Source organism: Limisphaera ngatamarikiensis, from assembly GCF_011044775.1.
Lineage (GTDB): Bacteria > Verrucomicrobiota > Verrucomicrobiia > Limisphaerales > Limisphaeraceae > Limisphaera > Limisphaera ngatamarikiensis.
Genome location: NZ_JAAKYA010000004.1, coordinates 92,526 through 150,196 on the forward strand (window position 1 = coordinate 92,526; position 57,671 = coordinate 150,196).

At 65.8% G+C, this 57,671-nt stretch carries 46 protein-coding genes (1 of these 46 only partly in view); 33 read left to right on the top strand and 13 right to left on the bottom strand.

Annotated elements, in window-relative coordinates; genetic code table 11:
- Position 1: 1 nt before the first annotated feature.
- The 3 genes from uvrA to G4L39_RS00390 all read right to left on the bottom strand — a co-directional run bounded on the left by uvrA (position 2) and on the right by G4L39_RS00390 (position 4,211).
- Positions 2-2,962: an excinuclease ABC subunit UvrA gene (uvrA, locus tag G4L39_RS00380; RefSeq protein ID WP_165105066.1), complete on the bottom strand. Its 2,961-nt coding sequence runs from the start codon at positions 2,960-2,962 to the stop codon at positions 2-4.
- Positions 2,963-3,099: 137 nt separating this feature from the next.
- Complete coding sequence (locus G4L39_RS00385) at positions 3,100-3,744, bottom strand: sigma-70 family RNA polymerase sigma factor (protein ID WP_165105067.1); 645 nt, start codon at positions 3,742-3,744, stop codon at positions 3,100-3,102.
- A gap of 104 nt (positions 3,745-3,848) precedes the next feature.
- Positions 3,849-4,211 (bottom strand): hypothetical protein, encoded by a 363-nt coding sequence (locus G4L39_RS00390; protein WP_165105069.1) that lies wholly within the window; start codon positions 4,209-4,211, stop codon positions 3,849-3,851.
- Positions 4,212-4,304: 93 nt separating this feature from the next.
- On the opposite strand from G4L39_RS00390, the gene G4L39_RS00395 reads away from it, so the two are divergent.
- From G4L39_RS00395 to G4L39_RS15280, 8 genes are all read left to right on the top strand, one after another.
- Positions 4,305-7,250 (top strand): amidohydrolase family protein, encoded by a 2,946-nt coding sequence (locus G4L39_RS00395; protein WP_165105071.1) that lies wholly within the window; start codon positions 4,305-4,307, stop codon positions 7,248-7,250.
- Complete coding sequence (locus tag G4L39_RS00400; RefSeq protein ID WP_165105072.1) at positions 7,247-8,614, top strand: amidohydrolase family protein; 1,368 nt, start codon at positions 7,247-7,249, stop codon at positions 8,612-8,614. Before G4L39_RS00395 ends, G4L39_RS00400 begins: the two co-directional genes overlap by 4 nt.
- A gap of 303 nt (positions 8,615-8,917) precedes the next feature.
- The gene (gene fliW, locus G4L39_RS00405; RefSeq protein WP_165105074.1) at positions 8,918-9,364 is read left to right on the top strand and encodes a flagellar assembly protein FliW; all 447 of its coding nucleotides are present in this window, start codon (positions 8,918-8,920) and stop codon (positions 9,362-9,364) included.
- 23 nt (positions 9,365-9,387) lie between these two features.
- Entirely contained in the window at positions 9,388-9,720 is a 333-nt protein-coding gene (gene csrA, locus G4L39_RS00410; protein ID WP_165105076.1) for a carbon storage regulator CsrA, read from the top strand.
- Positions 9,717-10,520: a flagellin gene (locus tag G4L39_RS00415; RefSeq protein WP_165105077.1), complete on the top strand. Its 804-nt coding sequence runs from the start codon at positions 9,717-9,719 to the stop codon at positions 10,518-10,520. Before csrA ends, G4L39_RS00415 begins: the two co-directional genes overlap by 4 nt.
- Before the next feature lie 189 nt (positions 10,521-10,709).
- A complete protein-coding gene (locus G4L39_RS00420) occupies positions 10,710-11,204 on the top strand; it encodes a tetratricopeptide repeat protein (protein WP_165105079.1) in 495 nt (164 codons plus the stop codon).
- 421 nt (positions 11,205-11,625) lie between these two features.
- The gene (locus tag G4L39_RS00425) at positions 11,626-13,983 is read left to right on the top strand and encodes a methyltransferase domain-containing protein (RefSeq protein ID WP_165105080.1); all 2,358 of its coding nucleotides are present in this window, start codon (positions 11,626-11,628) and stop codon (positions 13,981-13,983) included.
- Positions 13,984-13,996: 13 nt separating this feature from the next.
- Positions 13,997-19,993, top strand: a complete 5,997-nt coding sequence (locus G4L39_RS15280) for a glycosyltransferase (RefSeq protein WP_165105081.1) — start codon at positions 13,997-13,999, stop codon at positions 19,991-19,993.
- Positions 19,994-20,032: 39 nt separating this feature from the next.
- Here G4L39_RS15280 and G4L39_RS00435 read toward each other — a convergent pair whose 3' ends face one another.
- The 8 genes from G4L39_RS00435 to G4L39_RS00475 all read right to left on the bottom strand — a co-directional run bounded on the left by G4L39_RS00435 (position 20,033) and on the right by G4L39_RS00475 (position 31,044).
- Positions 20,033-20,704 carry a response regulator gene (locus G4L39_RS00435; protein WP_165105083.1) on the bottom strand — a complete coding sequence of 224 codons (672 nt, stop codon included), beginning with the start codon at positions 20,702-20,704 and terminating at the stop codon, positions 20,033-20,035.
- Positions 20,705-20,924: 220 nt separating this feature from the next.
- Positions 20,925-24,020, bottom strand: coding sequence for a sensor histidine kinase (locus G4L39_RS00440; RefSeq protein ID WP_165105084.1), 3,096 nt, complete (start codon positions 24,018-24,020; stop codon positions 20,925-20,927).
- Positions 24,021-24,147: 127 nt separating this feature from the next.
- Positions 24,148-24,807, bottom strand: coding sequence for a prepilin-type N-terminal cleavage/methylation domain-containing protein (locus G4L39_RS00445; RefSeq protein WP_343203287.1), 660 nt, complete (start codon positions 24,805-24,807; stop codon positions 24,148-24,150).
- Between the two features lie 37 nt (positions 24,808-24,844).
- Positions 24,845-25,759: a hypothetical protein gene (locus tag G4L39_RS00455; protein ID WP_165105086.1), complete on the bottom strand. Its 915-nt coding sequence runs from the start codon at positions 25,757-25,759 to the stop codon at positions 24,845-24,847.
- Positions 25,760-26,103: 344 nt separating this feature from the next.
- On the bottom strand, positions 26,104-26,523 hold the full coding sequence (locus G4L39_RS00460) for a hypothetical protein (RefSeq protein ID WP_165105087.1): 420 nt from the start codon (positions 26,521-26,523) through the stop codon (positions 26,104-26,106).
- Between the two features lie 154 nt (positions 26,524-26,677).
- A complete protein-coding gene (locus G4L39_RS00465; protein ID WP_165105088.1) occupies positions 26,678-27,919 on the bottom strand; it encodes a phospholipase A in 1,242 nt (413 codons plus the stop codon).
- 338 nt (positions 27,920-28,257) lie between these two features.
- The gene (gene dacB, locus G4L39_RS00470; RefSeq protein WP_165105090.1) at positions 28,258-29,805 is read right to left on the bottom strand and encodes a D-alanyl-D-alanine carboxypeptidase/D-alanyl-D-alanine endopeptidase; all 1,548 of its coding nucleotides are present in this window, start codon (positions 29,803-29,805) and stop codon (positions 28,258-28,260) included.
- Between the two features lie 339 nt (positions 29,806-30,144).
- On the bottom strand, positions 30,145-31,044 hold the full coding sequence (locus G4L39_RS00475) for a type II secretion system protein (RefSeq protein ID WP_165105091.1): 900 nt from the start codon (positions 31,042-31,044) through the stop codon (positions 30,145-30,147).
- A gap of 290 nt (positions 31,045-31,334) precedes the next feature.
- Between G4L39_RS00475 and G4L39_RS00480 the strand changes: the two genes are divergently transcribed.
- Together G4L39_RS00480 and G4L39_RS00485 are read left to right on the top strand one after the other, a co-directional pair.
- Positions 31,335-33,644 carry a tetratricopeptide repeat protein gene (locus tag G4L39_RS00480; protein ID WP_165105093.1) on the top strand — a complete coding sequence of 770 codons (2,310 nt, stop codon included), beginning with the start codon at positions 31,335-31,337 and terminating at the stop codon, positions 33,642-33,644.
- 556 nt (positions 33,645-34,200) lie between these two features.
- On the top strand, positions 34,201-35,553 hold the full coding sequence (locus tag G4L39_RS00485) for a Gfo/Idh/MocA family protein (RefSeq protein WP_165105094.1): 1,353 nt from the start codon (positions 34,201-34,203) through the stop codon (positions 35,551-35,553).
- On the opposite strand, the gene rfaE2 is transcribed toward G4L39_RS00485, so the two are convergent.
- A complete protein-coding gene (rfaE2, locus tag G4L39_RS00490; protein ID WP_425485729.1) occupies positions 35,550-36,107 on the bottom strand; it encodes a D-glycero-beta-D-manno-heptose 1-phosphate adenylyltransferase in 558 nt (185 codons plus the stop codon). The genes G4L39_RS00485 and rfaE2 overlap by 4 nt on opposite strands.
- 307 nt (positions 36,108-36,414) lie before the next feature.
- Between rfaE2 and G4L39_RS00495 the strand changes: the two genes are divergently transcribed.
- The 23 genes from G4L39_RS00495 to sixA all read left to right on the top strand — a co-directional run bounded on the left by G4L39_RS00495 (position 36,415) and on the right by sixA (position 54,428).
- A complete protein-coding gene (locus G4L39_RS00495; RefSeq protein WP_165105097.1) occupies positions 36,415-36,798 on the top strand; it encodes a flagellar basal body rod protein FlgB in 384 nt (127 codons plus the stop codon).
- Positions 36,799-36,802: 4 nt separating this feature from the next.
- Positions 36,803-37,234, top strand: coding sequence for a flagellar basal body rod protein FlgC (gene flgC / locus G4L39_RS00500; protein WP_165105099.1), 432 nt, complete (start codon positions 36,803-36,805; stop codon positions 37,232-37,234).
- A gap of 34 nt (positions 37,235-37,268) precedes the next feature.
- Positions 37,269-37,649, top strand: a complete 381-nt coding sequence (fliE, locus tag G4L39_RS00505) for a flagellar hook-basal body complex protein FliE (protein ID WP_165105100.1) — start codon at positions 37,269-37,271, stop codon at positions 37,647-37,649.
- A gap of 37 nt (positions 37,650-37,686) precedes the next feature.
- Complete coding sequence (gene fliF / locus G4L39_RS00510) at positions 37,687-39,354, top strand: flagellar basal-body MS-ring/collar protein FliF (protein ID WP_165105101.1); 1,668 nt, start codon at positions 37,687-37,689, stop codon at positions 39,352-39,354.
- Positions 39,355-39,360: 6 nt separating this feature from the next.
- Complete coding sequence (gene fliG, locus G4L39_RS00515) at positions 39,361-40,416, top strand: flagellar motor switch protein FliG (protein ID WP_165105103.1); 1,056 nt, start codon at positions 39,361-39,363, stop codon at positions 40,414-40,416.
- Complete coding sequence (locus G4L39_RS00520) at positions 40,403-40,990, top strand: FliH/SctL family protein (RefSeq protein WP_165105104.1); 588 nt, start codon at positions 40,403-40,405, stop codon at positions 40,988-40,990. Before fliG ends, G4L39_RS00520 begins: the two co-directional genes overlap by 14 nt.
- A complete protein-coding gene (locus tag G4L39_RS00525; RefSeq protein WP_165105106.1) occupies positions 40,987-42,435 on the top strand; it encodes a FliI/YscN family ATPase in 1,449 nt (482 codons plus the stop codon). Before G4L39_RS00520 ends, G4L39_RS00525 begins: the two co-directional genes overlap by 4 nt.
- Positions 42,432-42,917 (top strand): flagellar export protein FliJ, encoded by a 486-nt coding sequence (gene fliJ, locus G4L39_RS00530; RefSeq protein WP_165105107.1) that lies wholly within the window; start codon positions 42,432-42,434, stop codon positions 42,915-42,917. Before G4L39_RS00525 ends, fliJ begins: the two co-directional genes overlap by 4 nt.
- Positions 42,914-43,546 carry a magnesium transporter MgtE N-terminal domain-containing protein gene (locus tag G4L39_RS00535; RefSeq protein WP_165105108.1) on the top strand — a complete coding sequence of 211 codons (633 nt, stop codon included), beginning with the start codon at positions 42,914-42,916 and terminating at the stop codon, positions 43,544-43,546. Before fliJ ends, G4L39_RS00535 begins: the two co-directional genes overlap by 4 nt.
- 932 nt (positions 43,547-44,478) lie before the next feature.
- Complete coding sequence (locus G4L39_RS00540; RefSeq protein WP_165105110.1) at positions 44,479-45,075, top strand: hypothetical protein; 597 nt, start codon at positions 44,479-44,481, stop codon at positions 45,073-45,075.
- Between the two features lie 23 nt (positions 45,076-45,098).
- Positions 45,099-45,527, top strand: coding sequence for a flagellar hook capping FlgD N-terminal domain-containing protein (locus G4L39_RS15285; protein WP_165105111.1), 429 nt, complete (start codon positions 45,099-45,101; stop codon positions 45,525-45,527).
- A 21-nt stretch (positions 45,528-45,548) separates the two neighbouring features.
- Complete coding sequence (locus tag G4L39_RS00550; protein WP_165105113.1) at positions 45,549-46,370, top strand: flagellar hook-basal body protein; 822 nt, start codon at positions 45,549-45,551, stop codon at positions 46,368-46,370.
- A 7-nt stretch (positions 46,371-46,377) separates the two neighbouring features.
- Positions 46,378-46,920, top strand: coding sequence for a flagellar basal body-associated FliL family protein (locus G4L39_RS00555; protein ID WP_165105115.1), 543 nt, complete (start codon positions 46,378-46,380; stop codon positions 46,918-46,920).
- Positions 46,921-46,941: 21 nt separating this feature from the next.
- A complete protein-coding gene (locus tag G4L39_RS00560) occupies positions 46,942-47,913 on the top strand; it encodes a flagellar motor switch protein FliM (RefSeq protein WP_165105117.1) in 972 nt (323 codons plus the stop codon).
- Between the two features lie 10 nt (positions 47,914-47,923).
- Positions 47,924-48,190 carry a flagellar motor switch protein FliN gene (fliN, locus tag G4L39_RS00565; protein ID WP_165105118.1) on the top strand — a complete coding sequence of 89 codons (267 nt, stop codon included), beginning with the start codon at positions 47,924-47,926 and terminating at the stop codon, positions 48,188-48,190.
- A gap of 20 nt (positions 48,191-48,210) precedes the next feature.
- Entirely contained in the window at positions 48,211-48,732 is a 522-nt protein-coding gene (locus tag G4L39_RS00570; protein WP_165105120.1) for a FliO/MopB family protein, read from the top strand.
- Entirely contained in the window at positions 48,729-49,553 is an 825-nt protein-coding gene (gene fliP, locus G4L39_RS00575; RefSeq protein WP_205880676.1) for a flagellar type III secretion system pore protein FliP, read from the top strand. The genes G4L39_RS00570 and fliP overlap by 4 nt, the downstream gene beginning before the upstream one ends.
- Positions 49,554-49,561: 8 nt before the next feature.
- Complete coding sequence (gene fliQ, locus G4L39_RS00580) at positions 49,562-49,831, top strand: flagellar biosynthesis protein FliQ (RefSeq protein WP_165105122.1); 270 nt, start codon at positions 49,562-49,564, stop codon at positions 49,829-49,831.
- 4 nt (positions 49,832-49,835) lie between these two features.
- Positions 49,836-50,612, top strand: a complete 777-nt coding sequence (locus G4L39_RS00585; protein WP_165105123.1) for a flagellar biosynthetic protein FliR — start codon at positions 49,836-49,838, stop codon at positions 50,610-50,612.
- Between the two features lie 30 nt (positions 50,613-50,642).
- A complete protein-coding gene (locus G4L39_RS00590; RefSeq protein WP_165105125.1) occupies positions 50,643-51,764 on the top strand; it encodes an EscU/YscU/HrcU family type III secretion system export apparatus switch protein in 1,122 nt (373 codons plus the stop codon).
- A gap of 209 nt (positions 51,765-51,973) precedes the next feature.
- Positions 51,974-52,861: a dihydropteroate synthase gene (locus tag G4L39_RS00595; protein WP_165105127.1), complete on the top strand. Its 888-nt coding sequence runs from the start codon at positions 51,974-51,976 to the stop codon at positions 52,859-52,861.
- 180 nt (positions 52,862-53,041) lie between these two features.
- Positions 53,042-53,911 carry a CHAD domain-containing protein gene (locus tag G4L39_RS00600; RefSeq protein WP_165105128.1) on the top strand — a complete coding sequence of 290 codons (870 nt, stop codon included), beginning with the start codon at positions 53,042-53,044 and terminating at the stop codon, positions 53,909-53,911.
- A 13-nt stretch (positions 53,912-53,924) separates the two neighbouring features.
- Entirely contained in the window at positions 53,925-54,428 is a 504-nt protein-coding gene (gene sixA, locus G4L39_RS00605; RefSeq protein WP_165105130.1) for a phosphohistidine phosphatase SixA, read from the top strand.
- Positions 54,429-54,467: 39 nt separating this feature from the next.
- Here the strand turns inward: sixA and G4L39_RS00610 are convergent, their stop codons facing one another.
- A protein-coding gene (locus tag G4L39_RS00610) for a lamin tail domain-containing protein (RefSeq protein WP_165105132.1) crosses the window boundary here: on the bottom strand, positions 54,468-57,671 show its final stretch. 3,726 nt of this gene lie beyond the right edge of the window; the window shows 3,204 of its 6,930 coding nt (coding positions 3,727-6,930); its start codon lies off the right edge, out of view; the stop codon is at positions 54,468-54,470.

Sequence of the window (57,671 nt, forward strand, 5' to 3'; positions counted from 1 at the left end):
GTCAGGCCGGTGGGTGGGCGGCTTCCAGGAGGGGTCGGATGAAGCGGCCGGTATGGCTTTGGGGGCAGGCGGCGATGAGCTCGGGCGGGCCTTCGGCGACGATGTAGCCGCCGGCGTTGCCGCCTTCGGGGCCGAGGTCGATGACCCAGTCGGCGGCTTTGATGACGTCGAGGTTGTGTTCGATGATGATGAGGGTATTGCCGGCGTCGCGGAGTTTGAAGAGGACCTCGAGGAGTTTGGCGACGTCGTGGAAGTGGAGGCCGGTGGTGGGTTCATCGAGGATGTAGAGGGTACGTCCGGTGGAGCGGCGGGCCAGTTCGGCTGCGAGTTTGACGCGCTGGGCTTCGCCGCCGCTGAGGGTGGTAGCGGGTTGACCGAGCTGGAGGTATCCGAGGCCGACCTGGGCGAGGGTGAGGCAGGCGTCGTGGATGGAGGGGATGGCGCGGAAGAAGGTGACGGCTTCATCGACGGTCATGGCGAGGACGTCGGCGATGTTGCGGCCCTTGTAGGTGATTTCGAGGGTTTCGCGGTTGTAGCGTTTGCCGCCGCAGGCTTCGCAGGTGACGTAGACGGGGGGGAGGAAGTGCATTTCGATGGCGAGGACGCCGTCGCCCTGGCACTTTTCGCAGCGGCCGCCGCGGAGGTTGAAGCTGAAGCGGCCGGGGCCGTAACCGCGGACGCGGGCGGCGGGGAGGCGTGCGAACAGTTCGCGGATTTCGTTGAAGATGCCGGTGTAGGTGGCGGGGTTGCTGCGCGGGGTGCGGCCCAGCGGGGTTTGGTCGATGACGATGACTTTTTCGAGGCGTTCGTAGCCGCGGATTTCGCGGTGGGGTCCGGGGTTGTCCTTGGCGCCGTAGAAGCGGCGCATGAGGGCGCGGCGGAGGACGTCATCGACGAGGGTACTTTTACCGGAGCCGCTGACGCCGGTGACGCAGGTGATGAGGCCGATGGGGAAGCGAGCGTGGATGTTTTTGAGGTTGTTGGCGGTGGCGCCGATGACTTCGATCCAGCCGCGGTCGGGGTCGGGTTGGGCGCGGTGTTTGGGGACGGGGATGCTGAGTTCGCCGCGGAGGTAGCGTGCGGTGAGGGAACGGGGGTGTTGGAGGATTTCCGGGAGGGTGCCGGCGGCGACGACCTCGCCGCCGTGGATGCCGGCGCCGGGGCCCATGTCGATGATGTAATCGGCGCGGCGGATGGTGTCGGCGTCGTGTTCGACCACGATGACGGAGTTGCCGAGGTCGCGGAGGTGTTCGAGGGTGCGGAGGAGTTTTTCGTTGTCGCGCGGGTGGAGGCCGATGCTGGGTTCGTCGAGGATGTAGAGGACGCCGACGAGGCCGGCACCGATCTGGGTGGCGAGGCGGATGCGTTGGGCTTCACCGCCGCTGAGGGTGCCGCTTTCGCGGTCGAGGGTGAGGTAGCCAAGACCGACGTTGCGGAGGAATTCGAGTCGGGCCCGGATGGCCCGGACGATTTCTGTGGCGATTTTCCACTGGAACTCGGTGAGTTGGAGGTGGGAGAGGAACTGGAGGGCTTCTTCGACGGAAAGGGCGCAGAAGTCCATGATGGAGAGGCCCGGGATTTCGGGTCCGTTGGGTGTGGGGCGTGTGTGCCGGTCGGGGCGTCCGTCGGTGAGTGTGACGGCGAGGATTTCGGGTTTGAGGCGTTTGCCCTGGCAGGCGTCGCAGAAGCGGGGGCTCATGTAGGCTTTGAGGCGGGTACGTGTGGATTCGCTTTCGGTTTCGGCGTAGAGGCGTTCGAGTTGGGGCAGGACGCCCTCGAACGGTTTACGGACGATCTGGGGTGAGCCGGCGCGCCAGAAACGGAACTCGATCTCCTCGGAGCCGGATCCGTGCATGAGGATGTGGCGGAAGGATTCGGGGAGGTCCTTGTAGGGGGTGTCCATGCTCTGGCCGTAGTGGGCGGCGACGGCGCGGAGGAGGGCTTTGTAGTAGGAGATCATGCGTTTACCGCCGCGGCGCCAGGGCTGGATGGCTCCGGCTTCGAGGGATTTGTCAGGGTCGGGGACGACGAGGCCCTCGTCGAAGACCATTTTTTGGCCGAGTCCGTGGCAGACGGGGCAGGCGCCGTCGGGTGCGTTGAAGGAGAAGTGTTTGGGGGTGAGGGTTTCGTAGCTTTTGCCGGTGGCGGGGGAGAATCGGCGGTTGGAGTGGAGGGTTTCGATCCAGCCTTCGGTGTTGGTGGTACCGGTGAGGGTGGCGGTGGGTGAGGGTGGTGGCTGGTGGAGGGTGAGCATCTGACCGTCGCCCCAGCGGAGGGCGGTTTCGACGGAATCCTGGAGTCGGACCCGGGCTTTTTCGTCCACGATGAGCCGATCCACGACGACCTCGATGGTGTGGGACTGTTTGGGGTCGAGCCGGATGCGGTGCTGGGGGTCGCCGAGGTCGACGATTTGTCCGTCCACGCGGGCGCGGACGAAACCTTCGCGTGCCAGGCGTTCGAGGACGTCGCGGAATTCGCCTTTTTGGTTTCGGACGACGGGTGCCAGGAGTTGGAGGCGTGTGCCGCGGGGGAGGTTGAGGAGGCGGTCGACGATGTCGGTGGTGGTTTGGGTGAGGATGGGGCCGCCGGTTTCGGGGCAATGGGGTGTGCCGGCGTGGGCGTAGAGGAGTCGGAGGTAATCGTAGATTTCGGTGGTGGTGGCGATGATGGAGCGGGGGTTGCCGCCGGAGCTGCGTTGTTCGATGGCGATGGCGGGGGAGAGACCTTCGATGTAGTCGACGTCGGGTTTTTGGAGCTGGCCGAGGAACTGGCGGGCGTAGGTGGAGAGGCTTTCGACGTATTTGCGCTGGCCTTCGGCGTAGAGGGTGTCGAACGCCAGCGACGATTTGCCGCTGCCGCTGAGGCCGGTGATGACCACGAGTCGGTCGCGCGGGATTTCCAGGGTCAGGTTTTTGAGGTTGTGTTCCCGCGCGCCGCCGATGCGGATGAATTTTTCACCCATGGTGCGTGGATTTTTTGTTTGCCCGAAATGTACAGGGTACGGGCCGGCGTGGGGGATGGGAAGTCCGGAGCCGGGGTGTGGTCCGGGGCTGTCTTGGCCGCGTTGGGGCGCAAGCGTCCAGGGGTGGCGGCCCGGGTTCAGGGATGGTGGTGCGGATGGGGTTCGAGGCGCCGGGCGGGGTCGCCCAGGACGCGGGTGAGGTGTTCGCGGAGTTGGAGTCGGGCGCGGAGGAGGCGGACCTTGACGTTGGTTTCGGAAAGGCCGAGCAGTTCGGCGGTCTCCCGGACGGAGAGGCCCTCGACGTCCCGGAGGAGGAAGACCAGGCGATATTTTTCGTCGAGTTGTGCGAGGGCCTGGTCGAGGAGCTGGCGGATTTCGTTCCGGTGGACCAGTTCTTCGGGGTCGGCGCGCCAGTCGGCGATGTATTCGGGGTGGGGGATTTCGCCGGTGTCAGGGTCGGGGTCGGTGGCCTGGTCGAGGGATACCGTGTCGAGACCTTTGCGTTTGCGGAGGATTTTGAGGGCGGCGTGGGTGGCGATACGGTCGAGCCAGGTGGCGAAGCTGGCTTCTTCGCGGAAGTCAGCGAGGTGTTCGAGGGCGCTGAGGAAGGTTTGTTGGGTGACGTCCTGGGCGTCGTGTTCGTTTTGGGTGATGCGGCGGGCGAGGGTGTAGATTCTGCGTTCGTGTCGGTTGGCCAGTTCCTCGAAAGCGTCCAGGTCGCCCTGTTTGGCCTGTTGGACCAATTGGGCGTCGGTGAGGGTTTGTGGGTTCGGGTTCGACATTGGGGTGGGAGGATGTCAGGGATTGGGTGGCTGGACAAGGCGCGGGGACCCTTGGCCGGCGGGCTTTGGCAGGGGTGCGGTGTGTGGCGCGGGCGGGGGGTGGGTTATCGGACGTAGGTTTTCCATTCCTTGAGCCGTCCGTCGGGGCCGAAGACGAGACGCAGCCAGGTGTCGGGGCTGGAGGTTTCCACGTAGGTGGGGAACGCCCAGCTGTGCCAGTAGGGGTACCATCCGGCGGAGGTGTAGAGGCGGTTTCGGCCCGGGCGGGTGAGCCATTCGGCCACGAGGGTGCCGTCCTGGAGTTTGGCCTGTTTGTCGGGGGGACCCATCTCCACGACGGCCTGGTCGAAGGTGTAATGGCCGACGCGTTCGGTCCAGTTGACCTTGCTGATGGCGCAGCTGCAGCACCAGAGGGACAGGCAGAGGAGTGCCAATCCGGTGCGAACGACGTTTGGTTTTGTCCTCACGATGGAAAACGTTAGGACGGGCCGGGTGAAAGGCAAGCTGGCAGTTCCGGGGTGGGGGGATGGGGTTGGATGGGGAACGAGGGTTGCGACGTCGTGAGAGTTTCGGTGCGGCTCGGGAGCTTGTCAGGGGTGGGGCTGGGCTTTTATGGTTCGGTCGTCATGGGCGGGGCGCATCGAGATTTTGAGCTTTGGGCAGGGACGTTTGTTTTGGGGTTGGTGCTGGGTGGGGCGGCGTTTGCGGCTGAGATTCAGCCGCCGGGTTTGATGCCGGAACCGCCGGAGTGGCGGGCGTTGGTGGGCGGGCGTGTGGTGGTGCGGCCGGGGGAGGTCGTGGAATCGGCGACGATTCTGGTGCGGGACGGACGGGTGGTGTCGGTGGGGAGGGAGGTGACGGTCCCCGCGGGGGCCGAGGTCTGGCGGATGGACGGGCTGACGATTTATCCGGGGTTGATCGAGCCGTACTTTGTGATTTCGGGGACGAACCGGCCGGTGGACACGCGGATGGTGGAGCCGGTGGGGTGGAGTGGGGCGGGTGCGGGCGGCTACCGGTTTTTGGGGGTTTCAGGCACCGGGGAGGGCGGCCGGCGGAAGGGGCCGGGGCATGCGGTGTCACAAGTCACGCCGGAGCGTCGGGCCTTGGAGGTGTGGGATCCTGCGGATCGTGCGTGGGCGGAGTTGCGAGAGCAGGGTTTTACGGTGGCGGTGGTGGTGCCGGGCGAGGGGATCTTTCGGGGTCGGAGTGCGGTGGTGTTGTTGGGCGAGGAGGATGTGAACCGGCTGGTGTTACCGGCGGAGGCATTTCAGCACGTGGCGCTGGCGCCGGGGACGGGTCGGGGCAGGAGTCAGTTTCCTGCGTCGCTGATGGGGGTGGTGGCGGTGGTGCGGCAGACGTTGATGGAGGCGGAGCATGATCGGCGCATGCGACTGTGTGCCGAGACGAACGCGGAGGCGGCCTTGTCGCGCGAATACAATCCGGCCTGGGAGGCGCTGGGGCGGCTGTGGGAGGGCGGGCAGAGGTTGGTGATGGAGCCGGGGAGCGTGCTGATGATGGATCGGGCGATCCGGCTGGCGGAAGAGTTTGGTTTGGAGCCGTTGTTGGTGGCTTGTGGGGAGGAATGGCGGCGGCCGGATTTGTGGGAGGGGCGCAAGGCGGGTTGGATCGTGCCGGTGAATTTTCCAGGGTTGCCGCGGCTGCCGGCGGAGGAGGATTGGGAGCAGGTGAGCCTGGACCAGTTGCGACGGTGGGACTGGGCCCCGGAGAATCCTGCGTTATTGCGGCGGCTGGGGTGTGAGCTGGCGCTGACGACGCACGGGTTGAGCGATCGCAAGCGGTTTCGGGAGAAGCTGCGCGAGGCGTTGGACCGGGGGTTGAGCGAGGCGGACGCGCTGGGGGCGTTGACGGTGGTGCCGGCGCGGTGGTGCGGATTGGACGGGTTGTTGGGGACGATCGAGCCCGGGAAGCTCGCCAATTTCACGGTGGTTTCGGGCGGGAGTTATTTTGATCCGGAGGCCCGGGTGCGGCAGGTGTGGGTGCGGGGCCGGGTATACCGGCAGGCGGCGGACCTGGTGTCGGGGGAGGGGCCGGGTTCGGAGCGCGGGTTGGCGAAGGAGGGAGAGCGGGCGAAGTTGGAGGAACGGCGGAAGGATCGGGCGCAGCGGCTGGCGCGGTCGCCCTTGGAGGATGCGGGTCCGTTGCGGGCGCCGCGGGTGTTGAAGGTGGTGAATGCGACGTTGTGGACGTGCGGGCCGGCCGGGGTGATTCGTTCGGGCCAGATGCTGGTTCGGGACGGTCGGATCGAGGCGGTGGGTGAACGGGTTCCGGAGGATCCGGCTGCCGAGGCTCTGGATTTGGGCGGGCGTCATGTGACGCCGGGGCTGATTGATGCGCACAGTCACACGGCGATTTTGGGTGCGGTGAACGAGGCGACGTTACCTTCGACGGCGATGGTGCGGGTGGAGGATGTGGTGAACAGTGAGTCGGTAACGTTGCGGGAGCAGTTGGCGGGCGGGCTGACGGCGTGTCAGTTGTTGCATGGATCGGCGAATCCGATCGGTGGTCAGAGTTGCGTGATCAAGTTGCGGTTGGGCGCGCCTCCGGAGGGTATGAAACTGGAGGGGGCGCCGGCGGGGATCAAGATGGCGCTGGGGGAGAACGTGAAGCAGTCGAACTGGGGCGATCGTTTTACGAACCGTTTTCCGCAGACGCGCATGGGGGTGCCGGCGTTGATTGCGAACCGGCTGGCGGCGGCGCGGGAGTACCGTCGGATGCAGGAGGAGGCGCGGCAACGGGGCGGGATTGGGCCGCGCCCGGATCTGGAGCTGGAGGCGCTGGCGGAGGTGTTGGAGGGGCGGCGTCTGGTGCACTGTCATGCGTATCGGCAGGACGAGATTCTCGCGTTTTTGGAAGTGATGGAGGCGTTTGGTGTGCGGGTCGCGTCGTTGGAACACGGACTGGAGGGGTACAAGGTGGCCGACGAGATCGCGGCGCACGGGGCGGGGGTGGCGACCTTTGCGGACTGGTGGGCGTACAAGTTCGAAGTGTACGACGCGATTCCGTACGCGGGGGCGCTGATGACGCGGCGCGGGGTGACGGTGGCGTACAAATCGGATTCCTCGGATCTGGCGCGGCGGTTGAACACGGAGGCGGCGAAGGCGGTGAAGTATGGTGGATTGGGTGAGGAGGAGGCATTGCGGTTGGTGACGTTGCATCCGGCGCGGTTGTTGGGGATCGAGCGGCGGGTGGGGAGTTTGGAGCCGGGCAAGGACGCCGATTTTGCGGTCTGGTCGCATGCGCCTTTGGATGCCCGGGCGGTGTGTTTGCAGACGTGGGTGGACGGGAAGCTGTATTTCGAGCGGGAAGCGGCGCGGCAACGGGCCGAGAGGATGGCGGCGGAGCGTGAGCGGTTGTTGGAGAAGGCGCGGCGTTGGTTGCGGGCCGGCGGAGAGCGCGGATCCGGGGATGAGACGGGCGAGGGCTTTTTCCGGGTGAGCCTGGAGATGTCGGATCGGGAGAAACACTGCGAGGACATTGAACCATGAACGGCGGGTGTTCGAGCCGGGCGAGGGGACGCATGGGCCTGCAGGTGCGCCGGGGTGGCGGGCTTGCGATTTGGGTGGCGTTGTGGGGCGCGGTGACATCGGCGGGGACGGTGTTTGCCGAGGCGCTGCTGTTGCGGGGTGCGGTGGTGCACACGGTCACGGGCCCCACTCTGGCACCGGGCGACGTGCTGGTGCGGGAGGGACGGGTTGCGGCGGTGGGGCAGGGGTTGGAGGCCCCGGATGCGCGGGTGGTGGATCTGCGCGGGTTGCACTTGTATCCGGCATTGATCGCGCTGAACACGGGCCTGGGACTGAAGGAGATTGACGCGGTGCGGCCGACGCTGGACCAGGTCGAGGTGGGCGTATTCACTCCGGAGGTGGGTTCGTGGGTGGCGGTGAATCCGGATTCGGAGTTGTTGCCGGTGGCGCGTGCGAACGGGATCGGTTTTTTCGAGCCGGTGCCGATGGGCGGGGTGGTGGCGGGTCGGTCCGGTTTGCTGCGGCTGGCGGGCTGGACGGTTCGGGAGATGACCGTTCGGGCGCCCCTGGCGATGCATGTGTTTTGGCCCTCGATGGAACTGGACACGCGGTCCAGGAACGAGGTGCCGGACCCTGAGAAATGGAAGTCGCCGGAGGGGCAGGCCCGGGAGCGGGCGTCGCGATTGCGTGCGCTGGAAGATTTTTTCCGTCAGGCGGACGCGTACGCGCGGGCGCAGGATCCGGATCGGCCACCGCGTGTGGGAGCGCCCGGGGCGCAGCCGATCTGGGAGGCGATGCTACCGTTTGTGCGGGGGGAGCGGCCCATTGTGGTGCATGCGGACGACGTTCGGCAGATTCGAGGCGTGTTGAAGTGGGCGGAGACGAATCGCTGGCGGGTGATGTTGGCCGGTGGGCGGGATGCGCGGCGGGAGGCCGACGGTCTTGCACGGCTGGGGATTCCGGTGGTGTACGAGCATGTGTTCACACGACCCGTTCGGGACACGGATTCATACGACGTGCATTTCCGGGCGCCGGCGGTGCTGCACAAGGCCGGGGTGACGGTTTTGTTCAGCACGGGGGTGGAGGATGCGTCGCTGGTGAAGAACCTGCCCTATCATGCTGCGCAGGCGGTGGCCCATGGGTTTCCCGCGGAGGCGGCTGTGCGGGCTTTGACGGTGGAAGCGGCGCGGTGGTGTGGCCTGGGTGAACAGTTGGGGAGCATTGAACCCGGGCGCGAGGCGACCTTGTTTGCTGCGACCGGGGACGTTCTCGACATTCGGACGCAGGTGGTTCGGATGTGGGTGGAAGGACGTGAGGTGGGGCTGGAGAACCGCCACACGCGGCTGTACGAGAAGTATCGGCAACGGCCGGGACCGCGGAGGTGATTCAAGGGCGCGGGTGCGGCCGATTTGGGGGGTTGGCGGAGGTGGGAGTGGATTTGGGTGACGATCCGGTGCCGGGGGCGGAGTGGCGGGCGCACGGGCGCGGGCTGGTGTTGCGGGCAAAAATTCCCCGGCGGAAGGAGCTTTTTGCCGGCTACAGGGAGTGGCCCGGGCCACTACGGGTTGGGGCGGTCCGGTGATTCGCCCCTGGTTTGGGGTTGGTTGTTGGCGTTGTGGGGTTGTGAGATTATTCGGGACAGCGGGCCGTTGGGAGGGTGGCACGGGTACTGCTGAGAAGGGGTCGGCATGACGAGCTGCGTGAATTCGAGTGAGGCCCGGGCGTCGGCCGCCGAACCGGTGGTGTACCGGGTGCGGATGCCGACGGGGTTACTCGGGTTTGAATCGATTCGGGAGTACACGCTGTCATTTCATCCGGACGAGGCACCGTTTGGGTGGTTGGAGGCGGCGGATGGATCCGGGTTGGCGTTTGTGGTGGTGGATCCGTTTTTGGTGGTGCCGGAGTATCGGCCGGACATTCCGCCGCCGGATGTTGCGTTGTTGGGTTTGAATGGGCCGGAGGACGCGCTGCTGTTGAACATCGTGACCATTCACGGTCCGCGGAAGGCCACGGTGAACTTGAAGGGGCCGGTGGTGATCAACCGGCACACCTGGGTGGGCAAGCAGGTGGTGATCGGCAATGCCATTGAGTACTCCGTGCAACATCCGCTGCCGGTGCCGGAGTCGGGCGACTGAAACCCTCCAAGGATTTTGCTGCCATGTTGATTCTGTCGCGCAAGCCCGGTGAGAGCATCATGATTGACGGGCGCATCCACGTGAAGGTGGTGCGGGTGGAGGGTGAGATTGTGAAGGTGGGGATTGAGGCGCCGGCGGAAGTGCCCGTTCACCGGATGGAGGTGTATTTGGAGATTCAGAGCAGCAACCGGGGCGCTGCGGTTACGAAGAAACCAGCGCTGCCCCGGCTGCCGGTGGCGGCTTCGGCTGCCGGGCAGGGAACGCACCCGAACGGGAAAAATGGTCCGCGCATTCTCGTGCGGCAGCCGTCAAATCGGCGTGGCACCAATCCTGCTGTGCAGGAGAACCGGCCATGATCATTCAACCGAACATGACGAGTGGCGGGGCCGCACCGGTGGCGGGCAACAGCCGGGGACGCCTGGCGCAGTCGGTGGCGCGGCTGGGTGAGAATGTGCGTGTGGCGGGGGCGGCAGGGGATGCCGCGCCGGGGGAGGTTTCTGCCGGGCTGACGGTGCGGATGCGTCAGATTCAGGTGCTGCAAGACGGTTTGGGTGCGGCGGTGACGCGGGTGCAGACCCAGTGGGCGTATTTGGATCGTGCGGGGGCTGTGCTGGCCCGGATGGCCGAGCTGGGTCGCCAGGCTGCGGACGAGAACCTGGCGGCTGACGAACGGGTCAGGGTTCAGGCCGAGTTTCGGGGTTTGGCTCGTGCGCTGGGTGAGCTGGCCGGGAAAACCTTTGCGGGTGAGCCTTTGTTTGACGGGTCTGATCGGGAGGTGCCCGTGGATGCTGCGGGTCGGACGGTGCGGGTGGTTTCGCCGGATTTGAACCGACCGGTGTACGGGGAGGTTGCGAGTGCGGATGTGGGCAGTGTGGAGAGCGCGATTGAGGCGGTGAAACGGGTGGAGACGGCCTTTACGGCGTTGCAGGAGGGGCGTGACCTTCTGCGGGCGGATGAAGAAGGGTTGCGTCGGGCGGTGGAGGCCCTGCGGGTGGAGCAGGACAATCTGGGCGCTGTGACGGTGCGGTTGCGGGATGTGGAAGCCGCGGATGCGGCGATGCGTTGGGTGGGGCAACGGCTTTTGACGCGGGGCGACGAAGCTCTGCAGGCGCAGGCCAACACACGGCCCGAGACGGCGGTGCGCCTGTTGTCGTGACCGCGTGGAGCGAGTGTCCAGCGACTTCGTCAGGTCGCCAAAACTGGACGAACCGCTGGCTCCTTCCCCCGGGCGGACCGGGTCCGATTCCAGGTCCGCCCGGTTCGCCGGTGGTCAGGGAGAAGCAGCAGGGACGGGGGATCACCGGCGCGGGGTGATCCGGACATGCCGAAAGCATGAGGTGCGACGATGAAGACCAGTGTGTTGGAAACTCCTGCCTTGCGATCTGCCGGTCGTGCCGGGATGCGGCCGGGTGAGGACCGCGGCCTTTCTCCCGAGCGGGTGCAAGCCCTCAAATGGTGGTGTGTGGCTCGTGCGGATGAGTGGTTTGCCGAGGGGGAGCTCGGTGCTGCGCGGGATTTTTTGCGGCATGCGGCGGCGCTGGATCCCAGAGATGACTGTGTGTGGCTGGCGCTGGGTTCGGTGCATTATTTGTTGGGCGAGCTGGCGGAGGCGGGGCTGGCCTTTTTGCGGGCGGTTCGGTTGCGGCCCGGGCATGCGCGGGCGTGGTTGCAGTTGGCGCTGGTGCACGAGCGGATGGGTCAACCGGGTCTGGCGGTGATGTTGGTGCGCCAGGCGCGGGAACTGGATCCGAATGACGAGGCCATCCGGGTGGCATGGGAGCGGCTGGAGCGGAGCTGCGGCTGCGAACCCGTTGAGAGGCCGCGGGCGCACACCTCCTGATCAGAACAACTGCCGGCTCGTGCCGTCGTCCGGGGAGTCGTCACCGGTCTCCCGTTCGAGTTCGTGTCCGGGGAGGTGAGACGCACGGTTTGTTTCGTGTCATGCCACAAACGCTGCAAGACGATCCATGGAAAGCCGCGTTGCTGAATCCCAGGTAAGCCCCGTTCTGGATGAGCCCGCCGGGTGTGATCATGAACTCGGGCCGACGGATGCTGCCATGGCCCGGTTCGTCGCTGATCTGGCCGGTTTTCTTGGAGGTCGGCGGGTTGTCACGTGCCAGTGGCCGAAGAGTGACCGCGTTGTGGTGAGTTGTTGGCAGGTTTCCGGGGACGCGGTGGCACACTGCGAGACGCAAGGTGAACACGGCACCCGCGGGGCTTCCGTTCCCCTGCCGGGCGAGTGTGGGGATGTTGTGGTGTGCATGGGGGAGCCACCCGGGGACGACGTGTTGCAAGGACGTTGGATTTCGGAGCTCTGGCGCCTGACGGGGAGGTGTCTGTGGGTCACCTTTGAATGCGATTCGAGTGCGAAGCTTCTTGCATGGGAGCAGAGGTTTCTGGAGGCGGGCTTTCGCAAGCACCCGCTCTGGACAGCACTTCGTCCGTTCGGAACGGATGGTGTTCAGAACGGGGTCGCCGCTCTGGTGTTTGAGAAGGTTCCTGCGCCCGCGCTCGAACGGTACCCGTTAAGCGCCCTGCGGGCGGAGCGGGACCTTCACATGGACATGTTGAGGGAGGCCGGCTTGCGTTCGGAGGCCCACCTGGCGCGGTACGAATTGGCACGACGGCACGTTCGGGAGGGCATGGTGGTTGTGGATGTTGCCTGCGGGCTCGGATACGGCGCGGCTGTTTTGGCCCATGCCACCGGTGCATCCCGGGTCATTGGTGTGGATTGCAGTCGTTGGGCCGTGGATTATGCCCGACTGAATTACGGAAGTGTGGATCGTCGGCTGCACTTTCAGGTGGGGGATGCGCGAGATTTGAGCTTCCTGGCTGACGACTCGGTGGACCTGGTGGTCAGCTTTGAAACCCTGGAGCATGTGCCGAATCCCGACCGTGTATTGGCAGAGTTTCGGCGGGTGCTCAAGCCGGGGGGGATTTTCATCGGATCGGTGCCCAATCTTTGGGTGGATTCGGAGGGGCGGAATCCGGTGCCCTATCATCTGCATGTATTTGATTTCGAGGGTTTCCATGCGCTGGTGGCCCGGCATTTTCGGTGGCGCAGTCTTTTTCGACAGAATGCCTGTGGCGGGTGGAAGCCGCCACAGCCACCGGGGCTGGTGTGCATTTCCGAATGTCGACCATGTCCGGAGGATGAGAGAAACGCAGAGTGGTGGATCGCCATTGCTGAAAGACCGGACTCCGGGAGCGAAGTGCATCCGCCTGTCTCCGGGGGTCAGAGGGGTCAATCGGTCGAGGCCGCCCCTCGAAGGATCCGGTATCCGAGTGCGGGCCGGACCTCGACCGCGGTGCTTGCCACGAACTATTTGTTGTGGACCCCTGCGACCCGGTGGATGTGGGAGAGGCTGGCGCGGGAGCTGGAGCGTCACGGTTGTCAGCTTGTATTGCTGTCCACGACCCTGCCGGACCCGCCGGTTGCATTCCCGGTGGATCTTCATCCGTATTTGCTCCGGGATTTTGCGCGAATGTTCCCGGCGTGGGTTGGTGAGGGCGAAAACTGGCATCTGGCTCCCGGAGAGGCTCATTGGCTCAAAGCGGACATGAGCCGTGTGGGTGCGGGGTACGGTATGGAGGAGGCATTGGCCGGTCTGAGTGCATTTCGGACCTATACGGAGACGTGGTTGAAGGAGTTGCGGCCGGCCATTTTGTTACTGGCGGACAACACCCTGGCGCAGACCGCCCTGCTCCAGCGTCGGGCCTGGGACCTCCATCTGCCCGTGTTGATTTACGAACGGGGGCTGCTCCCCGACACGTTGATGGTGGAGAGTCGAGGGATCCAGGCCTGGTCGGACGTTCGCACCCACTGGTGTCTGCAGGAGATGCCGGGTGTGGACCCGGTGCGATATGAAGAGATCCGCAGTTACTACGTAACACGGCGGCCGGAGAAGTACCCCCAACCGCAGGCGCCGGTTGACCCCGGTTCGCTGCGGCAGCAACTGGGTGTGGGGGATCGAAAGTTGGTGGTTTTCCTGGGCGGCGGCTTTGAGGCCAACGGGCATTCCCCCAAAGGGGGCATTCGGGATCGCGTGTTTTTCCCCGGTTTCTCGACGACCGAGGAAACATTGCTGGCGTTGTGGCGTGCGGTCCAACGTCGGGGGGACGCGTTCCTGGTGTTCAAGCCGCACCCGCTGGATCCCAATCCCTACGCGCTGGCCCGCGTGGAGGGGATCCCGGTGGTTCGGGATGTGAATGTTCATGCCTTGATTGAGGCGGCTGATCTCGTTGCGGCGCAGTACACGACGCTACAGTTCGAGGCTGTGTTTTGGGACAAGCCGGTGCTGTTGCTGGCGCGGAGTGCGTGGTGGGGGCGAGGGGCCACGTACGAGGTGACGGGCCCGGAGGAGCTGGACGTGCAGTTGGATCGGAGTATGAGCCGGCAGGATTGGGAGCGGATTCGGGAGCGGGCGCGGGCGTTTGTGACGTGGTTGATGGATGCGTTTTTGATCGGGGCGGCTCCCGAGGTGCCTGCCCGGCGTTGTTTGTCCCATTTTGCCGAATACCTGGCGCGGGTGGCGATGGACTGTCGGGGTATGCCGCCGGTGGCAGAGCGCCTGGAAAAGGCCATGCGGCGGTTGGAAGAGCATCGAGTTCGGTTGTGAGGAGATGGTCAACATGACCTTGCAATGTTTGGACGGTCTGCCGGAGGACTTTTGGTTACAGGATCCGGCGGTGCGGCGGTTGCGGGACCTGGTGGAACGATCCGGCCGGCGGATTCGGGCGGTGTCGTTTGATTTCTTTGACACGCTGGTGTGGCGGTGGACGGAGCGACCGGTGGACGTGTTTGCGGAGGTGGGGACGCGGCTGGGCGAACGCGGGATGTTGCCGGGGCATGTACGACCGGGCGAGTTTCGGGTGTATCGGCAGATGGCCGAGGTGCGGGCCCGCCGGCGTTTGGTGGGCTGTGCTGACAAATGGGAGGACATCACCCTGCGGGAGATTGTCGAGGAGCTGCGCACTCTTGGGATTCCGTCCGAGGTTTTGGTGGAGGAGGAGTTGGGGACGGAATCGGACGTGTGCTGTTTGAATCCGGCTCTGATTCGGCTGGCGTGCTGGTTGCGGGAACGGGGCGTACGGGTGCTGGTGGTGTCGGATGTGTATTTGTCGGCCGAGCATCTGGCGCGGATTTTGAGGGCGAATGGTTGCGATCCGGGGCTCTTCGACCGGATTTACACTTCGGCGGACCATCGGGTGTGCAAGGGCACGGCGAATCTGTTTCGGGTGGTGTTGCGGCAGGAGGGGTTGAAGCCGGAGGAGTTGGTTCATGTAGGGGACAATCTACGATCGGATTTGGGGGGTGCATGGAAGGCGGGGATTCGTGCGGTGGCGTACACTCCGGTGTGGCCGCCGGCGCAGGCGGCATTGGAGCGGGAGACGTTTTTGCCGTGCCACGCTCCGACGGTGTTTACGGCGCGGTGGTTGCGGCTGTTGGCGATGCGGAGGTTTGCCGGGGAAACACCGGCGGACTTTTTTGGTCGGGCGGGTGCGCTGTTGATGGGGCCGGTGTTGTCGGGGTTTGCCGCGTGGGCGTGCGAGCAGTTTGAGCAGGCCGGGGTTCGGCGGGTGGGTGCGTTCATGCGGGAGGGGGCATTGTTGGGTCGGATGTTGGAGAAGGAGGCACGGGCTCGCGGTTGGATGTTGGAAGTGCGGCCGTTGTACGCGAACCGACTGGCCCTGGAACTGGCGTCTCTGGGGCGGCTGACGGCGGATGCGCTGGTGGATTGGTTGGGACGAAGGCAGACACTTTCCGTGGGGGAGATTTGTGCGCAGTTGGGTTTGTCGGGCGGGGATCTTCGTGGGTTGCCGCTGGCGCCGGACGAGAGACTGGGCGGGCCTGAGAGAATCTTGCAGCTGGCGCGGTGGCTGTTTGAGCCGCAGGTGGCGAGGCGGATTGAGGCCCGGAGCGCCGAAGAACGCCAGAAGGTGCTGGATTATCTCAAACCGTGGTTTGACGGGTTGGAGGTGCTGGGGGTTTGCGACATTGGCTACAATGCCACGGCCCAGTACCAGATCCACCAGATCCTCCGTGGGGCCGGGCATGGTGGGCGGATGCTGGGTTGCTACGTGCTGACGTGTGAGGTGGCGGCGTGGCGGGCGTTGGATGGTTTGGAGGTGCGGAGTTACCTGGGCGAGTTTGGCACGCCGCGGGAGTTGTTTTGGGCGTTTTTGCGTTCGCCGGCGTTTGTGGAGCAACTGATCAACGCCCCGTGCGGGACCACCGTGGGGTACCGCCGCCAACCGGACGGCACGGTGGAACCGCGTTTGAGCGAGAAACCGTTGCCCGAGGGGCTGCGGGAGCGCCAGCGCTGGTTTCAAGACGGGGTGCAGTGGTACCAGGATCTGTGGTTGTGGGTGCGCAAGACGAAAGGTTGGTTGGGTCCGGAGCAACCGGCGTGGTTGAAGCGTTGGCGGACGGATCTGGCGCAACGGGACGCTGCCACGCTGGCGCGTGTGGCCGCATTTCCGTTGCCGGAGGAGGTGGAACAGTTTGGCGACCTGGTTTTGGACGATCGGTATTTTGAGGGAGGGGCCTTGCGGGTGTGCAAGGACCGGGACCGTGAGATCCTGCGGTCGCAGGGTTACGTGGGGCTGTTGCGAAGGCAGGACGTACTGTGGCCGCAGGGGACGCAACAGCGGGAACAGCCGAGGTCTGTGAATGATTATTTCGCCTTTGGCCGGGCGATGCTGACCGGTGCGGTTGACGGAGGTGCCGTGCATCAGCCGACGCGGCTGATGGTTTTGCTGCCGGCGCTCGGGGCGGAGCAGGAGTGCGTGGCCTGTTTGGAGCGGCTGCGGTCGGCGTGGCGGGAGTTGGAGGCGGTGAAGTTTGTGTTGTTGGCGCCGGCCGGGCAGGAGCATCCCGGGCCGCAACTGTACCGTGCGCTGCAGGGTTTGCGCTACACCTGGTCGGTGTTGGATCAGGATGAACCGTGGCCCCAGCAGGTGGCCGCGGTGATCCTGCCGAGCGAGGCTCCCCGGGTATTGTGGTTGCGTCCCGACGCGAGGCTTTCGCCTCAGGCATGGGCTCGGCTGACGGAGGCGGTGGAGTCCGAAGGTGTGGGGGCGGTCCTGCCGGCGTGGGAGGATGTGACCGGTGTGGATGAGAAACCTGCGGAGGAACTGGTGAGGGTCTTACCGCGGTGTGTTTTGGTGCGGCGGACTGCGTGGGAAGAGGGCATGTGCGGGGTGGGGAACGTTGAGGCGGGATGGGCATGGGCGCGGTGGCTGGGTGAGATGGAGGCTGCCGGTTGGGCGGTGCGTCGTGTGGCTGAGGCACCCGGGCAGGCCGATCGTGCCCGTGATGCTCGGGATGGGTTGGGGGCTGGCACGGAGGCGGCGGCTGCGGGCCGGTGGGAGGGATTGGAGGGGTGCGTGCGGCGGTGGTTGGGGGGTGAGGACGCCGTGGCGCGGATCGGTGGTGATGGGGCCGGTTCCGTCGTGGAAGTTCGATCGCAGGACGGGGTTGCGTCCGGAGGGTCGGCGGGGTCCGCCAGCCGGGCGGTGTGGGTGAATTGGGAGGGGTCGTTTTTGGACCATGGGAGTTTGTCGCATGTGAACCGGGAATTGACGGGTGCGCTGGAGCGGAGGGGCGGGGTGCGGGTACATCGGGTGCAGCGTGGTGGGTTGCGGGAAGCGGCTTACGCAGGGCTGGCAGGTTTGGTGGCGTCGAGGCCGCTGGCGGATGCGGCGGTGACGGTTCGGCACGGGTGGCCACCGGATTGGAGCCGGCCGGTGCGGGGTCGGTTGGTGGTGATTCAGCCGTGGGAATTTGGTGCGCTGCCCGAGGACTGGGTGCGTGCGGCTGCGCAGGTGGACGAGTTCTGGGTACCGTCGGGTTACGTGCGCGACGTGTACGTGGACTCGGGCGTACCGGCTGAGAAAGTGCGGGTGATCCCGAACGGGGTGGATATTGAGCGGTTTCATCCCGGGGCGGCGCCGCGGGCGTTGCCGACGTCGAAGCGGTTTCGGTTTCTCTTTGTGGGTGGAACGATTCCGCGCAAGGGGCCGGACGTGTTGTTACGTGCGTATTTGGAGGCGTTTACGGCGGCTGACGATGTGTGTTTGGTGATCAAGGACTGTGGCGGGCGGACGCATTATGCGGGGCAGACGTTGGCGGACCGGATCGATGCGGTGCGGCGGCGGCCGGGTGCGCCGGAGATTGTGTACCTGGACGAGGAATGGGGTCCGGAGGAACTGCCGGGTTTGTACACGGCCTGTCACTGTTTGGTGTTGCCGTATCGCGGGGAGGGGTTTGGGCTGCCGGTGTTGGAGGCGATGGCCTGCGGTTTGCCGGTGATTGTGACGGCGGGGGGAGCCACGGATGATTTTGTGGGGGATGGATGTGGTTGGCGGGTGGCGGCCGAGCGGCGGGGATTGGGGGATCGGGTGGGTGAATTCAAGCTGGCCCGACCCGGTTGGTGGTTGGAGCCGGGTTTGGAGGGGCTGGCACGGGCGATGCGGGCGGCGTATGAGGATGAGTCGGGGGGCCGGGTGCGGGGCGGGCGGGGTCGGGCCTGTGCGGAACGGTACAGCTGGGCCCGGGTGGCGGAGATGGTGGAGGAGCGGCTGCGTGTTTTGGCGGAAAGGGAGCCGGGGGAGAAGGCGGTTGTGATTTCGGGCGGTGGATCCAAGACGGCGCGGCCGATTGCGAAGATCGAGTTGCCGCCGTGTGCCCGGCTGGGTCATTTGGGTCGGGCGCGGGAGTTGATGGGATGCCGTCGTTGGGCGGAGGCGTGGCGTGCGACGTTGGCGGCGATGTCGGAGCGGCCCTTTCATCCGGAGGCGTGGCTGTTGCTGGCGCAGATTGCGCAGGCGGTGGGTGCGGGAAGGGTGGCCCGGCAATGTGGGGAGCGTGCGCGGCGGATGGCGCCGGGGTATGCGGCGGCGCGGCAGTTTCTGAAGCGGCCCTTGCAGGGTTCGATGCAGCCGGATTGGATGCGGTTGCCGGAGGGGTTGATGGAGGGTGGGCGGCCGCGGCTGAGCGTGGGCTTGATCGTCCGGAACGAAGAGGCGTTTTTGGATCGGTGCCTGAGTTCGGTGCGGGGTGTGGCGGACCAGATAGTGGTGGTGGACACGGGGTCCACGGATCGGACGGTGGAGATCGCGCGCTCGCACGGGGCGGAGGTTTATGAGTTTGCGTGGTGCGACGATTTCAGCGCGGCGCGCAATGCGGTGTTGGAGCATGTGCGTGGGGACTGGGTGCTGATGCTGGATGCGGATGAGGAGCTGACGGAGGAGGGGAGGCGGGAGCTGCCGGCGGCTCTGACGCGTGCGGAGGTGATGGCGTGGCGATTGCCGATGGTGGATGTGGGTCGGGAGGAGGAGGGGGTGTCGTATGTACCCCGGCTGTTTCGGAATGCGCCCGGGCTGTTTTACGTGGGGCGGGTCCACGAGCAGGTGTTCAGCAGTGTGGAGGTGCGCCGTCGGGAGTGGGGGCTGGATTGCCGGATCGGCAAGGTGTTGCTGCGGCATCATGGGTATCGGCCGGAGGTGATCCGGGACCGGAACAAGATCGAGCGGAACCTGCGGTTGTTGGAGCTGGCGGTGCAGGAGCTGCCGGGCGAGCCGCATTTGCTGATGAACCTGGGGTTGGAACTGGCGCGGTTGGGCCGCGAAGCGGAGGCGCTGGAGCGGTATCGGGAGGCGTTTCGGGCGTTGTCGGCCAAGCCGGCGTCGGAGGTGGTGCCGGAACTGCGGGAGACGCTGTTGACGCAAATGGCGTCGCGGTTGCTGGCGGCACGGCGGTTTGACGAGGTGGTGGAGGTGTTGAGCTCTTCCCTGGCGCGGGGTCATGGCGGGTTGACGGCCTCGCTGCATTTTGCGCTGGGGTTGGCGCAGTTGGAACGCGGGCAGTATCGGGAGGCGGCCGGACAGATGCGGCTGTGCCTGGAGAAACGGGATCGGCCCGCGCTGAGTCCGATTCTGAAGGAGATTCGCACGGCGGCGCCGCATCATTGTCTGGCTGTGGCGTTGTGGCGGGCCGGTGATGGGGCCGGAGCGGAGGCAGCTTTCCAGGAGGCGTTGCGCAGGCCGGGGGTGATGGACCGGATCCGTCTGGATTACGCCCGTTATCTGGTGGAGCAGCGCCGGCCCGTGGACGCGTTACGGGTGTTGACGGAGTGTGTGACGGAAAAACCGGACGCGGTGGATGCGTGGCGGTTGGGCGGGCAGGTGGCGTTGAGCACGCCGGAGTTTCTGGAGTTTGCGCGCGACTGGACGGGGGAGGCGATGCGGTATGTGCCGGCGGACCCGGTGGTGCGGGTGCAACGGGCGACGGCGTTGATGTTGGGTGGCGATTGCGAGGGCGCGTTGGAGTTGTGGCGTCAGGCAGAGGCCGCGGCGGCCCATCCGGAAACGGTTGCGGCCCGGTTGGTTTGTGAGGCGGTGACGGGGCGGAACCCTGAGCGGTGGACCGCCGGGCTGGCGGAAGCGGCGGTGAGCCGGGCCTGGTTGAGCTGGTACCAACGATTGCATCGGTGTGGTGCGCAGGAGGTGTTGCTGCGCCTGCATGAAACTGTGGAAAGTTGGGCGACGTTGTTGCCCACGGCGGCGGGTTGCTTGCGGGCGGCGCTGGCGGAAGCGGGGCAGGTGGCCGGTGCTGGTGCGGGCTGAAGCTGCGGGTGCGGTTGGGGTTTTGGAGGTTGTGGGAGTTCAGGAGTTTTGCGGAGGCTGACCGCGGGATGCGGTGGGTTCGCGGCCGAGGTATTTGGCCACGGCCTGGGTTCGGGACCGGACCTGGAGTTTATTGTAGATGTGGCGGATGTGGTTGTGGACGGTGGCGTAGCTGATGTTGAGCATGGCGGCGATTTCCTTGTAGATGTAGCCCTTGGCGAGCAGTTCGAGCACCTGTTGTTCGCGCGTGGTCAGGCCGGGTAGATCGGCGCCCGGCGGGGTGGGCTGACGAAAGGACTGGACGACCTTGCGGGCGATGTGGCTGGTCATGGGTGAACCGCCGTCGTGGACCTGTTGGATGGCCTCGAGGAGTTCTTCGCGCGTGGCTTGTTTGAGGAGGTAACCGCTGGCGCCGGCGGCCAGGGCGCTGAACACGGTGTCGGTGTCTTCGTAGACGGTGAGCATGATGAACTCGATGTCGGGGTGGGCGGGCTTGAGTCGGCGCACGCACTCGATGCCGCTGAGACCGGGCAGGTGGATGTCCATCAAGACGACCCGAGGTTTGACGAGGGGCAGTTGTTCGAGTGCTTGTTCGGCGGTGGCGTAATCGCCGACGCAGCGACAGACCTTGAACCGGTTGATGGCCTGCACGAGTTTGGCCCGCACACCGTCGTCATCCTCCACGATGGCCACTGGGATGGTCGTGTTCATGGTTCAGTCCCTTGCAAGCTTCAGGATGTCAGGGTGATGCTGGTCCGGCCAGTCACCAAAACGGTTCATGTGGGGGGAGGGGGTGGGATGGTATGAAATGGTGACGGGTGGGGTGCCGGGGGTTCGAGTCTGGTGGGGGAGCGGGCTTGATAGTAGAACCGCGTGGGTGTGGAGCCGTGCGCCGGGGCGGTGAGTTTGTGGTCTGGAGGTTGCCTTGGTGTCAGTGGGGGTTGGGGTGTGCGGCGTGGCGGGATGCGGTGATGTAGAAGTGGACGCGGGTGCCCTGGCCGGGTCGGCTCTGGATGCTGCAGGTGCCGCCGATTTCGGAGAGTCGTTGTTGCATGTTTCGGAGACCGTTGCCGGTGGGGTTTGGATCCGGGTTGAAGCCACGGCCGTTGTCCTCGATGGAGAGCTCGAAGGCGACGCCGTTGAGCTGGAGTCGGACCCAAACCTCGGAGGCTCCGGAATGTTTGACCACGTTGTTGAGGGCTTCCTTGCAGGCGAGGTAGAGGTGGTGTCGGGTTTCGGCCGAGAGCGGGACCGGCGGGACTTCGAGGGGCACGTCCCATCGGCACCGGATGCCGGCGCGGTTGAGGTGGTCCTGGGCGAAGCGGTTGAGGTAGGTGAGGAGGCTTTCGAGGGTGTCGTGTCTGGGGTTGATGGCCCAGACGACCTCGTCCATGGCCCGGGTGAGTCGGCGTGCGCAGGTGGCAATTTCCTCGGCCAAACGGTGGGAGGCGGGCTGATGGGAGGTTTCTTCGCGTAGGGTGTCGCTGAGGAGGATGATTTCGGTGAGACCGCTGCCGAGGTCGTCATGGATGTCGCGGGCGATTCGCTGGCGTTCGAGGTCCATGGCGCGCTGCCAGCGGAGTTGTTCCATGCGACGGCGGGAGCGGTTGCGTTCCCAGCGCCAGACGGTGAGGCTGATGAGTGCGGTGAGGGCCAGGACGCCCGCGGTTTGGATGGAGCGACGTTCCCACCACCGGGGATGGATGGTGAGGGGCAGTGGGAGGGCGGCTTCGACCCAGGTTTCGTCGGGGCCGGCAGCCCAGAGGCGGAATGTGTAATGTCCCGGGGGCAGGCGATTGTAGAAGGCGACGCGGCGCGGTCCGGCCTCGACGGGTTGCCGGTCCAGTCCCTCGAGCTGGTAGCGGTAGCGGATTCGGTCCGGGGCCAGCAGGTGGGGTGAAGTGTACTGGAACTCGTAGGAGACGGCGCCGGAGATTACCTCCACGGGGTTTCCCGGGGTCCACGGGTGGAGTTGACCGTCGATGCGGACGGCCACGACGCGTGGTGGGCGCACCCTGGGTTGTTCGAGGAATAGTTCGGGTTGGAAGCGGACCAGGGCGGCGCCGTTGGGGAAGAGGAGTGCGCCGTCCGGGGTGGTTGTGGCTCCGGGCTGGCCGATGCCGGTGCACACCTTGAAGGGGAGTCCGTCCCGGGGCGTCAGGCGAAAGACGCGGATGCGTGTGGCGGTGTTGGTGCTGCGGGCCAGGAGTTCGTCCGGGCGCACGGCGAAGATACCGTTTTCGCTGCTGATCCAGAGGCGGTCACCCGAGGGGATCAACGCCAGGAGATGATCGGTGGGAAGGCCGTTGGCGGAGGTCCAGGAATGCACGTGGCCGTCGATGAGGCATCCGAGTCCGTCGCCGAGGGTGGTGAACCAGAGCCGGCCCCGGGCGTCGAAGGTCATGCCGCGGATGTTGCGGAGGGTGGCGGGGTTGGTGACCTGGACCGGTTCAAAGGTTTCGCCCTCCTGACGGAAAAGGCCTTCGCCGGGGAAGGCCACCCAGAGGCGGCCGTCCGGGTCTTCGGTGATGGCACGGGCGGGTGTGAGGGGCAATCCGGCCTCGGTGGCGTACACGCGGGTTTCATGATTGTCCAGGCAGACCAGGCCGCTGCGGGTGCCGGCCCAGATTCGGCCCATCCGGTCCTCGTACAATGCGGTGGTGGTTTGTTCCAGGGCCGGGTCAGGGGATGGGCGCTCGCATTGCTGGCCCTGGAGGCGGTAAAGGCCGCCGAAGGTGCCGATCCAGAGTGTCCCGGAGCGATCCGCCAGGAGGACGGCGATGTAGCGGCTGGCCGGTCCCCCGTCGATGTTCACGGCCTTCCAGCCCTGCTGATCCCACTCAAACAAGCCGGCCCCGTCGGTACCGGCCCAGATGCGTCCCCGGGCATCTGCGGCTGCGCACAGGAAGACGTGGGGCCTGTGCTGGGAGGGCAGGGGCAGGGCGGTGACGGGGCGGGGTCGAACCTGCAGGAGACCCAGGGTGCGGGTGCCGATCCAGATGGTGCCCTGTTCGTCTTCGAGGAGGCATAGGACCTGGAGCTGGGCGGGCGGGAGGTCGGCCGAGACTTCCGCCCAACCTTGATCGGGCTCATAGACGAACACGCCGCCGCCGGCGGTGGCACACCAGACCCGTCCGGCGGCGTCCTCCCAGATGGCTTGGGCCCGGGATCGGGTGGATTCCTGCGGCCATGGATACGGGGCGAGGGGTTCGGACCAGGCCCCGTTCTGGTAAAGCCAGAGGTGCGTGCCGCGCGAGCCCATGGGGTGGGAAGTCAATGTGGCAACCCAGAGGCCGCCATTTCGTGCGGGTGCGATGGTCCGCACCGGTACGTCTGAGGCGCCCGGCAGGTGGAGCTCCATCCAGTTTTGGTCCGTTTTGAGGCAGAGTCGGCCTCTGGCGACGGCCCATACTCGATTGGAGAGATCGCGGAGGACCTGGTTGACGGTGAGGGAAGGCACGCCCTGGGCGGGTCCGAAGGTTTCGGTTTTGCCCGTCGGGTCCACCCGGAGCAGGCCGGCACCGTCGGTGGCCAGCCAGAGTGTGCCGTCCGGTTCGTCGGCGATGGCGAGGATGCTGCGGCCCTGGGTGGCGCGTTCGCCGTGGAGGCTGAGGCGTGTCCACTGTCCGTTTTGCCATTGCAAGAGGCGGCCGTCGGCGGTTCCGGCCCAGAGTCGGTTGGATCGGTCGCGGTGCAATGAGAGCACGCGGTTGTCTCCAAGGGCGGGTGTGTTGGAGGCGTTGTAGGTGGTGAAGTCGAGGCCGTCGAAACGCACCAGGCCGGCTGCGGTGGCGAGCCAGAGGAAGCCGTCCGGGGCCAGAGCAAGGGCGTTGATGCGGGGGCTGGGCAGGCCGTGGTCGGTGTCCCAACTGCGCCAGAGGTAGTCGGGGTAGAGCTCATGGACCGCAGGGCCTTGTGCGAGGGAGCCCAGGAGAAGGCATGCAGCCGTGAGCCGGCCGCGCGGGTGTTGACGGCGCGGGGATGGGCCGGGGTGCGTTTGGGGCGTGGATCGTGCGATCCGTTTCATGAACGGAAGTACTGTAGGAGCCGGAGCTGGTTCTCACAAGGGGGACTGGCGTGGGGTTGGTGTATGGGCGGGATCGGGGCCGGGGTGCGGCGGTCGGGGGCGGGCGTTCGGGCCGGGCAGTGAGCGGTCAGGGTTCGGGGTGCCAGAGGTCCACGTTGCGGGCGGGGTTGTAGGTGGATTCGAAGGTGCGGGGTTCGGCGTGTCCGTCTGCAAAAAGGTAGTTGGACCGGGTTGCGTGCCGGCGACGGGCGACGTCGGTCACGTCTTCCGGACGGTCCCAGAAATTGGGCATGATGTGGTCGGCGTCGGAGGCGTTTTCGGCCATGAGGATGGTTTGGGTGGGGCGGCGGATTTGGGTGGTGCGTCTCCAGGTTTGTGGTCTGCCGCGGTAGTCGTCGTCGGGGCCCAGTTCGAAGTAGACGTTGAGTCCGTAGCTCCAGATGTGCGACCGGAGATCGGCGGGACAGTGGTAGACGGTGGCGAAGAGATTGGTCCAGGACTCTGCGGTCGTGCCGAGGTAGGGTGCGATGGCTTTGGCCCATGGGCTCTGGCGATGGGATAAGGCGGAGTGCTGGCTGCGGGGCCACTCGTTGTTGTGATCCTCGGCGTACATTTGAATGGCCAGGCCGATTTGGTGGAGCTGACCGATGCAGAGGATCCCCTGCGCGCGTGCGCGGGCACGGGCCAGTGCCGGCAAAAAGAGTGCCGCCAGCAATCCCACGATTCCGAGGACCACCAGCAACTCCAGCAGGGTGAATCCCGGGTGGGGATGGGATCGCCGCGACACACGCGCGCAGGGGCTGTGGATCATGGCTGGCAGGGGCTTATTGGGCCGGCTGGATGGGTCGGAGCCGATAGAACTTGTGTTGCGACTGCGGTTCGATCAGCACGGTCCATTGCCCGTTCCAGACCAAGGGTTCGACCTCCACGGGTTGCCAGGAGGGTGAGCCGAGGTCGTCGGTTTGTTCCAGCGTCCAACCCTGGGATGAAGCGGACCAGGAGATTTGGATGACCCTCCGGATGTCCAGCGAGGGCCGTCCGTCGGGTACGTTGGTCCAGCGCAGGATGAAGGGGCCTGTGGAAGTGCCGGGCAGGATTTCACCGGTGGTGGCGTTGGCGAGGTAGGCTTCGAAGGTGGCTTCGTACCCGTTGGTCCCCGGGGGTGCGGTGACGGCCGGGTGAAACATCATGCCGTTCCACGCCAGCCAATCGGGTGATCCTGCGGTGCCAAAGATGGGCTCCCAGAGTTTGGGGGTCGATCCGGAATAGCGGTAAAACCCGAGCTCCGGCGGTCCGGAGATTTTGCGGATGTGGATGATGGTGCCGTCCGGGAGCGGATCGGTCATGGTGTCCATGACGAAACCGTAGCGGCGGCTAAAGGAGAGCCCGCGCCGGCTCGGGTCCAGATCGTCGAACCATGGATCTGCCGGATCGAAACTGTCGCCCGGATGACTCACCAAGAGCGGGGTCAGCTGCGGGATTTCCGATGGCATGGTGACATGCAGGTGTCCGTGATCTGCGTGGTAGGCGATCATGGGCATGACCATGCCGCCCTGCATGGGGACGGTGGAGAGGACCCCGGCCCGGAGTGCGGTGATCGGTCCAACGCACCATGCCGCGACCAAGGCGACAGTGCAGGCCGGCCGGCTGGTGAGGATTGAAGCGATTTTGGCAACCAGTTTCATACGCTGGAAGGCGTGCTTCCACTGTTGGGAGATGTTTGACGTGTTTCGTTTCATGTTCGGTTTGTCCTGCTTTTGGGGGCTTATGGTTTGGTCTCAAGTTTCTCGGGATTTGGATGCCTTGGCCGACCGGGTGCGGCGGGCCAGCCCCTTGAGCTGCCGACCCCGGTGACCTTGGCAGTCGTTTTTGGGGATGAGTGTTGTGGAGGGAGCGAGCCGCGAGCCTGGATTGACCCGTATTGTGCCTCTTGAATGGAGGCGACTTGCCAGGGGGAATGTCCCTGTCCGCGTGGGACACCTTTAAGGGTCCTCGCCCTTTTGCTGGCGCGGATGCCCTGTGAGGGGTCGCCTTTTGCGAGGTGAACCGTGCGGCGCGGTTGTGTTGCCGCGGCCGGACGGGCTCAGACCTGGTCAACCAAGCCCCGCGACATCGCCCGTTGAAGGGCTCTGGGCGGTGGCGTGAGGGGTTCTCGTGTTAAAGGGAGAGGGAAAGGGCTCGATTTCAGGACGAGGGGTGCCACTTCGGGAGCGCTGCAGGACCATGTTGGGTCCGTGAGAGGTGCGGGATCCAGTTTGTTGGGGAAGGTGGGGAGCTTGTCCTCGCAACGGTTATCCCGTTGGTTGCGTGCTTCGTTGATGAACCGGCAGAGGGAGCAGGGGTGTTTGCCGTCGAAGGTTTTTTGGATGGCTGAGAACAGGGTGTCGGTTTGGGAATACCGCACGATCATGCCGGTCCAAGCGACGGATTGCAGCACGGCCCAGTGCAGGCCCAGCGAAAGGGCCAGCACGATGCATGCAATCCATCGAGTGACGGCACTCATGCGGGCGATAGGTTAGTCCAAGTAGACCGTTGGTCAAGGTGCCGTGCATCTTGGTCTGCCGGGCCGTGCTGGGAAAAGGACTCCACACTTCCGCGGCTTGTGGCTTTGGGCCGGGCTTTGGCCTGCCGGATGAGGAGAGTGGCCGGGGCCGGCCTCAACGGTACAGGGACACGCCCACGCGGAACATTTCGCTCCGGCCCTGGTAATCCAGCAGGCTTTCGCCGTAGCCGATGAAGTACTGGGCGTGGAGGTAGAGGCTGAAACTGCCGCTGAGCAGTCGCATCATGGGATAGGTGAGGTCGAGCTGGAGGCTGCCACGGTTGGCGTCGTCGCCGAGCCGGCCCCAGGCGGACAGCTGGAGACCGCGGGGCCAACCGAGGACGACGCGGAGGTCCGCGTAGCCGCGGTAATCGGGTAGATGCGGGTTTTCCTCCAGGCCACCGACGTAAGTCCAGACGCGCGGTTGGAGTTTCAGCTGGAGTGCGTCCGGCGGGCCGAAGACGATGGTGGGGCGAAGATACGCGATGTTGAGGCTGCGTGAGTCGGTGCCGCTTTTGCCGTTGGACTCGTGTTGGAAACCGCCCTGGAGGTCAAACCGGACCCACTCCGACGAGGGTCGGTTTGGCATGAGGTTTTCCCAGCTCCACAGCAGTTCGGGCTTGTAGCTACTGTCGAAGAAGGGCTTGGACTCGCTGTTCCAGTCCCACAGGGAGGTCTGGGTGTAGGCCAGATGGAGACCCCGGAGCCAGGGCATGCGTGCGGCCAATGGACCTTCCTCGTTGAGGACGCGGTATTTGAAGCTGATCTGGAATTTTGCGTTGGGCGATTCGGTGCCAGCGATGAAGTAAAACGGTTCGTAGGCGAAGAAATGCTCCTTGAAAAAGCGGCCCGGTTCCAGGGATGTACCGACGCTTTCCGGATCCCCTTCTCTTAGCCAGCGCGGCCAGCCGGAAGGGCTGGTGTCCGGGGCGCGTGCGGGCTTTTCGATCCGCAGTACCAGGGTGGGGAGGTGGCCCTGCTCCCAGCGGCAAAGCGCTTCGCCACGAACTCCGAGCGGGACATGCACCCGGTATTGGCGGGAGTGGAACGTGCCGGGGGCGATTGTGATGGTGCTGCGCGGACTCTCGTCTGCGGGTTCGGCGGTGACGGACCATTGCTGGTCGCCCGCCCGCAGCGTTCCGGTGAGCACGGCGGGGAATGTGCAGGGCAGGGCTGAGTCCGTGGGGTTGAACACCACAAGGCCGAAGTGGAACGACTCACCCTGCGAGACGACCTCGGGCCATTGGGAAATGGACCACTGTAATCCGTGAGGAACCGCGGTTGCGCCGGCCGGGAGTTTGAAGGGCAACACGGCACTCAACAGAAACGCCAGAACCAGCCGAGTCCGCTTGCGCATGGATGTGACGTTGCCTCCCGAATGGGCCGGGCGTCAAAGCAGAAACTTCGGTGGCGGCAGGTTTGGCAAGGGGACGGGTGCCCGGCCCAAGGTTGGGGCCTCTGGCAAATGCCAGGACGGCGTGGTGGTGTGGGTGTGTGCGGCTCACTGGAGGTCAGCGTACAGCGTGCGGGGGGCGCGCAAAGGGTTTGTTCTGTGGCGTGGGGCGGTTTTTGCGCCCCATGGCAGCGTCAAGGCAGCGTCCGATGCTGTTTCCGGAGCCGGCGCACGCCACTTCTGTGGGCCGTTCGCCGGGGGCTTTGGGGGCTTGAACGCGGGCCGGGCTGTAACTGCCGTGATCAAGGCGTGGACATGCGACCGGCTTCATCAGCCAGCCAGGCTGCCAGACGGTCCAACTCGGCCTGCGGGGATGGATCGGCAGGATTGGGTCGGTACCGGTTCAGGATGAGGCAGAAGGCCAGGGGCCGACCCTGTTCCGGGAAGATGTAACCGGCCAGGCCGTGGGCCCAACGGAGTGTACCGGTTTTGGCCCGTACAATCCCTTCGGCTGCAGTCCCGCGCATGCGATGGGCCAGGGTGCCGTCCACGCCCGCGACGGGCAGGGCGGCTTGAAATACCTGAAACTCCCGGTGTTGGTGCACGCTTTGCAGGAGACGAACCACGGCTCCCGGGGTGACGAGATTGTTGCGTGAAAGGCCGGATCCCTCTTCGAGGTAGATCTCGGTCGTGGCGATGCCCATGGATTGAAAGAACCGGTCCAAGACGGTGTCGGGGGTTGAGCCGGATTGGGTGGGGGCTGTTGGGTTGGGGCGCAGGGCGGCGGCCCACAAGACGGATGCGGTGAGATTGTGCGATTGTTTTAGCGTGATCCGGACCAATTCCCGGACCGGCGCCGATGCGACAGTGCCGAGTGGGATCGCACGGGCCGAAGGTCGGTCGGCGATCGGTCCGGGGCCTACAACCTGGACGTGGTTGGGACCCCGGACCTGGATGCCCTGGTGTTCCAGCGCCCTCCGGAAAAGCTCGAGGAAAAGTGTGGCAGGGTCTTCGACTGCGACTTCGGCAGTCCACGTCGTGGCTCCGTGCAGCAGGCTGCCTGTGATCCGGAGGTCGGGCCGGCCGGGTGGGCGCGTCCATTGGATCCGGCCGTTCTGGCCGGGGGCAACCGTGGTGGTGAGGTTGGTCAGCCAGAGCCCATCCGTGGGCGGAATGAGTCGCACCCGACACGGTTGACCAATTTCGTCTGCCGGGGCGACTTCCAATCGGACGCGGTTCTCGTTGGCGTTCAGGTCGGAGAGGGGGGCGCCGTAGGGATGGCGCAGGTCTTCCCAGGACCAACCGGGACCGTATTTGGAGCCGCCCAAAAAGGTTTCCTCGGCGATGAGCCCCCCTTCGATGACCCGAATGCCCGCCTTTTGGACGACTTGCACCAAGGGGTCGAAGGACCGGAGCGGCTCCGGGGCGTCCGCGTCCCATCGGAAGCCGGGATCGCCCTGGCCTGTGAGGATGAGAGGTCCTTCGAGCACGCCGTCGGGGCGGGGAGCCCGCTCGGCGTAGAGGGTTGTTTGGAGTTGATGTTCAGGTCCCAACTGGTGGAGGGCGAGTGCTGCGGTGAAGAGTTTGGTCAGTGAAGCGGGCGTAAAGAGTTGATCGGCTCCGTGTTGGCAGAGGATCCGGCCGGTGCGGAGATCCACCACACGGACACCCCATTGGGCATGACGGAAACGGGGTTGGAGGAGTTGCCGGTCCAGTCCGGCCTGAAGCGGGGCCCGGCCGGTTTGGGATCGGCTCGGCGATGAGGCGGGGACTGGACCGGATGAACCGCGCAGGGTTTCTCCGGTCAGAACCACGCAGATAACGGTTGTGAAGAGCAGGCTGCGATGCATGGTTGGTGCTCAGCGTAGGGGAAGCAGGATTCGCAAGCCAGCCGGCCTTGTGGGGTTGTCTTGCTGGGGATTGGGGAACGGTGCTTGCCGGAGCGTCTGAATGCACCGGAAGGGGTGGGGGACCGGAGGTGACAGGGGATGGAAAGGTGTAGCTGGTCGTTCCACCCCTTGCCAATTAACCGGGCTGCGATGTCGGAGAACCGGAGACTGGGTGATTGGATAGCAGCCTGCGCCGTTGTAACGGCGAGGCGGGATGGTGAAAAAGCAGAACCCTGCCGGCAGGGAGGGGCTGCCGGCAGGGTTGCGGGAGGAGGTGTGGTATGTGTGGCAGGAAAAGCCTTAGAAGTTCGGTACCCGCCTGCCAGCACGATACCGCATCCACCTCAGATCGGGGTCGTTGGGCGACGTGGGAATGTTCAGCGTGCTGGTGTATCGGACGCCGGCGAACCGCGTCATGACACCGCGCCATTTGTGGATTTCCGAATGGCCGTCAGCGAAGGCAAACCCTGCAGCCATGTTGTGATAGGTGGCGGGAAGGTCCACAAATCGGTCGGCGTAAGGATTGAAGAATCCCGCGTCATTGATGCTGTCGGGGTGCTCGTCGCAGTAGACCCACGTTTCGGCGGGACCGGGATAAAGGAAGTCGGACATCTTCTTGATGTGGTTATAGATCGGGTCCCATGGACTGCCGGGGGCCGTCGCGTTACCATCGCCGACACCAATGTTGCCGGAGATGCTGCGAACGCGGTACGGCCACCCGCGCGCCCGCTGTGCAGGGCTGGCGAATTGATCGGCCGGGCAGTGGAAGATCTCGGGTTTGTTCCCGATATACTTGGCCAGCTTGGAATAACGCTCGTCGATCAGGAAGAGGATGTTGGTGTTGTCAGGACTGGTTGTCCAGTCGAGCCACCCCACCACCCAGGGCGCGTAGCGCGGGTTGTTGGCAGCGGCTCCACCTTGGGCCTCTCCACCGTGGAAACTCATGACCAGGCGGTCGTTGTTGTCGGTGGCGTACATTTGCCAAGCCAGCATCAACTGCTTGGTGTTGTTCATGCAGTAGATGCCCTGGGTTTTGGCCTTGGCCTTGGTGAGCGCGGGCAAGAGCATCCCGGCCAGGATGGCGATGATGGCGATGACAACCAGCAGTTCGATCAGGGTAAACCCCCGCAGCAAGGCTTTGAACCCGGATACGGCCGGCGCCTTGACGAGGCGACTCGTGGTCGGAAGAGGCACTTTCATGTCGGTTGATTCAGGACCTGTTAAGGTTTCCGCTCAAATCTCTACGATTTTCCGCCGGACTGTCAACATCAATTGTTGGTCATGGCTGGGTGGTGCGGGAACGTCTCAGCGGAGCCGGGCGGGGGAAGGGTACGGAGACCGGGGATGGTGTCGGCCGGGCAGGCGCCGGACAGGGCAGCCGCAGGTGAGCCTGTCGGGGCCCGTGCGACGAGGGACGATCCACCTGGCGGTTCCGGAATGGCCCGGGATTTGAGTTTGTTTGAGCGGGGGATGCGGCATAAGGTGCGGTTGTGGCACGACGGCGGTCGCAGCGGCAGGTTGCCAACGGGTGTGGAACGTCGCAGGGGCGGAAGCCGGCGGACCCGGGACGGTTCGGTGCACGCGGGGCCACGGGGGTGCGCCGCTGGGTGTTTCGGTTGTGGGCGGCGGCGCTGCCTTTTCTGGTGTTGGTGGTGTGCGAGCTTTTACTGCGTGGGGTGGGTGCCGGGTATGACGTGCGTTTTTTTGTTCCGGACCCGGGCGGGGACCGGTTGGTGCGGGTGGAGAATGCGTCGTTTGGGCGGAGGTTTTTTCCCCGTCGGTTGGTACGCGCGCCTCAAGCGTTGCGGGTGACGGTGCCCAAGCCGGAGGGCACGGTCCGGATTTTTGTCTTGGGCGAGTCGGCGGCGTTGGGCGATCCGCGTCCCAGGTATGGTGCGGGGCGCTACCTTCAAGTGCTGCTGGAGGAGCGTTACCCCTCGGTACGATTCGAGGTCGTCAACACCAGCATGACGGCCATCAACTCGCATGCGATTCGTGAGATTGCTGGGGATTTGGTGCGAATGGGCGGGGACATCTGGGTGGTCTACATGGGCAACAATGAGATGGTGGGTCCGTTTGGCGCCGCCACGGTATTTGGCCCGAAGGCACCCCCCTGGGAATGGGTGCGGGTGGGACTGACACTGCAGCGGCTGCGACTGGTGCAATGTCTCCGGTCGGTGTGGGAGGAACGCGTGGGGCGGGGGCAGGTCCCACCGACGTGGGAGGGCATGGCCATGTTTCTGCGCAATGTTGTGCCGCCTGACGATCCCCGTCGGGAGCGGGTGTACCGGAGCTTTGCTGCCAACCTGGAGGCGATTTTGTCCGAGGCACGGCGGGCCGGTGCGAAGGTGGTGCTGAGCACCGTGGCTGTGAATCTCAGGGACTGTGCCCCGTTTTACTCCGTGGACCCCGTCGTGGCGGGTGGGGAGGCGACGAACTCGTTGAATGACCTGTTTCGGCGCAGTGAGGAGGCCCGGGCGGAGGATCGGCCGGAGGAAGCGGTCCGTTGGGCGCGGGAAGCGGTGGCCCTGGCGCCGCGCCATGCGGAGGCACGGTACCGCCTGGCCAGGGCGCTGCAGGCGCTGGGTCGGGTGGAGGAAGCCCGGGAGGAGTTTCAGCGGGCCTGTGACCTGGACGCGCTGCCGTTCCGCACGGATGGCCGGCTCAACACCATCATTCGGTCGGTGGCAGCGCGGCAGGGTGACGGGGTGGTGCTGTGTGATGCGGCCCGGCATTTTGCGGAGGGAGCGCCCGGGGGTGTGCCCGGCCGGGAATTCTTTTACGAGCATGTGCATTTGAACTTCGACGGGAACTATCGGTTGGCCCGGTTCTGGGCGGAGCATGTGGAGCGGCTTTTGCCGGAGCCGATTCGCGCCGGGGCACGGGCCGACTGGGCGAGCCAGGCCGTGTGCGAGGAGCATCTGGGGCTGACCGACTGGAACCGGCGTTCGGTGGTGGCCGAAATGGTCCAGCGGCTGCAACAGCCGCCGTTTGTGCAGCAATGGGAGCATGAGGACCAGGTGGCACATTTGCGCCGGTGGCTGGACGTTCTGGACGCCCGGATCCGGGCCACCGCGCCGGAGGCGGCCCGCGCGGTATATGAATGGGCGCTGGAGCGACGGCCGGCCGACCCGGTCCTGCACGAGAACTTTGCGGAGTTCCTGGAGGCCACGGGCGATCGCGAGGCCGCGCTGGGGCAGTGGCGACAGGTTTGTTCGCTGCTGCCGCATCATTACTTCGGGTACTACTGCGCGGGGACGTTGCTGAAGGAGATGCGGCGGCTGGACGAGGCGCTGGAGGCGCTGCAAACCGCAGCGCGGCTGCAACCCGAGGTGGCCGACGTGCAGGTGGAACTGGGGAGCGTGTGGGCGGCGCGTGGGGAATGGGAAGCGGCCCGAGAGACGCTGCGTCGCGCGCGGGATCTGGATCCGACCCATCCGCAGGCGGCCCTGTTTCTGGGGGCGGTGCTGGTGCAGCTGGACCGAGTGCATGAGGCGTTACCGGAGTTGCGGGACGCCGTTCGGTTGAACCCGCGTTCCGCACAGGCCCGGATGCGGTTGGGCGAGCTTCTGATGCGGCTGGGGTCATGGCAGGAAGGGTTGGACCAGTTGCAGGAAGCGATTCGATTGGATCCTGCCCTGGACCGGGCGCGGCTGCAGCTGGCCGCCGCGTGGCTGCAGCAGGGCGATTTAAAACGTGCCCGCGAGGAGATTGAGCTGGTGTTGGCGCGGGATCCGAACCATCCGGCTGCGCTCCGGCTGAAAGCGGAGTTGGAACGTGAGACGGCGGGGCGGCGTTGATGCGCAGTGGCGCGGCGGAGGAAAGGGAATGGCGGCGGAGAACCGGCGCAAAGGGACGAAAGCTGATCCGGTCCGGTTTGTTGGCCCGCGGGGCGGTCGGGTGGGTTTGAGAGGAAAGTTCAAGGGCGCCCGGAGCCGGCCGGCTCCGAACGCCCTGAGGTTGGTTGAGGACCAAAGTCTAACGGGTCAGGCCCGGGTGTACGGGCCTGCAGTGCGGTGCATGGAGTTGATTCGGGCCCGGGAGTTGACGCCCTGCCATGTCACCGGAGGCTTGAAGGTGAACCGGGACGGTCCCTGCCTGTGCACACCGGCTTCGTGCGGCCCCGGCAGGTTGTCGGAGGGTTTGGGGTGCAACCCCGCGCATAGCGGACCCGATCCTTAGGAGGTTGCGGGCGAGGACGCAACTCCCAAGTGTGCAATTGGTCTGCGGGGTTGCTAGTGAGGTGGTCGGGACCTGTGCGGTGCTCCGCGCGCTCCAGGGGTGTCCACAGGGACCGTTGCCGGGGGCAGCCGGTTGCACTTGCCAAGTGTGCAGGGTTTGGGTCAATAGGTGGGCATGAACCGCCGCCAATTCCTCAAATTCGGCGCCGCGGCCCTGGCAGCGGCGACAGCTGTTCGGTATGTGCCCACCACGTTTGCCGTGCAGAAGCCCCGTCGCGTGGGTCTGGTTGGGACCGGCTGGTACGGCAAGTCTGCGTTGTTCCGTCTGTTGCAGGTGGAACCGGTGGAGGTGGTTTCGTTGTGCGACGCGGACAGTCGCATGTTGAACGAGGCGGCCGACATGGTGGCCGAGCGTCAGGCTTCGAAGAAGCGCCCCCGTCTTTACAAGGATTTTCGGGAGATGCTGCGGGAGCGTGACCTGGACATTGTGATGGTTTCGACGCCGGACCACTGGCATGCGTTGCCGATGATTGAGGCGTGTCGGGCCGGGGCGGACGTGTGGGTGGAGAAGCCCGTGGGCGTGGACGTGGTGGAGTGCCAGTCCATGGTGGCGGCTGCGCGGAAGTACGGTCGGGTGGTGCAGGTCAACACGCAGCGGCGGAGCACGCCGCATCTGGTTGAGGCCCGGGACCGGTTCATTCGCGAGGGGCGGCTGGGCCGGATCGGGCTGGTGGAGATTTGCTGCTATTACCACATGCGGACGCGTGAAAACCCGCCGGACACGCCCCCGCCGGAATCGTTGGACTGGGACCTCTGGACCGGGCCGGCTCCGATGCGTCCGTTCAACCGGCTGATTCATCCGCGGGGATGGCGGAACTTCATGGAATATGGGAACGGGATCGTGGGGGACATGTGCATCCACATGTTGGACATGGTGCGGTGGATGTTGGATCTGGGCTGGCCGAAACGCATCAGTTCCAGCGGGGGGATTCTGGTGGACAAGCAGAGCAAGGCCAACATCACCGACACGCAGACGGTCACCTTTGATTATGGCGACCTGGTGGTGGTGTGGACGCATCGAACGTACGGTCGGGCGCCGGATCCGCAGTATCCATGGGCGGCCACGTTTTACGGCGACCGTGGCACGTTGAAGGCCAGCGTGATGGGCTATGATTTCATTCCGCAGGACGGGGGTCAGCCGGTGCATGTAGATGTAACGTACGAGCTGGAGCAGTATCCGGAGGACAAAACCGAGCGTGACCTGGAACGGCACGTGGCCCCGGCGCTGCGCCGGCACTGGAAGAACTTCCTGGAGGCGGTGGACAACCGGAGCCGGCCCGTGGCGGACATTGAAGAGGGGGCCATTTCCAGCGCCTGCTGTATCCTGGGCAACATTGCCATGCAACTGGGCCGAACGCTAACCTGGGACCCTGCGCGCTGGCAGGTGGTGGGGGACGAGGAGGCCAACCGGCTGCTGCGGCGTCCCTATCGAGCGCCCTGGGTCCATCCCGAACCGGACAAGGTCTAAGGCGGGCTGTCAGCGGGGTGAGGTGGACCGGCCCGGTCCGACGCAGGTCTCACTGAACTGATGGATCCGCCCCCGCCTTGCAGCTTTTGCAACAGGTTGGTGGTGGATCGGCCGGGCAGCAGGGGCAACAGGACGATCCGCCCGCCCGCGGCCTCGACCACGCGCCGTTCCTCCTGGTTGAGGGTTTCCAGGGTGTAATCGCCGCCTTTCACGTAAACGTCCGGGCGGGCGACCGAAAGGAACCGTGTGGCGTCCGGTTCCTGGAACACGCACACGGCGGACACGGATTCCAGGGCGGCCAGCACGAGGGCGCGGTCCGTTTCCGGGTTGATGGGGCGGGTCGGGCCCTTGAGCCTGCGCACGCTGGTGTCGCTGTTCAAACCCACCAACAGTACGTCACCCAGCGCCCGGGCGGCTTCGAGATAGGTCACGTGGCCCGCGTGAAGGATGTCGAAACACCCGTTGGTGACCACGACGCGCCGGCCGGCTTCGCTCTGGGCGCGGCGCCATTGCGGCAGCTTTTCCCATGGAATGATTTTGTCCGCCAGAGCCACGGGGATTGAGGTTGGGGTAAAGCGGTTGACGGGGCAAATCGGAAGAGACTTCGAAGGTGGCGAACTTGCCCGGGGCCATTGGGCCCGGGGACGATCCGGGTACCGGTGGCTGAATGGGGCCATCGTTGGTGTCGTGGGGGTGCCGGCTGCGGTGGGTGGCTGACAAGGATTGCCCGGTTGAGCCGGGCTTGGGGGGTAACATTTGCCGGCGCAGAGGGGTTGGAGGGATGCGAAAACCGGGTTTTCGGGGTGCGGGACGGGTCTGGCATCCGCTTTGCTCCGCAGGGCAGTCGGGTTTTTGGGTGCCATGATTGACGCACTCTTCAATCAGACGAATTACCTGGCCGCGAAACGGATGCTGGATGCGGTGGCGCTGCGGCATGAGGCCATCGCGGCCAATCTGGCGAACCTGGAGACCCCGGGATATCAGCGGGTGGACCTGGCCCGTTCGTTTGAGGAGGAGTTGCGTCGGGCGATTGCCTCCGGCAACACGGCGCGGCTGAAACAGCTGCAGCCCGCGCTGGCACCCGATCCCACGGCCCTGCCGAACGGACGCGACGGGAACACGGTGAATCTGGAGCAGGAGCTGTTGGAACTGAACCAGAACGCACTGGTTCATGCCTTCCAGACGCAATTGATCACCGGCCGCTTGTTGCGACTCAAGCTGGCCATTACCGGACGTCCCGTTTGATCCCATGGTCGAGATCCTGAGCGGCATTCGCACGACGGCATCGGCGTTGACGGCCGAGCGCACCCGGCTGGACGTGATTGCCGAGAACATTGCCAACGCGCAGACCACGCGGGGCCCGGACGGCGGACCGTATCGGCGCCGGGTGGTGGTGTTTGAGACGGTCCTGCAGAACGCCGTGGGGCGTGCCGGACCGGGTGAGGCCCCCGCGGCGGTCCGGGTGGCGCGCATTCAGACCGATCCCCGACCGCTCCTTCTGGTGTATCGGCCCGGGCATCCGGACGCGGATGCCAACGGGATGGTGGCGATGCCCAACATTAACGTGCACGAGGAAATGGCGGATTTGATCGCGGCCTCGCGGGCGTATGAGGCCAATCTTGCGGTGGTGAAAAATGCCCGGGCCATGGCCATGCAAACGCTGGCCATCGGGAAACGTTGAACCCTGGTAGGCAGGCGGTTCCGAATGCGATCCCATGTCACCGTTGACCTCCATCGGCGTAACGCGCCCGACTGCCGACTGGCCCGTGAGACAGGTGGATGGTCCACCCGGGCTGCCGCCGTTGACCGGCCCGGGCGTGGGCGCGCCGGCGGGTTTGCCCGGCACGGCTCCGACGGGTCCCTCAGCCCCGGCGGGCGATCCGTTTGGGCAGCTGCTGCGGCAGTTTGTGGCCGAGGTGAACCACCAGCAGCAGGTGGCGTCGCAAACCGTCCAGGCGCTGCAGCAGGGGCAGCCGGTGCCGCTGCATCAGGCGATCATTGCCATGGAAGAGGCCAGCGTGAGCTTTCAGCTGATGGTGGAGGTGCGCAACAAGCTGTTGGAGGCCTACCAGGAGCTGATGCGCCTTCAGATTTGAACGGAGCCGGTGCTGAGCTCCGGGGGAGAATCGTCGCATGAACCTTTCCCTGACTCGAGTCGCCTCGCAACTGGCCGGGGTCTGGAAGGAACTGCAATGGCCGCAGCGGCTGACGTTGGTTGCGGCCGGGGTCCTGGTTGTGGGCGGTCTGCTGGGTGTGGCGTTGTGGTCGGCCCGCACCCCCTACGCGCTGTTGTACGGGCGGCTGTCGGATGCGGAGGCGGCCCGGGTCATCAGCGCGCTGGACGAGGCCAAGGTGCCCTATCGGATCGGCGCGGGTGGCGGGGCGATCTACGTGCCGGCCGACCAGGTGCACGCGGTGCGGATGCAACTGGCCGGGCGCGGCATTCCGCGCGGGGACGGCGTGGGATTCGAGATCTTCGACAAGCCGAACTTTGGGATTTCGGATTTTGTGCAGCGGGCCAATTACCTGCGGGCGTTGCAGGGTGAGCTGGCGCGCACGATCAGTCAATTGGACGAGGTGGAATCGGCGCGGGTGATGGTGGTGCTGCCCGAGAACCGGCTCCTGTTGGACCGGGACAAACAACCGACGGCGTCGGTGTTTGTGCGGCTGCGCGGCAGCGGTCCGCTGGCTCCGCAAGCGGTGCAATCCATTCAGTTTCTGGTGGCCAATGCGGTGGAGGGGTTGAAACCCAACCGGGTTACGGTGGTGGACAACTTCGGGAACGTCCTGTCCGCCAACAGCGAGGACAATTCCATGCCCGGTCTGACGGCCACGCAACTGGCGGCCCGCCGTGAGCTGGAACAGTACCTGGCCAGGAAGGCGCAGGACATCCTGGACAAGGTGCTGGGTCCCGGACAGGCCGTGGTCCGGGTTGCCGCGGACATCAATTTCGACACGCTGACCCGGACCGAGGAACGGTACGATCCGGAGACCCAGGTCATTCGCACCCAGACCAAGAACGAGGAAAACAACGACACCGTGACCAGTTCGCCGGTGATGCCCGTGGGTGTGAGTGCCAACACCGCCACCGAAACCAACGCCACCACGGCGGCCGCCACCCCCGTCACCAACACACGCAACCGAAAGACCACCACCACGGTGGAATACGAGTTGGGCCGGACGGTGAGCAGCCTGACGCAACTGGCCGGCGGGATCAAACGGCTTTCGGCGGCCGTCACCGTGGCGGCGCGCGTGGAGGGTACGGGGGCGGAACGGAAGGTGGTGCCGCGTTCGCCCGAGGAACTCGAGAAAATCCGGCGGCTGGTTGCGGGGGCGCTCGGCATTCAACTGGGCCCGGAGAACACGCGCGGCGACAGCCTCACCGTGGAGGAGCTGCCCTTTGAGGACCCGATCGGTCGCGAACTGGTCCGGGAACTGGAACGGCAGCAGAGGTGGGAGTTTTGGACTTCACTGGCGCGGCAGCTGGGCTATCCGCTTCTGGCGGTGGCGGCGGTGGTGTTGTTGTGGCGCATGTTGCAGAGGTCGTCGTCCGCTCCCGACATTCCGCTGGGGGTGCCGGTGGGTCAGTTGCTGGCCCACGGCAACGGCCACGGTAACGGCCACGGCAACGGCCGTCCCCGTCGTGAGCCGCTGCCCGTCTCCGGTGCGGGTTCCGGGGCCGGCGAGGAAACGCCGGACCTGGTGACGCTGGAAGTATTGAACCGGTTGGCGCGCGAGAATCCCGTCAACCTTGGCCAGGCCCTGCGCGATTGGATGAACAAGGGCCGGCCGCAGGAGTGAAGTGTCATGCCTGACCCCGCTGCAACATCGGCGCCCGCAGCAAACGCCACCCAGAGCGAGGGGATGACCCGGCTGCAGAAGCTGGCGGCCCTGTTGGTGATGATGGGGCCGGACAATGCCGCGGCGATTCTCCGGCAGTTCCCGCCGCGCGAGGTGGAGGCGATCACGCGGGAGATGGTGCGGTTCACGCTCATCACCCGCGAACAGCAGGAAGCGATTTTGCGGGAGCTGACGCCGGTGATTCTGACGGCGGCCACGGCCGTGACCGCCGGGGTGGAGACCGCGCGGGCGACGTTGGAGAAGGCGCTGGGGTCGTTCAAGGCCAGCGACATTCTTGGCCGCATTGCGCCGAGCCGGCCGGTGCCGGCGGCCATGCAGGATCTGACGGAGATGGACCCGCGGAACGTGGCCAACCTCATCCGGGACGAGCATCCGCAGACGATTGCCTTTGTCATCAGTCATCTGCCCCCGGAAAAGGCGGCGCAGGTGGTGAATCTGCTCCGGCCCGAGCAGCGCGACCAGGTCATTGAACGGTTGGCGATGCTGGCCCCCACGCCGGTCGAGGTGACCGAGAAGGTGGCCGAGGTGATCAACGCCAAGCTGGGCGTCAAACAGACGCGGGCCCTCACCCAGACCGGCGGCGTGACCACGGCGGCGGACATCCTCAACGCCATGGACAAGGAGGTCAGCCGCAGCCTGTTGGCCAGCCTGGAGGAGCGCAATCCCGACCTGTGCATGGCCATCCGGAAGAAAATGTTCACCTTCGAGGATCTGCGCCGGCTGGACAACCAGGCCATCCAGCGGATCCTGCGCGAAATCGAGATGCGGGATCTGGTGTTGGCGCTCAAGAAGGCCAGCGAACCGCTCAAACAACTGATCCTCTCCAACATCTCCCGGCGCGCGGCCGAGACGGTGCGCGAGGAAATGGCCTTCCTCGGTCATGTCAAGCTGCGGGACATCGAGGCCGCCCAGTTCCGCATCATCGATGTGGTGCGGAAGCTCGAGGCCGAGGGGGAGATCGACCTGGACGTTGAGAACACGCCCGAAGATGTCGTGGTCTGAGACCATTCGTTTGGATCGTCCGTTGCGCGGGGTGCGGCTGATCACCGGCCGGCCGCCGGGGCCGGACTGGCCGGCGGTCTGGGCGGGGGAACTTCGCCGCGCCCGGGAGGAGGGCCGGCGCGAGGGGGAACGGGCCCTGAGCGAGCAGCTCATCCGGCAACGAAACGAACTGGCCGAGATGCAACGCGGCGTTTTGGACGCGTTGCGGCGGGCGGTGCCGGAGGTGTTGCGGCAGGCCGAGTCCATGCTGATCCCGCTGGCCCTGGAAGCGGCGCGGCGGATTGTGGCCGAGGTCCCCATTGACGCGGCCCTGGTGGAACGGGTGGTGCGCGAGGCGCTGCGTCAGGCCGGGGACACGGCCGAGGTGACGGTCCGGCTGCATCCGGAGGATCTGGCCCTGTTACGGCAGCACGGGTCCTCCCTGCTGGAAGGGTCGGCCGGGTCGGCACCCCTGCGGTTTGTGGCCTCGGAGGAGGTCGGCCGTGGCGGGTGCGTGGTCCAGACGCGGTTCGGTCTGATTGACGCGCGGCGCGAGACGAAGCTCGAACAACTCCGGCAAACGTTGTTGACATGAACCCGACGCACTGTCGTCCCCGATCCCTGGAACGTGCCCTGGCGCGGGTGCGGGAGGCGCGCCTGACCGAGACGAGCGGGCGCGTGGTGCAGTTGATCGGATTGGTGATCGAGTCGGAAGGGCCGCTGGCCGCGGTGGGCGAGGTGTGTCGGATCCTTTCGCCACGCCAGCGGGAGGAGACCCTGGCGGAGGTGGTGGGTTTTCGGGATCATCACCTGCTGTTGATGCCGCTGGGGGAGATTCACGGCATTCATCCGGGGTGCGAAGTGGTAGCCACCGGGGTCTCCTTGCGGGTGCCGGTCGGGCCGGCGCTGCAGGGGCGCGTGATTGATGGCCTGGGTCGGCCGCTGGACGGTCTGGGACCCGTGGAGGCCGAGGCACTGGTGCCGGTGCAGCTGCCGCCGCCGCATCCGCTGCGGCGTCAACGGATCCGACAGCCCTTTTGCACCGGGATCAAGGCCCTGGACACCTTTGTGCCCCTGGGCCGGGGCCAGCGTCTGGGGATTTTTGCGGGCAGCGGCGTGGGCAAGTCCACGCTGTTGGGCATGATCGCAGCGCATGCCGAGGCGGACGTCAACGTGATTGCATTGATCGGCGAGCGGGGCCGCGAGGTGCGGGAGTTTCTGGAGCGCGATCTGGGCGAGGCGGGGCGGCGAAAGTCGGTGGTGGTGGTGGCGACGTCGAACGAACCGGCGTTGCACCGGGTGAAGGGGGCGTTTCTGGCCATGGCGATTGCGGAGCATTTCCGGGACCGCGGCATGAACGTGCTGCTGATGATGGATTCGGTAACGCGATTTGCCATGGCCCAGCGGGAGATCGGGTTGGCGGTGGGCGAACCGCCGGCCACCCGCGGGTACACGCCCTCGGTGTTTTCGTTGCTGCCGCAGTTGTTGGAGCGCGCCGGGGCCGGCGAACAGGGCACGATCACCGGCCTGTTCACCGTGCTGGTCGAGGCCGACGACATGAACGATCCGATTGCGGATGCGGTGCGCTCGATTCTGGACGGGCACGTGGTGTTGAGCCGGGAGCTGGCCACGCAGAACCATTATCCGGCCATTGACGTGCTGGAGAGTGTGAGCCGGCTCAACCGCGATTTGCTCAGCCGGGAGCAACTGGAACTGACGGCCGCCGCCCGCGATCTCATGGCCACGTACCGCCGGAACCAGGACTTGATCCAGATCGGGGCCTATCCGGCGGGGACGAATCCGGTGATTGACCGTGCGATTGCGCTGCACGAGCCGCTGCGGCGGTTCCTGCGTCAGTCGGTGGACGAAGGGTTCACGCTGGAACAGAGCTGGTCGCTGTTGCGCGAGGTGTTGGCCACGGTGCCCGGGCCAACGGCTCCGGGGACCGCGTCGGTGGGGGCTCCGGCGGCCGTACCGGGCGCGGGGCCCGGGCGGCCGGCGTCGGGCGGGTCTGATCGGCTGCTGCCGTTTGCTTCATGAAACGGTTTCGGTTCAGTCTGCATGCCCTGTGGGTGTTGCGCGGCCAGCAGGAGGAACTGGCCCGGCGCAGGTTTGCCGGGGCCCTGCGTGCGGTGGAGGCGGCGATGGCCGCGGTGCGGCAGGCGCGTGCGCGGCTGACGGAGGCGACGGAGGCCTTTCAGGCCCGCGTGGCCGACGGCCTGAGTGCGGCTGCGTGGCAGCAGGAACGCGCCTGGTTGCAGCAGTTGGAGGAAATTTTGCATCACCGGGTCCAGGTCTGGCAGGCGGCCTGCCGGGCGTGCGACGCGGCGCGGGACCAATGGATGCGCGCCCGTCAACAACGGGAAACGCTGGATCGGTACCGGGCCCGTCAGTGGCAGGCCTGGCAACTGGCGTGGCTCCGATGGGAACAAAAGGAACTGGATGAGCTGGCCCGGCGCCGTCCCGGTTTGGCCGGGTCGGGATCGCTGTCCGGTCCACAAACTTTGACACGACAGCCATGACGCGCCTATTGCAAGCTCCCTGGGTGGCGGCCCTGGTGGGCGGCCTGTTGTATTGGGCGGTGACGGTTGCATTGCTCACGCGGGTCCATCTCGGCACAACGGCCGGGCCGGTGGCCGTGGGGGTTCGAAAACCGCGACCGGCGGACGACCTGCCCTCCTGGCGGTTTCGGAATCCCGAGTTAAACCAGTGGATTGCCGAGCTGCAACGCGAGCGGGAGGCGCTGGCGCTGCAGCGGGAGCAGCTGCGGGAGCTGGAGATGCGTCTGGCGGCCGAGCGCCAGGAACTTTCGGTGATTACCCAGACGGTGGCCCGGCTGCAGGCTGAATTCGACCGCAATGTGATCCGCTTGCAGGAATCGCAGGTGGAACAGTTCCGGCGACAGGCCAGGCTGCTGACGGGCATGTCGCTGGACGGTCAGCTGGCGTTGATCGCGGAGATGCGCGACGACGATGTGGTGCGGCTCTTCGCCCTGATGAAGAACGATGACGTGAGCCAGTTGCTGGATGCGATGAGCAAGGCCGGTCCCGCTGAGGCACGCCGCGCGTTGTTGATCGTGGAAAAGATGCGGCGGCTGTTGCCCCCCGAGGCCACCAACACCACTGCACGGGTTGCCCAACCGGCGCCATGAAATGTCTGTTACTTTCTCGGGCCGAATCCGTGCCGGCAGATCGACCGATGCTGCCGGGGCCGGGCACGGTTGAGGAGAGCACGGTGGAACCGGCCGCCTTCATGGATCTCTTGGCACCCCGACTGGCTTTGCGACCGGCGCGGGTCGCCGACCGGGATGCGATCCAAGGGCAGGTCGAGCCGCAGGACGTCCGGAGGCCCGATCGGCCCTCGGCCCAGGACCAGGGGCTTGAAGCTGCTGCAACGGCCCTGTGTTTGGTGATTCCGCCGATGGCCCCGTGCGATGGCGCCGCCCCACCGGCGAGTGTTCCTGCGGGTGCGGACCCTGCCGTGGTGGCTCTGCCGCCGGACGGAAGTGCGGTGGCCGAATCGGAGTCGATGGGTCTGTCCCTGGTCGGGCCGGACGTGACAGCGCAGTGGACTGTTGGGTTCCAACAATCCGGCACCTGTGCGGGTGCGGATGGGTCGCCCAAACAGGTCAGCGACGCGGTGCCCGATGGGTTGACGGGGCTCCCGAACCCTGCGGAGATGCATGCTTTTAAAGCCCCCGGGGTTCTTGCAACCCGTCAGGGCTTTTCGGTTCCCGAACAGGAGGACCAGAACCGACCGGCTGCGCCGGCTGGAAGCGTTGTGGCGACACCCCCCGATGGCTCGGCCCGTGAGGGTTTGGTGGACAAAAACGCGTCGGGGGCGGTGTCCGCACTTGTGTCTCCAGACGGGGGAGCACGCGGGCGGTCCGCCGATTCGGAAGGGCAGGCGCGCGCGGATGGGGCACCGTCTGAAGGTGGGGAACAAGATTTTCCTGCCATGACCGCCGGGAAGGCGGAAGGTTCTTCCGGCGCAACCGCGGTGGCGGCGCTGGAATTCGAACAGAGGGACGGAACGGTTGGCGCTTCCGGCTCTGGCACAGACCATGCTCCGCAAGGAATTGCCATGAACAACGCCGCGCAAACGACCAAGGATACCGGGCTGAGCCAGCAGAATTTGCCGGCCCATGGCGATTCACTGCAACCCGTGTCCCAAGCAACGGCCGCCACGGGTGCGGAGGCGGCAAATCCGCCGCGGAACTCGGCCGCGATGGTGCAGCTGTTGTTCCATGCGTTGGAGCGGACGGAGGACATTGTTCAGCTTCATGCCACCCGGTTGCGCGAATCCGGCACCGATCAGTTGCATGTGGTAATCAAGCCCGGGGCGGGCGTGCAGTTGTCCATGACCCTGAGGCAGGAGGGTGACCGCGTGCAGGCCGAGGTGTGGATGCATCGCGGGGACCTGGAGTTTTTCCAGCGGCATTGGCACGAGTTGCAGCAGCGTTGTGAAGCGCGGGGGATTCAGTTGGGCGATTTGCAGCGGCACCCGGATTACCAGTCCCAGCAACAACGTCAGGGCTACCGGCCGCCTGCGGGTGATTGGGCGGATCCGTTGGTGGCCGGAGCGTACGCTGAGTTTGCCCTGGCCGGTTCCCTGACGGAGCCGCCCGGCCGACGGGCCCTTCGGACGGCGCGGTACCGGGGTTGGGAGACCTGGGCCTGAGGGTTTCTGGACGGAGGCGTGCCATGAGTGTGACTGCCAGTAGTGCCATCACGAGTGCGGTCGTTGCGGGTGCGGAAACCGGCGCGCGTGTGCCGGCCAAGACGCTGTCACAGGAGGATTTTCTCAAGATTCTGGTGACGCAGATCACGAGCCAGAATCCGCTGCAGCCGAATGCCGATCTCAGTTCCATCACCCAGATGGCGCAGTTTACGGCCCTGGAGCAGGTGCGGCAGATGCAGGAGATGATGCAGCGGCTGGGTGATGCGCAGCAGCGGATGCAGGCGGCGGCCCTGCTGGGCCGGTCGGTCGCGTTTGAATCGGAGACCCTGGGCCGTGTGGAGGGGGTGGTGGAGGCGGTGGCTTTCGACGCGGACGGTCCGCAGCTCCTGGTGAACGGGCAATTGTATCCGCTCTGGCAGGTTTCGTCCCTGATGACATCTGCGATGGTCTAACCTTCCAACCTTCCACGATCTATGTTGCGATCCCTCAACTCCGGCATTAGCGCGCTCCAGCAGTTCCAGGAACGGATGGACGTGATTGGCAACAACATTGCCAACGTGAACACCACGGGGTTCAAGAGCGCCCGCGTGGATTTTGCCGATGCCTTCAGTCAGACGCTGGGCAACACCGGCGGCAGTCTGTTGCAGATCGGCACGGGGGTGGCCACCAGTGCCATTCGAAACCAGTTTACCCAGGGGGCGATCGCCCGCACTGGGACGCTGACGGACCTGGCCATCTCCGGCCAGGGTTTCTTTGTGGTGCGCAACGCCGAGACCAATGCGCAGTATCTGACCCGCGACGGCAGTTTCCAGCTGGACGCCAACGGGTACCTGGTCACGGCCACGGGGTTGCGGTTGCAGGGGTATGCGGATGCGGGCCTGACGACGCTGGGGGATCTGCGGATTGACAACACGGGTGCGCCGGGCGGCAGCACGGCCGGTGTGGCCTCGTTCACCATCGACACGGACGGTTACATCCGCGTGCGTTTGTCGGACGGCACCGAGTTCATCCGCGGCCAGGTGCTGCTGCAGAACGTGCAGAATCCGCATGCGCTGGCCAAGGAGGGGCAGAACCTGTACTCGAACATTGCGGCGGCCGGACCGCTGGCCCGGCCCGAACGGCCCAACACCAACGGCCTGGGCACGGTGATCAGCGGGGCGCTGGAACTTTCGAACGTGGATCTGGCGCAGGAGTTCTCGACGCTCATCACCACCCAGCGCGCCTTTCAAGCGGGTGCGCGCGTGGTGACGACCAGTGACGAGATCCTGGCCGAGCTGGTGAACCTCAAACGTTGATCGGGCCATGGCGGAGCGAACCGAAGGGATGCCGGAGGCGGCAGGCGCCGGTGAAGAGACGGCGCGGTCGGCGGCCACGGGCGGCGGCGGGTTGCAAGCCTGGCTGCCGCTGATCGTGGTTGTGGTTTTGATGCCGGTGCTGGCGTGGGCCATGACCAGCTACGTGTTGGTGCCGCAACTGCAGAAGAAGCTGGGCCTGGCGCCCGCGGCGGAGCAGACCGAGTCGCAGGGCCCGAAGAAGGAGGGCCCGCGCGAGAGCGTGCAGATGAACAAGCTGCTGGTCAACGTGGCCGGCACGATGGGGTCGCGGTACCTGTTGGTCAGTCTGTCGGCCGTGAGTCGGCATCCGAAGTTTCGCGAGAAGATGCAGGAGCACGACGCGCAATTGCGGGATGTGGCCTGCGGGATTCTGGCCACGAAGACCCTGGCGGATCTGGAGAAACCCGGCGCACGCAACCTGGTCCGCACGGAATTGATCAACGCGTTCAACAACGTGCTGGGCGAGGCGATGGTGGAGGAGATTTACCTGACGGAGTTTGCCATCCAGTAACCCCCGAACGGGTGCGGCAGCATGGCTGACCACGGTCCAGATGCGGTGATTCCCGGGCCTTCGGACGCGGACGAGGCGGTTCCGGTGCTGACCTCGCGCGGGCAGCGCACGGTGGTGTCGAAGGGCCGGCTGCGGCCGTACGATTTCCGCCAGTCGGGCTTTCTGGCTCCCAGCGAACTGCGCCGGATCCGGCTGCGGCACGAGCAGTTTCTGCGTTCGTTGTCGGCGCGGCTGGCGGTGTTGTTGCGGATCGAGTTCGGACTGCAACTCGAGCGCATCGGGATCGTGGGTTACCAGAAGTTTACCGAGGGACTGCCCCAGCCCACGCACATCACGCTGTTCAAGGTGGATCCGTTGAAGGGGGTGGGGTTGCTGGTGATTCCGCCCCGACTGGGTCTGGCGCTGGTGGACCGGTTGCTCGGCGGGATGGGGTTGCCGCCGGAGAGCGACCGTGAACTGAGCGAGATCGAGGTGGCGCTGCTGGATCAGATCCAGCAGTTGATGCTGCACGAGTGGTGTCTGCACTGGCCGGAGATGCGGGATTTGCGGCCGTTCATCCTGGGCCACGAGACCAACAGCCGGTTTTTGCAGACCTCGCCGCCGGAGGCGGCGGTGCTGGTGTTGAACTTGAAGGGCGGGCCCGGGGACTACCGGGAGAGTCTGCAGATGGCGTTTCCGTACGCCACGCTGGAGCCCCTGACGCGGCTGTTGGCGCCGCCGTTGGCGGATACGCCGGCCGGGCCTTCCTCGGCCCCCGAGGTGACCTGGAAGCCGGAGTTCGATGATCTGCCGGTGCCGGTGGCGCTGGAGTGGACCGGTTTGCAGATGACGGTGGGTGAGCTGGGCCGGTTGCGACCGGGCAGCATCCTGTTGTTGGACGGTCCGGCGGTACGTGTACAGCTGCGGCTCAATGGGATGCCACGCTTTGTGGGCCGGCCGGGGTTGCGCAACGGCCGGTGGGCTGTGGAACTAACCGCGCCGATTGCTTCGTGAGGGATTTGCCATGAGTGCCGCCGTTTCTCCTCAGAACCTGGATCTGGTCCTGGACGTGCCGGTGAACCTGAGCATCGAGCTGGGTTCCTGTCAGCTGCCGATGCGCGAGGTGCTGCAGCTTCAGGTGGGTTCGGTGGTGCAACTGGACAAACCGGCGGATGCTCCGGTGGACCTGCTGGTCAATGGCAAACTCATTGCGCGGGGCGAGGTGGTGGTGATCGAAGACCGGTTTGGCGTGAAGATCACCGAGGTCATCGGTGGGACGCAGCCGGCGTGACATCATCCGAGGCCAATCCGATGCGCAGGACATTCCATGGGGTGGGTCGGCTGGGGACGGCCCTGGTGTGGGTCGGGTGGGTTTGGTGCGCGGGGCTGGTCCGGGCAGCGGAAACCGCCGGGGAGGTTTCGACGGTTTCGTCCGTGGGGATGGCCCCTCCGACGCCGTTCCCCGATCCGGGTGCGGCCCTGTTGCGGGTGATGGTGGCGCTGGCGGTGGTATTGGCGGTTTTTGGTGCCGGCGTCTGGCTTTGGCGGAACTGGCAGCGGATGCTGCTGCGGGGGAACGAGCCGCGGTTGCGGATCCTGGAGGCGCGTCCGCTGGGCGGCCGCCAGACGCTGTATGTGTTGGCGTATGAGCAGGAGCGGTTGTTGGTGGCGGCGACGCCGCAGGGTGTGCAGTTGCTGACGCATTTGCCCCCGGGGCCGGAACCGTCCGGTGCGGATGCCGCCGCGGAACCGGTCCGGGACGGGCCCCCCGCCCGGGGGGTGCCCCTGCCGTTTGCCGGTGTCCTCCGAAGGGTGCTGCATTCCCGACCATGACCCTGGCAGGCAAGAGCGCGGTCCGCGGGATGGATTCGGGCGCGGGCGCGGTGGGGCGGACCCGCCGGGGCTGGCTCTGGTTGTTTGCAGGTCTCTGGCTGGTGGGGGCGCTCGGTGCGGGGGCGCAGTCGACCAATCTGGTCACGGGGTTCGGTCCCATCCAGATCACCGTGGGGACGGACAACGCGCCGCAGGACGTGGATGTGGCGCTGAAGGTTCTGCTGGTGATCACGCTGTTGTCGCTGGCACCGGCGATTCTGCTCCTGATGACGTGCTTCACCCGGGTGGTGATTGTGCTGTCGTTTGTGCGGACGGCGCTGCAGTTGCAGGGGACACCGGCCAACCAGATCATCGTGGGGCTGTCCCTGTTCATCACGTGGTTCGTGATGGCGCCGGTGTGGGAACGGATTCATGACGAGGCCCTGGCACCGTATCAGGCCCGGCAGATCACGGCCGAACAGGCGCTGGACCGGACCGCGGTGCATTTGCGCACGTTCATGCTGCGGCAGACGCGGCCGAGGGACCTGGAACTCTTCATGACCATGGCCCGCCTGGGGCCGACCGAGCCGGAGCGCCTGCCGTTGCGTGTGGTGATTCCGGCCTATGTGTTGAGCGAGTTGCGGACGGCGTTTCAAATGGGGTTCCTGATCTTCGTGCCCTTCATCCTGATTGATCTGGTCGTGGCGACGGTGCTGATGAGCATGGGCATGATGATGATGCCGCCGATGATGATCTCGCTGCCGCTGAAACTGCTGTTGTTCGTGCTGGTGGACGGTTGGACGCTGGTGGTTCAGTCCCTGGTGCGGAGCCTGGGTCTGTGAGGTGCGCCATGAATCCCGAATTTGCGATTGAACTGTTGCGGAACCTGATATTTCAGGCGCTGCTGCTGGCGGCGCCGGTGTTGCTGGCGGCGATGATGGTGGGGCTGGCGGTGAGCCTGTTCCAGGCGGTCACGACCATCCATGAACATTCCCTGACGTTTGTGCCCAAGGCACTGGCCGTGGTGGGGGTGCTGCTGCTGCTGTCGCCGTGGATGGTCCGGACGTTGGTCGATTTCACCACGGCCGTGATCGAGCGGATGCCGGAGATGACGCTCTGAGGGCATGGGCACGACGCTCGAGATCCAGGCGGTCAACCTGATGCTGGTGTTTTTGCGGGTGGGGGCGTTTTTGCAGGTACTGCCCTTTTTTTCGGCGATTCATTTTCCGGGGATTTTGCGGGTGGCGATGGCCGCGTTTGTGGCGTTGTTTTTGGGGCCGTTGCTGCCCCCGCTGGAATTGGGGCCGCTCGGTTTGGGGGACTGGATCCTGTTGATGGCGACGGAGGTTTGTGTGGGATTGATCCTGGGGTTTGTGGCGCGGATGGTGTTTTACGCGGTGGACCTGGCGGCGCATTTGATCGGACTGGAGACGGGGTTGAACGTGGGGGCGTTGCTGGATCCGGTGCACCGGGAGGCCACGGGTGCCCCCGGCATGATTCTGTTTTTTCTGGCGGCGGTGGTGATGCTGACCCTGGATTTGCACCACTGGATGCTGGCGGGTTTCTGGCGGACGTACAGTGTGTTGCCGGTGGGGGGTGTGGGTTTGAGTCCGGCGTTGTTTGAGGCGGTGGTGCGTCATTCGGCGCTGATTTTTCAGGTGGCCATCCAGATGGCAGCGCCGGTGATTGCGGTATCGTTTGTGATCATGGTCGTGTTCAGCCTGTTCAGCCGCGCCGTACCGCAGATGAACGTGTTTGCCGAGAGCTTCGCCTTTCGGATTGCGGGTGGTTTGCTGGTGCTGGCCCTGACGCTGCATCTGACGGCGCAGTACGTGCTGAACTACCTGCATCGGCTGCCGGATGACCTGTTGGTGGTGGCCCGGTTGTTGCACGGCGGCTGAGCCGGGCGGGACCGGTGGATTGAATCCCCGATGGCCGAGTACACGGGCGAAAAGACCGAGCAACCGACACCGCGTCGGTTGGAAGAGGCGATGAAACGCGGGCAGATTGCCCGCAGCGCCGAGTTGCAGACGGCGTTTGTCCTTTTGGGGGGCGGTTTGGCCCTGAGTTTTGCCGGGCGCGAGGTGTGGGGGCGGCTGGTCAACACCGCGGCCGGTGTACTGGGCCATCTTCATGACACTCCGGTGAGCGCCAGTGCCCTGCCCGGGCTTGCCCTGGGCGGTTGCTGGGTATTGTTGCAGTGTGCCGCCCCGTTGGTGTTGGGGGCCCTGTTGGGCGGACTCCTGGCGGGCGCCATCCAGAACCGGTTCAACACGGCGTCGGAAGCCCTCACCCCGGACTGGGGGCGGCTCAACCCGGTGCGCGGTCTCCAGCGCATCTTTTCGTTGCGGCAACTGCCGGTGACCGGGCTGGCGCTGGTGAAGTTTGCGGTGATCCTGGGGCTGACGATCAACGAGATCCGGTCGGTGCTCGGCGATCCGATCTTTGCCACTTCGGTGAGTGTGGGGAGGATGGCGGGCTTTCTGGGCGAGACGGCCCTGCGGCTGCTGTTGCGCATTGCGGTGGTGTTGCTGGCCCTGGCGGTGGCGGATTATGCGTACCAGGCCTGGCGCACGCATCGGGACTTGATGATGACGCGGGAGGAACTCAAGGAGGAACTGAAACACACCGAGGGCAATCCGCTGGTCAAGGCGGCGCGGCGCCGGCGCCGGACGCTGTCCCGGGCCCAGCAACATGCCATGGTGCCCCGGGCCGACGTGGTGGTGACGAACCCGACCCATGTGGCGGTGGCGTTACGGTACGATCGGCGGACGATGCGCGCGCCGCGGGTGGTGGCCAAGGGCATCCGCCTGCAGGCCCTTCAGATTCGTGAGATCGCCCGTCAACATCATGTGCCGATTGTGGAAAATCCGCCGCTGGCGCGCCTTCTGTACAAGCACACGCCCGTGGGCGGCGAGATTCCGACCTCGTTGTATGCTGCGGTGGCGGAGGTGTTGGCGTGGGTGTACCGCATCAACCGCTACCGTTACTATGCTGAGGAACAGGCGGCCGCGGCAGCTCCGACCGGTGAATCCCATCCGGTTGGGTCGTGAGGGTTCGCAGGGTGGATCGGGGGGTGTCCCGGTCCGTTACAGGCCCGGGTTCGCACCGGATTGATTCCCGCTCCGGGCACCCGGATTGCGCGGTGCCGGGCTGCTGCACGGGTTCCGGGATGGTTGGCCGGGAAAGGGGTGTGCTCGGGGACCGGGTGGGACGTGCTTTTCGATTGTGTCCGGCCGGTGCGTGACTTCATGGTGGGACCATGCTGACTTTGGAGCATCTGGCGTCGCTGGTGGAACGGTACGGCGACGCGTTGCAGGCCCGGGTGCAACCCATGTCCCTGGGCGGGCGGGAACTGCCATTTGGCCGGCGCCCTGTGTTGATGGGGGTCATCAATTTGTCGCCGGACTCGTGGTATCGGGAGAGCGTCTGTCTCAACACGGAGACTGCGGTTCGGCGGGGCCGGGTGTTGCAGGCGCAGGGGGCGGATCTTGTGGACGTGGGGGCCGAATCGACCCTGGCCCACGCGGCGCGTGTGGAGGATGCGCTGCAGCAGAGCCGGCTTTGTCCGGTGGTGCGCGAACTGGCGGCGGCGGGCGTTTTGGTTTCGGTGGAGACCTATTCGGCCGCGGTGGCGCAGGCGGTTTTGGAGGCGGGCGCGCGGGTGATCAACCTGACCGGGACGGCGGAGGCCGACGCGGTGTATGATTTGGTGGCGGCGCACGATGCCGGCCTGATCCTTTGTTATGTCCAGGGAGCGCATGTGCGGGCAGTGGGCGATTTCGATTTCGGCGCCGACGTGGTGGGGCGGATGACCGATTGGTTTGGGCGGGAATTGGACCGGGCGCGCCAGCGCGGGGTGGAGAAGGTGATCCTCGATCCGGGCCTGGGGTTTTATTATCGAAACCTGCAGGACAGTGCCCGGCGGGTCCGCCATCAGATGGAGGTGTTTTTGCAGACGTTCCGACTACGGACGCTGGGTTGTCCGGTCTGCCATGCCCTGCCCCATGCTTTTGAGTATTTTGGCGAGGAGGTGCGCTGCGCCGAACCGTTTTTTGCCGTGCTGGCGGCACTGGGCCGGACGGATTTGTTTCGGACCCACGAAGTGCCCCGCGTGCGGGCCGTGTTGGAGACGTTGCAGGTTTATTGAGGCTGGGGTCGGGCCCGGGGTGGACGCACGGGTTTTCCCGTCCTCCGGTGCAGGGAATCGGAGGCGTGGCCGGTGGGGCCGGAGGAGTGCTATATTGCCGGGGTTGGGGTGCGTGGGCCAGGGCGCGGGAAGGGGTACCCGGGCCGGGCAACTGCCGAAGAACACGCCGGGAGATTTTGAATGGCAGCGAGCATTCATCCGACACTGGCGGGGCATTTGGCGGAGGCGATGCGGTTGCTGCGGCGCCGGCTGCGCCGGCGGTTGGAACGCATCCGGCGCAGACCGGATCCGGAGAGGGTTCATCAACTGCGGGTGGAAGCCCGGCGGGCGCTGGCTTTGGTGGACCTGGTGCGGGGGGCCGGCCTGACCCGGGGGACACGGAAACTGCGGAGGTGGTTGAAGGGGCAACTGGATGCCTTTGACGAGGTCCGGGACCTGCACATCTGCGGGCAGCGCGTGCGGCAGTGGCTGGGTGATGAACCCGAAAGCGAGCGGCTGGCGGGATTTTGGGCGGAGGAGGAGCGGCGGTTGGCCGACGAGATGGTGCGTGGATTGGACCCGGCGGAGGTTCGGCGGCGGGAGAAGCGGTTGAAGAAGTTGCAGAAGCGGCTGAAGAAGGCGGCAGCGGAGGGGTCGGAGGAGCCGGTGTCCGTTGCCGCGGTGCGGGTGTTGGAACCGTTGTTTGTGCGTGTGGAGCAGCGTGCGCGTCATGTGAAGACACCGGCGGGGATTCACCGGTTGCGGGTTGCGTTCAAGCGATATCGGTACGCGTGCGAGACGCTGGCATCGTTTCTGCCCGGGCTGTCGGCGCCGGTGCTTGCAGGCATGCGGGACTTTCACGGGTTGATGGGGGAACTTCAGGATTTGCAGGTTTTGCGGGCGGCTTTGAGGCGGGACGGCCCGCGGTTGGGGATTGGGCGGGCGCGACTGCGTGCGCTTCAGGGGCTTTTGGCGCGGCGGGAAGGCGCGTTGCTGGGGCGATGTCAGGTCGGGGCGCGCCGGCTGGGACGGTGGCGTCCATCCGGGCTGGCGCGGCGGCGCGCCCGGTGACATGCTCTGGCTTGTGAAACTGTACCTGTTGCGTCATGGCGAGGCGGAGGACGTTGGAGCCACGGCCTCCGGCTCGGATGCGGAACGGGCCCTGACGGTGAAGGGACGTCGCCGGGTCCGGTCACTGGCTCATGCACTGCGGCAGCGGAAGGTTTCCTGTGACCTTGTGTGGAGCAGTCCGTTGCGGCGGGCCCTGCAGACGGCCGAGATCATGATTCGCGGGCTTCGATTGGCGCGACAGCCCGTGGTGATGGATTGCCTGGCGCCGGACCGGACCCCGCGGGAGGTGGTGGCGGAGTTGCAGACGCTGCGTCCGGTGCCGGACGCCGTGATGCTGGTGGGGCATGAACCGTTGTTGGGTCGGTTGGCGGCCCTGTTGTGCACGGGCGATCCGGAGGGACTGGAGATTGAGCTGAAGAAGAGCGGGTTGATCCGGTTGGAAGTGGAGAAGCTCCGGTTGGGGCGGTGTGCGACACTGGAGTGGGTGATTTCGCCACGTTGGTTTGCTGCGGACTGAGGTGTGCGCGCGCCCGGGGCGGTCCGCGGGCGGGCCCCATCAGGGTTGGGGTGCCGGGGTGATCAGACGGTAGAACCTTGTGCCGTGAGTGCCGGGCTCGGGCTCGATCTCCACGACGCGCCGGGCCGGGTCGGCGGGGATTTGGTGGATGGTTTGCCAGTGGCCGGAAGTCAGGTCCTCGGTGGCCAGAACTGCGTAGGAGCGATGTGGCTGGGCGGTGAAGCGGAGGCGGAGCCGGCCCGGAGGCGCAGGGTGGAGTAGCTGGAGTTCGAGGCGGCTGTCGGGATCGGACGGATCGGTGCCGGCGCGGTACTCCTCGCGGTTGGAATGGCCATCACCGTCGCTGTCGAGGGTGGCGTCTGCCGGGTTGTTGCGGTCCAGGCCGTGCTGCCATTCGAACCAGTCCGGGATGCCGTCTGCGTCGGAATCGGTGGCGGGTGCGGTGTTGGGCCGGCCGGGTGTGGGCGGGCCGGCCGCCCAATGCAAGGGTTCGTTGCCGAACAGCCAGGGTTCGACTTTTTGGAGTGAATGGCCGGATCCGTCTGCGCTGGTGGGCCAGGGCGGTTCATCGTCGTAGCTGACGCGGTCCACCCGTACGTAGGGGACGAAACCGGGTTGGGGGCTGTCGGAGCCTTCGGGCCGGTCGGGAGCCAGCAGCGTGAGGGTTTCGCCGGCGTTGTCGAGGGCGCCCTCGAAGGGGCCAATCAGCGGGACGGTGTTGGGGATGTTGAACCTGCTGCGCAGGGCCGCCGCGCGTGTGGGATCGGCGTCCGGATCGAATCCGGTGACGATGAGGAACCCGCCCGGGGGCAGGACGGTTCCCGGTGGGAACGTGAACGAGACGGCGTCAGCGAGTTTCCAACGGTTGGTGGGGTGGGCCGGGTCGAACAGTGGGACAGGGGAGGGACCGAAGTTGTGGAGTTCGATCCATTCGTCAGTGTCGTCGGGGCCGCCCGAGGGATGGTAATGGATTTCGGAGAGGACGACCGGGCCGATGCCGGGTGGGGCGTTGGGGGCACCGCGACCGGTTCGGAACTGCTCCAACGAGACGGGCTGTTCCACCCCGAAGGTTGGCCGTTCCAGTGGAGCGAAGTCGGGACCCGAGCTGGTTTCGACGCGGCCGAAGGCCTGTCCGTTGAAGGAGGCGCCCCATACGGCCCGGTCGCGGTACCCGGTTTCCTGTTCATTACGGATTTCGGTGAGCCAGAGTATCTCGCCACGGGTTGAGCTGAGGGCGAAGGCGCGGTTGCCGGCTTGCGGCTGGTTGAACTGGGCCTCGTAGACCACCAGGAACCCGCCGGGCGGGATGACGGTTCCGGGCGGGAACCGATATTTCCAGCGGTCGCGTTCGTCATTGCTGAGGGCCCAGCCGCTGATGTCCACGGGTTGATCGCTGCGATTGTGGAGTTCGATGGCGTCTTCCCGCGGGGGATCGGTGTGGGCGAGGACCTCGTGGATGACCACGTTGGTGAGGGGACGGTAATTGCTTGCGCCGGGCGTGGGGGTGAGGGTGAATTCGCCGAAGTTGGGTGCGCCGTCGGGGATGCGTCCCTGGGAGACGCCCGGCCTGGCCGCGCCGAAGGCGACCTGGTCGAGCACTTCCCAGGAGTTGTTGTGGATCCGGTAGAGCACCAGCACTTCGCCGGTTTCCGCCAGTGCAAACGCTGCGTGATCGGGACCTGCGGTCGCGTCACCGTCGGCGACAAACCGCACGAAGTCGCGGGGTCCGATGAGGCTGAGCGGACCGATGCGGTGCCGCTCGCGGCCGGCCAGCGAAGGGTCGTCCGTGATCACCAGACCTTCCAGGCTTACGGGCAGGGTTCCGGTGTTGTAGATTTCGAACCAGTCCGGGCCACGGAGTGGTCGGGCCATCCATTCGTTGATACGGAGAGACGTCGGCGGGCCGAGGGTGGCGGGGCTGCTGTTGGCGGCACCGGGCGTGGGCTCGCTGAGCAGGGTGAACGTTTCTCCGGTCCGGCCGATGGAGAGGTCCGGCACCTGGAACCCGTAGGTGACGGCGTCCACGCGTCGGCCTGCCGTGTCCCAGAGGTAGACGGTTCCCGACTCGCCGGGTAATGGGCGGCCCAGGTTGAAGAACTCAGGGCCATGACTTGCCGGTGTTGCGGGATCGCACCAAACGACCAGATAGCCAAACGGGGGCAGGATCGTTCCCTGTGCGAAGGTCCACGGTGTGCGTTCGTTGGCTTGCAGGGTCAGTCGGAAGCCGGAGAGGTCCAGCGAGGTGCTGGTGGGGTTGTGGATTTCGATGAAATCAGCGATGCGGCCCTGGAAGTTTCGCGACCGGTTTCGGGCCAGGATTTCGTGGATGCGCGGGCCGCTGAGCGTGAGCCATTGGTTGCTGGCGGCCGGGGTGGGCACTGCGAGGGTGGTACAGGCATCGCCACCGTCGGGGACTCTACCGATGGAAAGGCCGGTTTGGTCGGAGGCGAACTCGACCTCGTCCAGGGTGCGCCCGGCCGGATCCTGCAGTGTCAGTTTGCCGGTGGCGGGGATGCGGAGGAGCAGGCGGTCGGGACGCGGCACGGTGGTCAAGCGGAGGAGGGCATGGCCGGACGGTGCCAGGTACGAGCGTGGCCACCATCGGGCTGCGAGGCCGTCCACCGCCACGGACAAGCCCTCGAGGGGGACGGGCAGGTCGGCGGAGCGGTTGAACAACTCGATCCAGCCGGGATCATCCGGTCCGGATCCGGGCATCCATTCGTTGAGTGCGAGCATTTGGGGGTCGGCCAAAATGGCCGGACGGTTGGGTGCGCCCGGTGTGGGTTCCACGAGTGTCCAACGGCCCTGCCACCGGCCCAGGGCGAAGTTGGGTACCTGCAGGCCGAAGACGACGCCGTCCACCCGGCTGGTTTGGGCGTTGTAGAGGAAGAGGGCATCGCCCTCGCGATCGAGGCCGAAGGGCGCGATCAGTTCGCCCGGTGCGGTACGGGGTGTGTTGCACCATACGATGAGGAACCCGCCGGCGGCGATGGTGGTGCCCGGTGGGAAAACGAATTTGCGGGGGTTGTTGTCGTCGGTGAGGCTCCAGCCGGAGATGTCTGCGGGCGCGGGGCCGGCGTTGTGGAGTTCGATCCAGTCGGGGAACGCGTTTGCGTGGGGGACGGCGCCTGCGTTGTCGGCCATGAGTTCATGGATTTGGATGGTTGGCGCGGGCGGGGTGGTGGGGGGTTGACCCGGTGTGCCGCCGGAGACGGTACTGGCCTGCCAGTTGAGCGGATCCCA

What these genes read in the sequence shown, in the direction of transcription:
- uvrA (WP_165105066.1), bottom strand. Translation starts at nt 2,962, where the DNA reads ATGGGTGAAAAATTCATCCGCATCGGCGGCGCGCGGGAACACAACCTC.
- G4L39_RS00385 (WP_165105067.1), bottom strand. Translation starts at nt 3,744, where the DNA reads ATGTCGAACCCGAACCCACAAACCCTCACCGACGCCCAATTGGTCCAA.
- G4L39_RS00400 (WP_165105072.1), top strand. Translation starts at nt 7,247, where the DNA reads ATGAACGGCGGGTGTTCGAGCCGGGCGAGGGGACGCATGGGCCTGCAG.
- fliW (WP_165105074.1), top strand. Translation starts at nt 8,918, where the DNA reads ATGACGAGCTGCGTGAATTCGAGTGAGGCCCGGGCGTCGGCCGCCGAA.
- csrA (WP_165105076.1), top strand. Translation starts at nt 9,388, where the DNA reads ATGTTGATTCTGTCGCGCAAGCCCGGTGAGAGCATCATGATTGACGGG.
- G4L39_RS00415 (WP_165105077.1), top strand. Translation starts at nt 9,717, where the DNA reads ATGATCATTCAACCGAACATGACGAGTGGCGGGGCCGCACCGGTGGCG.
- G4L39_RS00420 (WP_165105079.1), top strand. Translation starts at nt 10,710, where the DNA reads ATGAAGACCAGTGTGTTGGAAACTCCTGCCTTGCGATCTGCCGGTCGT.
- G4L39_RS00425 (WP_165105080.1), top strand. Translation starts at nt 11,626, where the DNA reads ATGGGGGAGCCACCCGGGGACGACGTGTTGCAAGGACGTTGGATTTCG.
- G4L39_RS15280 (WP_165105081.1), top strand. Translation starts at nt 13,997, where the DNA reads ATGACCTTGCAATGTTTGGACGGTCTGCCGGAGGACTTTTGGTTACAG.
- G4L39_RS00435 (WP_165105083.1), bottom strand. Translation starts at nt 20,704, where the DNA reads ATGAACACGACCATCCCAGTGGCCATCGTGGAGGATGACGACGGTGTG.
- G4L39_RS00440 (WP_165105084.1), bottom strand. Translation starts at nt 24,020, where the DNA reads ATGAAACGGATCGCACGATCCACGCCCCAAACGCACCCCGGCCCATCC.
- G4L39_RS00455 (WP_165105086.1), bottom strand. Translation starts at nt 25,759, where the DNA reads ATGAAACGAAACACGTCAAACATCTCCCAACAGTGGAAGCACGCCTTC.
- G4L39_RS00460 (WP_165105087.1), bottom strand. Translation starts at nt 26,523, where the DNA reads ATGAGTGCCGTCACTCGATGGATTGCATGCATCGTGCTGGCCCTTTCG.
- G4L39_RS00465 (WP_165105088.1), bottom strand. Translation starts at nt 27,919, where the DNA reads ATGCGCAAGCGGACTCGGCTGGTTCTGGCGTTTCTGTTGAGTGCCGTG.
- dacB (WP_165105090.1), bottom strand. Translation starts at nt 29,805, where the DNA reads ATGCATCGCAGCCTGCTCTTCACAACCGTTATCTGCGTGGTTCTGACC.
- G4L39_RS00475 (WP_165105091.1), bottom strand. Translation starts at nt 31,044, where the DNA reads ATGAAAGTGCCTCTTCCGACCACGAGTCGCCTCGTCAAGGCGCCGGCC.
- G4L39_RS00485 (WP_165105094.1), top strand. Translation starts at nt 34,201, where the DNA reads ATGAACCGCCGCCAATTCCTCAAATTCGGCGCCGCGGCCCTGGCAGCG.
- G4L39_RS00495 (WP_165105097.1), top strand. Translation starts at nt 36,415, where the DNA reads ATGATTGACGCACTCTTCAATCAGACGAATTACCTGGCCGCGAAACGG.
- flgC (WP_165105099.1), top strand. Translation starts at nt 36,803, where the DNA reads ATGGTCGAGATCCTGAGCGGCATTCGCACGACGGCATCGGCGTTGACG.
- fliE (WP_165105100.1), top strand. Translation starts at nt 37,269, where the DNA reads ATGTCACCGTTGACCTCCATCGGCGTAACGCGCCCGACTGCCGACTGG.
- fliF (WP_165105101.1), top strand. Translation starts at nt 37,687, where the DNA reads ATGAACCTTTCCCTGACTCGAGTCGCCTCGCAACTGGCCGGGGTCTGG.
- fliG (WP_165105103.1), top strand. Translation starts at nt 39,361, where the DNA reads ATGCCTGACCCCGCTGCAACATCGGCGCCCGCAGCAAACGCCACCCAG.
- G4L39_RS00520 (WP_165105104.1), top strand. Translation starts at nt 40,403, where the DNA reads ATGTCGTGGTCTGAGACCATTCGTTTGGATCGTCCGTTGCGCGGGGTG.
- G4L39_RS00525 (WP_165105106.1), top strand. Translation starts at nt 40,987, where the DNA reads ATGAACCCGACGCACTGTCGTCCCCGATCCCTGGAACGTGCCCTGGCG.
- fliJ (WP_165105107.1), top strand. Translation starts at nt 42,432, where the DNA reads ATGAAACGGTTTCGGTTCAGTCTGCATGCCCTGTGGGTGTTGCGCGGC.
- G4L39_RS00535 (WP_165105108.1), top strand. Translation starts at nt 42,914, where the DNA reads ATGACGCGCCTATTGCAAGCTCCCTGGGTGGCGGCCCTGGTGGGCGGC.
- G4L39_RS00540 (WP_165105110.1), top strand. Translation starts at nt 44,479, where the DNA reads ATGAACAACGCCGCGCAAACGACCAAGGATACCGGGCTGAGCCAGCAG.
- G4L39_RS15285 (WP_165105111.1), top strand. Translation starts at nt 45,099, where the DNA reads ATGAGTGTGACTGCCAGTAGTGCCATCACGAGTGCGGTCGTTGCGGGT.
- G4L39_RS00550 (WP_165105113.1), top strand. Translation starts at nt 45,549, where the DNA reads ATGTTGCGATCCCTCAACTCCGGCATTAGCGCGCTCCAGCAGTTCCAG.
- G4L39_RS00555 (WP_165105115.1), top strand. Translation starts at nt 46,378, where the DNA reads ATGGCGGAGCGAACCGAAGGGATGCCGGAGGCGGCAGGCGCCGGTGAA.
- G4L39_RS00560 (WP_165105117.1), top strand. Translation starts at nt 46,942, where the DNA reads ATGGCTGACCACGGTCCAGATGCGGTGATTCCCGGGCCTTCGGACGCG.
- fliN (WP_165105118.1), top strand. Translation starts at nt 47,924, where the DNA reads ATGAGTGCCGCCGTTTCTCCTCAGAACCTGGATCTGGTCCTGGACGTG.
- G4L39_RS00570 (WP_165105120.1), top strand. Translation starts at nt 48,211, where the DNA reads ATGCGCAGGACATTCCATGGGGTGGGTCGGCTGGGGACGGCCCTGGTG.
- fliP (WP_205880676.1), top strand. Translation starts at nt 48,729, where the DNA reads ATGACCCTGGCAGGCAAGAGCGCGGTCCGCGGGATGGATTCGGGCGCG.
- fliQ (WP_165105122.1), top strand. Translation starts at nt 49,562, where the DNA reads ATGAATCCCGAATTTGCGATTGAACTGTTGCGGAACCTGATATTTCAG.
- G4L39_RS00585 (WP_165105123.1), top strand. Translation starts at nt 49,836, where the DNA reads ATGGGCACGACGCTCGAGATCCAGGCGGTCAACCTGATGCTGGTGTTT.
- G4L39_RS00590 (WP_165105125.1), top strand. Translation starts at nt 50,643, where the DNA reads ATGGCCGAGTACACGGGCGAAAAGACCGAGCAACCGACACCGCGTCGG.
- G4L39_RS00595 (WP_165105127.1), top strand. Translation starts at nt 51,974, where the DNA reads ATGCTGACTTTGGAGCATCTGGCGTCGCTGGTGGAACGGTACGGCGAC.
- G4L39_RS00600 (WP_165105128.1), top strand. Translation starts at nt 53,042, where the DNA reads ATGGCAGCGAGCATTCATCCGACACTGGCGGGGCATTTGGCGGAGGCG.